At 68.9% G+C, this 57,671-nt stretch carries 52 protein-coding genes and 1 tRNA gene (1 of these 53 running past the window's edge); 25 read left to right on the top strand and 28 right to left on the bottom strand.

The window, feature by feature from the left end; all coding sequences use genetic code 11:
• On the top strand, positions 1-543 hold the 3' portion of the coding sequence (locus tag GOALK_RS19260) for a thioredoxin-like domain-containing protein (protein WP_006360506.1). Its footprint begins 282 nt before the window's first position; only the last 543 of its 825 coding nucleotides appear in the window; the start codon falls outside the window, past its left edge; it ends in the stop codon at positions 541-543.
• 17 nt (positions 544-560) lie between these two features.
• A complete protein-coding gene (locus GOALK_RS19255) occupies positions 561-1,346 on the top strand; it encodes a DUF305 domain-containing protein (RefSeq protein ID WP_006360505.1) in 786 nt (261 codons plus the stop codon).
• An 88-nt stretch (positions 1,347-1,434) separates the two neighbouring features.
• Here GOALK_RS19255 and GOALK_RS19250 read toward each other — a convergent pair.
• The 5 genes from GOALK_RS19250 to GOALK_RS19230 form a co-directional block, all read right to left on the bottom strand.
• A tRNA-Arg gene (locus GOALK_RS19250) sits at positions 1,435-1,507 on the bottom strand.
• A gap of 56 nt (positions 1,508-1,563) precedes the next feature.
• Positions 1,564-4,539 carry an AAA family ATPase gene (locus GOALK_RS19245; protein WP_006360504.1) on the bottom strand — a complete coding sequence of 992 codons (2,976 nt, stop codon included), beginning with the start codon at positions 4,537-4,539 and terminating at the stop codon, positions 1,564-1,566.
• 13 nt (positions 4,540-4,552) lie between these two features.
• Entirely contained in the window at positions 4,553-5,740 is a 1,188-nt protein-coding gene (locus GOALK_RS19240) for an exonuclease SbcCD subunit D (protein WP_006360503.1), read from the bottom strand.
• Between the two features lie 47 nt (positions 5,741-5,787).
• A complete protein-coding gene (locus GOALK_RS19235) occupies positions 5,788-7,341 on the bottom strand; it encodes a DHA2 family efflux MFS transporter permease subunit (RefSeq protein ID WP_040004356.1) in 1,554 nt (517 codons plus the stop codon).
• Between the two features lie 2 nt (positions 7,342-7,343).
• On the bottom strand, positions 7,344-8,009 hold the full coding sequence (locus tag GOALK_RS19230; protein WP_006360501.1) for a PadR family transcriptional regulator: 666 nt from the start codon (positions 8,007-8,009) through the stop codon (positions 7,344-7,346).
• 122 nt (positions 8,010-8,131) lie between these two features.
• Here GOALK_RS19230 and GOALK_RS19225 point away from each other — a divergent pair, with 122 nt between their 5' ends.
• The 4 genes from GOALK_RS19225 to GOALK_RS19210 all read left to right on the top strand — a co-directional run bounded on the left by GOALK_RS19225 (position 8,132) and on the right by GOALK_RS19210 (position 17,837).
• On the top strand, positions 8,132-9,208 hold the full coding sequence (locus tag GOALK_RS19225; protein WP_040004362.1) for a glutathione S-transferase family protein: 1,077 nt from the start codon (positions 8,132-8,134) through the stop codon (positions 9,206-9,208).
• Complete coding sequence (locus tag GOALK_RS19220; RefSeq protein WP_006360499.1) at positions 9,205-9,930, top strand: hypothetical protein; 726 nt, start codon at positions 9,205-9,207, stop codon at positions 9,928-9,930. Before GOALK_RS19225 ends, GOALK_RS19220 begins: the two co-directional genes overlap by 4 nt.
• Positions 9,927-13,886, top strand: coding sequence for an ABC transporter ATP-binding protein (locus GOALK_RS19215; protein ID WP_006360498.1), 3,960 nt, complete (start codon positions 9,927-9,929; stop codon positions 13,884-13,886). Before GOALK_RS19220 ends, GOALK_RS19215 begins: the two co-directional genes overlap by 4 nt.
• Before the next feature lie 138 nt (positions 13,887-14,024).
• Positions 14,025-17,837, top strand: coding sequence for a multifunctional oxoglutarate decarboxylase/oxoglutarate dehydrogenase thiamine pyrophosphate-binding subunit/dihydrolipoyllysine-residue succinyltransferase subunit (locus GOALK_RS19210; RefSeq protein WP_035750759.1), 3,813 nt, complete (start codon positions 14,025-14,027; stop codon positions 17,835-17,837).
• Between the two features lie 69 nt (positions 17,838-17,906).
• Here GOALK_RS19210 and GOALK_RS19205 read toward each other — a convergent pair whose 3' ends face one another.
• Together GOALK_RS19205 and GOALK_RS19200 are read right to left on the bottom strand one after the other, a co-directional pair.
• Positions 17,907-19,322, bottom strand: coding sequence for a hypothetical protein (locus tag GOALK_RS19205; RefSeq protein WP_006360496.1), 1,416 nt, complete (start codon positions 19,320-19,322; stop codon positions 17,907-17,909).
• A gap of 68 nt (positions 19,323-19,390) precedes the next feature.
• Positions 19,391-20,026, bottom strand: coding sequence for a TetR/AcrR family transcriptional regulator (locus GOALK_RS19200; RefSeq protein ID WP_006360495.1), 636 nt, complete (start codon positions 20,024-20,026; stop codon positions 19,391-19,393).
• A gap of 75 nt (positions 20,027-20,101) precedes the next feature.
• Here GOALK_RS19200 and GOALK_RS19195 point away from each other — a divergent pair, with 75 nt between their 5' ends.
• Together GOALK_RS19195 and GOALK_RS19190 are read left to right on the top strand one after the other, a co-directional pair.
• Complete coding sequence (locus GOALK_RS19195) at positions 20,102-21,655, top strand: flavin-containing monooxygenase (protein ID WP_006360494.1); 1,554 nt, start codon at positions 20,102-20,104, stop codon at positions 21,653-21,655.
• 35 nt (positions 21,656-21,690) lie between these two features.
• Positions 21,691-22,521, top strand: a complete 831-nt coding sequence (locus tag GOALK_RS19190) for an SDR family NAD(P)-dependent oxidoreductase (RefSeq protein ID WP_006360493.1) — start codon at positions 21,691-21,693, stop codon at positions 22,519-22,521.
• Between the two features lie 3 nt (positions 22,522-22,524).
• Here GOALK_RS19190 and GOALK_RS19185 read toward each other — a convergent pair whose 3' ends face one another.
• On the bottom strand, positions 22,525-23,493 hold the full coding sequence (locus GOALK_RS19185; RefSeq protein ID WP_035750915.1) for a type 2 periplasmic-binding domain-containing protein: 969 nt from the start codon (positions 23,491-23,493) through the stop codon (positions 22,525-22,527).
• Positions 23,494-23,542: 49 nt separating this feature from the next.
• Positions 23,543-24,163, bottom strand: coding sequence for a MarC family protein (locus tag GOALK_RS19180; RefSeq protein ID WP_006360491.1), 621 nt, complete (start codon positions 24,161-24,163; stop codon positions 23,543-23,545).
• A gap of 54 nt (positions 24,164-24,217) precedes the next feature.
• On the opposite strand from GOALK_RS19180, the gene GOALK_RS19175 reads away from it, so the two are divergent.
• The gene (locus GOALK_RS19175; RefSeq protein ID WP_035750754.1) at positions 24,218-25,306 is read left to right on the top strand and encodes a magnesium and cobalt transport protein CorA; all 1,089 of its coding nucleotides are present in this window, start codon (positions 24,218-24,220) and stop codon (positions 25,304-25,306) included.
• Positions 25,307-25,345: 39 nt separating this feature from the next.
• Here the strand turns inward: GOALK_RS19175 and GOALK_RS19170 are convergent, their stop codons facing one another.
• A complete protein-coding gene (locus GOALK_RS19170) occupies positions 25,346-25,897 on the bottom strand; it encodes a TetR/AcrR family transcriptional regulator (protein WP_006360489.1) in 552 nt (183 codons plus the stop codon).
• Positions 25,898-25,990: 93 nt separating this feature from the next.
• Here GOALK_RS19170 and GOALK_RS19165 point away from each other — a divergent pair, with 93 nt between their 5' ends.
• The 4 genes from GOALK_RS19165 to GOALK_RS19150 all read left to right on the top strand — a co-directional run bounded on the left by GOALK_RS19165 (position 25,991) and on the right by GOALK_RS19150 (position 29,594).
• Complete coding sequence (locus GOALK_RS19165; protein WP_006360488.1) at positions 25,991-26,905, top strand: alpha/beta hydrolase; 915 nt, start codon at positions 25,991-25,993, stop codon at positions 26,903-26,905.
• Positions 26,902-27,699, top strand: coding sequence for an SDR family NAD(P)-dependent oxidoreductase (locus GOALK_RS19160; RefSeq protein WP_006360487.1), 798 nt, complete (start codon positions 26,902-26,904; stop codon positions 27,697-27,699). The genes GOALK_RS19165 and GOALK_RS19160 overlap by 4 nt, the downstream gene beginning before the upstream one ends.
• Positions 27,700-27,787: 88 nt before the next feature.
• Positions 27,788-28,432, top strand: a complete 645-nt coding sequence (locus tag GOALK_RS19155) for an HhH-GDP family DNA glycosylase (protein WP_006360486.1) — start codon at positions 27,788-27,790, stop codon at positions 28,430-28,432.
• A 121-nt stretch (positions 28,433-28,553) separates the two neighbouring features.
• Complete coding sequence (locus tag GOALK_RS19150) at positions 28,554-29,594, top strand: iron-containing redox enzyme family protein (protein WP_006360485.1); 1,041 nt, start codon at positions 28,554-28,556, stop codon at positions 29,592-29,594.
• A gap of 16 nt (positions 29,595-29,610) precedes the next feature.
• Here the strand turns inward: GOALK_RS19150 and GOALK_RS19145 are convergent, their stop codons facing one another.
• The 3 genes from GOALK_RS19145 to GOALK_RS19135 are packed head-to-tail and all read right to left on the bottom strand — an operon-like array spanning position 29,611 to position 31,250.
• Positions 29,611-29,853, bottom strand: coding sequence for a CDGSH iron-sulfur domain-containing protein (locus tag GOALK_RS19145; protein ID WP_042377586.1), 243 nt, complete (start codon positions 29,851-29,853; stop codon positions 29,611-29,613).
• On the bottom strand, positions 29,850-30,623 hold the full coding sequence (locus GOALK_RS19140; RefSeq protein WP_006360483.1) for a HemK2/MTQ2 family protein methyltransferase: 774 nt from the start codon (positions 30,621-30,623) through the stop codon (positions 29,850-29,852). Before GOALK_RS19140 ends, GOALK_RS19145 begins: the two co-directional genes overlap by 4 nt.
• A 36-nt stretch (positions 30,624-30,659) precedes the next feature.
• Positions 30,660-31,250 (bottom strand): suppressor of fused domain protein, encoded by a 591-nt coding sequence (locus GOALK_RS19135; protein WP_040004355.1) that lies wholly within the window; start codon positions 31,248-31,250, stop codon positions 30,660-30,662.
• A gap of 58 nt (positions 31,251-31,308) precedes the next feature.
• On the opposite strand from GOALK_RS19135, the gene GOALK_RS19130 reads away from it, so the two are divergent.
• Complete coding sequence (locus GOALK_RS19130; RefSeq protein ID WP_006360481.1) at positions 31,309-32,013, top strand: metallophosphoesterase family protein; 705 nt, start codon at positions 31,309-31,311, stop codon at positions 32,011-32,013.
• The gene (locus GOALK_RS19125) at positions 32,003-32,860 is read left to right on the top strand and encodes a chromosome partitioning protein ParB (protein ID WP_006360480.1); all 858 of its coding nucleotides are present in this window, start codon (positions 32,003-32,005) and stop codon (positions 32,858-32,860) included. The genes GOALK_RS19130 and GOALK_RS19125 overlap by 11 nt, the downstream gene beginning before the upstream one ends.
• Before the next feature lie 31 nt (positions 32,861-32,891).
• On the opposite strand, the gene GOALK_RS19120 is transcribed toward GOALK_RS19125, so the two are convergent.
• From GOALK_RS19120 to GOALK_RS19100, 5 genes are all read right to left on the bottom strand, one after another.
• Complete coding sequence (locus tag GOALK_RS19120) at positions 32,892-34,073, bottom strand: ABC transporter ATP-binding protein (RefSeq protein ID WP_006360479.1); 1,182 nt, start codon at positions 34,071-34,073, stop codon at positions 32,892-32,894.
• A 3-nt stretch (positions 34,074-34,076) separates the two neighbouring features.
• Positions 34,077-34,907, bottom strand: a complete 831-nt coding sequence (locus GOALK_RS19115) for a carbohydrate ABC transporter permease (protein WP_006360478.1) — start codon at positions 34,905-34,907, stop codon at positions 34,077-34,079.
• A gap of 4 nt (positions 34,908-34,911) precedes the next feature.
• A complete protein-coding gene (locus tag GOALK_RS19110; protein ID WP_006360477.1) occupies positions 34,912-36,132 on the bottom strand; it encodes a carbohydrate ABC transporter permease in 1,221 nt (406 codons plus the stop codon).
• Positions 36,129-37,490, bottom strand: a complete 1,362-nt coding sequence (locus GOALK_RS19105) for an extracellular solute-binding protein (RefSeq protein ID WP_006360476.1) — start codon at positions 37,488-37,490, stop codon at positions 36,129-36,131. The genes GOALK_RS19110 and GOALK_RS19105 overlap by 4 nt, the downstream gene beginning before the upstream one ends.
• 320 nt (positions 37,491-37,810) lie before the next feature.
• Positions 37,811-38,299 carry a YflT domain-containing protein gene (locus GOALK_RS19100; protein WP_006360475.1) on the bottom strand — a complete coding sequence of 163 codons (489 nt, stop codon included), beginning with the start codon at positions 38,297-38,299 and terminating at the stop codon, positions 37,811-37,813.
• 99 nt (positions 38,300-38,398) lie between these two features.
• Between GOALK_RS19100 and GOALK_RS19095 the strand changes: the two genes are divergently transcribed.
• From GOALK_RS19095 to GOALK_RS19080, 4 genes are all read left to right on the top strand, one after another.
• A complete protein-coding gene (locus GOALK_RS19095) occupies positions 38,399-39,712 on the top strand; it encodes a magnesium transporter MgtE N-terminal domain-containing protein (protein ID WP_006360474.1) in 1,314 nt (437 codons plus the stop codon).
• Positions 39,709-40,233 carry a DUF1003 domain-containing protein gene (locus tag GOALK_RS19090; RefSeq protein ID WP_006360473.1) on the top strand — a complete coding sequence of 175 codons (525 nt, stop codon included), beginning with the start codon at positions 39,709-39,711 and terminating at the stop codon, positions 40,231-40,233. The genes GOALK_RS19095 and GOALK_RS19090 overlap by 4 nt, the downstream gene beginning before the upstream one ends.
• 450 nt (positions 40,234-40,683) lie before the next feature.
• The gene (locus tag GOALK_RS19085) at positions 40,684-41,808 is read left to right on the top strand and encodes a lytic transglycosylase domain-containing protein (RefSeq protein WP_006360472.1); all 1,125 of its coding nucleotides are present in this window, start codon (positions 40,684-40,686) and stop codon (positions 41,806-41,808) included.
• A gap of 69 nt (positions 41,809-41,877) precedes the next feature.
• Positions 41,878-43,023, top strand: a complete 1,146-nt coding sequence (locus tag GOALK_RS19080) for an Mrp/NBP35 family ATP-binding protein (RefSeq protein WP_006360471.1) — start codon at positions 41,878-41,880, stop codon at positions 43,021-43,023.
• A gap of 9 nt (positions 43,024-43,032) precedes the next feature.
• Here GOALK_RS19080 and tatB read toward each other — a convergent pair whose 3' ends face one another.
• The 4 genes from tatB to sigE form a co-directional block, all read right to left on the bottom strand.
• A complete protein-coding gene (gene tatB / locus GOALK_RS19075; RefSeq protein ID WP_006360470.1) occupies positions 43,033-43,500 on the bottom strand; it encodes a Sec-independent protein translocase protein TatB in 468 nt (155 codons plus the stop codon).
• Between the two features lie 16 nt (positions 43,501-43,516).
• On the bottom strand, positions 43,517-45,049 hold the full coding sequence (locus GOALK_RS19070) for a S1C family serine protease (RefSeq protein WP_372512870.1): 1,533 nt from the start codon (positions 45,047-45,049) through the stop codon (positions 43,517-43,519).
• Between the two features lie 2 nt (positions 45,050-45,051).
• Positions 45,052-45,573: a hypothetical protein gene (locus GOALK_RS19065; RefSeq protein WP_006360468.1), complete on the bottom strand. Its 522-nt coding sequence runs from the start codon at positions 45,571-45,573 to the stop codon at positions 45,052-45,054.
• A 242-nt stretch (positions 45,574-45,815) separates the two neighbouring features.
• On the bottom strand, positions 45,816-46,436 hold the full coding sequence (gene sigE, locus GOALK_RS19060; RefSeq protein ID WP_006360467.1) for an RNA polymerase sigma factor SigE: 621 nt from the start codon (positions 46,434-46,436) through the stop codon (positions 45,816-45,818).
• Between the two features lie 277 nt (positions 46,437-46,713).
• Here sigE and GOALK_RS19055 point away from each other — a divergent pair, with 277 nt between their 5' ends.
• Positions 46,714-47,361 carry an O-methyltransferase gene (locus GOALK_RS19055; protein WP_006360466.1) on the top strand — a complete coding sequence of 216 codons (648 nt, stop codon included), beginning with the start codon at positions 46,714-46,716 and terminating at the stop codon, positions 47,359-47,361.
• A 27-nt stretch (positions 47,362-47,388) separates the two neighbouring features.
• Here GOALK_RS19055 and manB read toward each other — a convergent pair whose 3' ends face one another.
• From manB to rfbD, 3 genes are read right to left on the bottom strand one after another with little or no spacing between them, the layout of a single operon-like run.
• Complete coding sequence (gene manB / locus GOALK_RS19050) at positions 47,389-48,522, bottom strand: mannose-1-phosphate guanylyltransferase (RefSeq protein ID WP_006360465.1); 1,134 nt, start codon at positions 48,520-48,522, stop codon at positions 47,389-47,391.
• Positions 48,523-48,566: 44 nt separating this feature from the next.
• A complete protein-coding gene (locus GOALK_RS19045; RefSeq protein WP_006360464.1) occupies positions 48,567-49,463 on the bottom strand; it encodes a glycosyltransferase family 2 protein in 897 nt (298 codons plus the stop codon).
• A gap of 4 nt (positions 49,464-49,467) precedes the next feature.
• Positions 49,468-50,403 carry a dTDP-4-dehydrorhamnose reductase gene (rfbD, locus tag GOALK_RS19040; RefSeq protein ID WP_006360463.1) on the bottom strand — a complete coding sequence of 312 codons (936 nt, stop codon included), beginning with the start codon at positions 50,401-50,403 and terminating at the stop codon, positions 49,468-49,470.
• 215 nt (positions 50,404-50,618) lie between these two features.
• On the opposite strand from rfbD, the gene GOALK_RS19035 reads away from it, so the two are divergent.
• Genes GOALK_RS19035 through GOALK_RS19020 form a run of 4 tightly spaced genes read left to right on the top strand, consistent with a single transcriptional unit; the run spans position 50,619 to position 54,840 of the window.
• Complete coding sequence (locus GOALK_RS19035; protein ID WP_006360462.1) at positions 50,619-52,823, top strand: LCP family protein; 2,205 nt, start codon at positions 50,619-50,621, stop codon at positions 52,821-52,823.
• A complete protein-coding gene (locus GOALK_RS19030) occupies positions 52,811-53,551 on the top strand; it encodes a TIGR03089 family protein (protein WP_006360461.1) in 741 nt (246 codons plus the stop codon). The genes GOALK_RS19035 and GOALK_RS19030 overlap by 13 nt, the downstream gene beginning before the upstream one ends.
• 53 nt (positions 53,552-53,604) lie before the next feature.
• Positions 53,605-53,979 carry a nitroreductase family deazaflavin-dependent oxidoreductase gene (locus GOALK_RS19025; protein ID WP_035750728.1) on the top strand — a complete coding sequence of 125 codons (375 nt, stop codon included), beginning with the start codon at positions 53,605-53,607 and terminating at the stop codon, positions 53,977-53,979.
• 6 nt (positions 53,980-53,985) lie between these two features.
• Positions 53,986-54,840, top strand: coding sequence for a dienelactone hydrolase family protein (locus GOALK_RS19020; RefSeq protein ID WP_006360459.1), 855 nt, complete (start codon positions 53,986-53,988; stop codon positions 54,838-54,840).
• On the opposite strand, the gene purE is transcribed toward GOALK_RS19020, so the two are convergent.
• Positions 54,837-55,358: a 5-(carboxyamino)imidazole ribonucleotide mutase gene (gene purE / locus GOALK_RS19015; RefSeq protein ID WP_006360458.1), complete on the bottom strand. Its 522-nt coding sequence runs from the start codon at positions 55,356-55,358 to the stop codon at positions 54,837-54,839. The genes GOALK_RS19020 and purE overlap by 4 nt on opposite strands.
• Entirely contained in the window at positions 55,355-56,668 is a 1,314-nt protein-coding gene (locus GOALK_RS19010; RefSeq protein WP_040004354.1) for a 5-(carboxyamino)imidazole ribonucleotide synthase, read from the bottom strand. The genes purE and GOALK_RS19010 overlap by 4 nt, the downstream gene beginning before the upstream one ends.
• A 78-nt stretch (positions 56,669-56,746) precedes the next feature.
• On the opposite strand from GOALK_RS19010, the gene GOALK_RS19005 reads away from it, so the two are divergent.
• On the top strand, positions 56,747-57,307 hold the full coding sequence (locus GOALK_RS19005; protein ID WP_035750723.1) for a GtrA family protein: 561 nt from the start codon (positions 56,747-56,749) through the stop codon (positions 57,305-57,307).
• Here GOALK_RS19005 and GOALK_RS19000 read toward each other — a convergent pair.
• Positions 57,279-57,671: sensor histidine kinase (locus tag GOALK_RS19000; RefSeq protein ID WP_006360455.1), on the bottom strand; the 393-nt coding region annotated here is incomplete at its 5' end. The two genes, GOALK_RS19005 and GOALK_RS19000, sit on opposite strands and share 29 nt — an antisense overlap.

Below are 57,671 nucleotides of genomic sequence, written 5' to 3'. Positions count from 1 at the left end.
GCGGGCAAGCATGTGAACGCGTCGCAGCGCGTCGCCTACGACCAGTCGCCGCCGTTCGGCGGTCCGCACGACGAGATCTGGGCGACCTGTACCGGCGTCGTCTATCCGAACCCGCTGCGGTCGGAGAACGCCGTCCACGCCCTCGAGCACGGCGCCGTCTGGATCACCTACAACCCCGACACGGCTTCGCCCGAAGACATCGACTACCTCAAGCGACTCGTGCGCGGCGAGCAGTACCTGTTCCTGTCGCCGTACCCCGGCCTCGACAAGCCGGTCTCCCTGCAGAGCTGGGGCCACCAGCTGAAGCTGGACTCGGCGAACGACCCGCGGGTCGATCAGTTCATCACCTCGCTGCGCCGCAACATGATGCCCGGCGTCTACCCGGAGAACCCGCAGACCGCGGCCTACCCGGAGACCCAGGCCACCTGTACCGCCATCCCGGGCTTCGATCCGTCGAATCCCCCGCCGGCCGACGAAGGTGAGCCCGGCCCCGACGCCGTCCCCATGGGCGGCGGCGGCAACAACCCGATGCCCGCGGGCTGATCAGGCGAGGAACGAACATGAGCGAGACACCTGAGAGCACGACGACACCCGCGGGTACCGAGACCGCCCCGTCGCGTCGGAGCCCTGCCCTTCTCGCACTCGCCGCAGTGGCGCTGCTCCTGGTCGGCGTCGGCCTCGGCCTGCTGATCCAGGCGAGCCTGGCCGACGACTCCTCCGGCGAGGACTCCCCCGCGGCGAACTCGGCCGCGGTCGGCTTCGCGCAGGACATGACGCGTCACCATGAGCAGGGCGTCGAGATGGCCGCGATCGAACTCGAGCACGGCACCGATCCCCAGGTCCGCAGCATGGCCTTCGACATCCTCACCGCGCAGAGCAACGAGATCGGCCAGATGCAGTCGTGGCTGACCCGGTGGGGCCAGCCCGTCACCAACCCCGGCGAGACGATGGGCTGGATGGGCCATGGATCGTCGACGGAGGCGACCGGTGACGATCACGGGGACCACGGCGACATGGATCACGGCGACATGGGCCACGGAGATCACGGGGCCACTCCGGCCGCCGACGTCGAGCAGCCGGCCATGCCGGGCATGGCGACGTCGGCCGAGATGGAGCGGTTCCGCGCGATGCGCGGGCCGGAGGTCGACACGACCTTCCTGCAGCTGATGCTTCGCCACCACGAGGGCGGGCTCCACATGATGGAGTACGCCGCGAATCCCGACAACGTTTCGCAGCCCTACGTCCGCGACCTCGCATCGGCGATGGAACGCACGCAGGACAAGGAGATCGGGATCATCGAGGCGATGCTGGCCGAACGCAATGCCCAGCCGCTGCCGATGAACTGACGCGGAAGCGCAAACCCACCAGAAATGGAGAAACCCACCGGCCCGAAGGGCGGTGGGTTTCTCCAAAAGTGGTGATTCTGTGTATCTGTGCCCCCGGCAGGATTCGAACCTGCGGCCTTCTGCTCCGGAGGCAGACGCTCTATCCCCTGAGCTACGGGGGCTCATCGGGCGGAACCCAGACTAGCGCACGCTCACCGGCACATCACAATCGGGCTGCTCACGACACGCCGAGCGGACTCTGCACCCGCAGCGTCGAGCCGTGTTCGCCGCGCAGGACGTGCAGTTGCGCCGGAATCCGGGCCCGCAACTCGTCGACGTGACTGACGACGCCGACGACGCGACCGCCGGAGCGGAGGTCGTCGAGGACGCCCATCACGAGGTCGAGGGCTTCGGGGTCGAGGGTGCCGAAACCCTCGTCGATGAAGATCGTGTCGAGGACGCGACCGCCGGATTCGGCCGAGACGACATCGGCCAGACCCAGCGCGAGGGCCAGCGAGGCGAAGAACGTCTCTCCACCCGACAGCGTCGTGGTGGCCCGCAGCACGCCGGTGTACTCGTCGCGGACCTCGATGCCCAGGCCGCCGCGGCGACCGCGCACACCGGCGGCGTCCGAGTGGACGAATTCATAACGGCCCGATGACATCTCGCGGAGACGTCCGGACGCGGCGACGAGCACCTCGTCGAGCCGGGCGGCGAGCACGTACGACCGCAGCGACATGCGTCGGGAGTTCTGTCCGCGGCCGCTCACCAGTTCCGCGAGGCCCTGCAGCTCCTCGTGTCGTGCCTTCAGCGGTGCGAGTGCGTCGAGGGCGGCCCAGAAGCCGGCGACGTACTCCTCGAGGTCCGTACGGCGCTGCGCGGCCACCGCATTCACGCGGGCGGCATCGTCGCGGCGGGCACGTGCGGCCACCAGATCCGCCGTCAGACCGGCGACATCGACCTCGGGCGCCTCCAGCGCCGCGCACACGTCGGGATCGGCGAGGGTCTCCTCCGCGCCGGCGCGTATCGCCGCCGCCTCTTCGAGGAGCTTCTCCCACTGTCGGATCTGACCCGGCGACGCGGCGGCCGACCGGACCTCGTCCGCTCCGGTGAATTCGGCGGCGGCACAGGCGACGGTGAGCCGCTCGGCGATCTCGGCCTGCCGTCGGCGGGTCCGGTCGAGCTCGCGCCGGGCCTCCCGCAGAGTCCTTGTGCGGCGGCAGAGTTCGGCGAGTTCGCGACGACGCTCCGCGACCCCCATCCGCCCGCCGGTCGCCTCGTGGACCTCGGCGTCGAGGGCGCCCAGCTTCTCGCGCAGGGTCGTCAGGCGTTCACGACGCCGCGCCTGCGCGGTCTCGTGATCGGCCAGGGTCCGGCGCCGGTCGGCGATCTCGGCGTCGATGCGTTCGACCGCGTCCTGCAGCGACGGCGTGCGGACGGCCGCCCGCTCGGCAGCCGCGAGGTCGGCGGCGAGGCGGTCGTGACCTGCCCGGGTGGCGGCGCGGTCGGCGCCGGCGATGACGGCATCGAGATTGGCCTGCCGCTCCTGCAGTGCGGCGACCGCGGACTGGGCGATGGCCCTGATCGCGCTCGCACGCTCTTCGGCGGCCGCGGCTTCCTTCTCCTGGGCCTCGCCCACCGAGGTGCCGGCGTCGCCGGTGGCCGGCGCGGGATGACCGACCGAGCCGCAAACCGCGCACGGGTGCCCGTCGACGAGGGCACCGGCGAGTTCGACGGCCATGCCGGTGAGGCGTCGTTCGCGGATGTCGAGCTGCTGTTCCCGTGCGGCAGAGTGCTGCTCCCGCGCGTCGAGAAGGTCCCGTTCGGCGTCGGCGAGCTGCGCGAGCACCTCGTCGCGGTCGGTGAAGGCCTGGAGAACACGGCGGGCGTGGTCGCGTTCGGCGTGCAGCTTCGGCGCCTGGACACGTAGTTCGTCCGCCGCCCGGAGTGCGGCGACTGCCTCGTCGCGGCGAGCCGGTACCGACTCGAGCCACGTCCGGGTTTCGTCGGCCTGCTGCTCCGCGCCGGCGATCGTCTTCTCGAGTCCGTCGATGTCGGCGACCAGCCGGGGCCGCTCGGCGACACGCTTCGCCAGCGGTTCCCAGCGACCAGATTCCTCGGTCCATCGGTCGACGGCCGCGACGAGAGCTGCATCGTCGCAGTCGGATTCGCACAGTTTCGCACCCTCGGCGAGTTCGCTGAGGGCGTCACGTGCGTGGTCGGCCGCGGCCGTCGCCGAGGCCAGGTCGGCGGCCACGCGCTCGTGGTCGTCGGCCAGGGGCGCGATGGGTGCGGCGCGCAGGGCGAGCCGGCGTGACCGCTCGGCGGCCGTCAGCGTCACCTCCCCCTCGGTGAGGCGGGCGAGCCGGTCGCGCGCCTGCAGACCGCGGCGACGTAGATCGTCGACGCGCCTGCCGTGTTCGTGGGCGGCTTCGGCCTGTTCGACGGCCGCCTGCGCGGCGGTCGATTCGGCGAGCGCGGACGCGGCGGTCTGCCGGGCCGTGTCGAGACATGCCTGGGCCCAGTCGAAGTCCGGTTCGGCAGGCGCCTGCGTGCCGCTGATCGCCACGATCTGCCCGGCGATGCGGTCCAGGGTGCCGGTCTGCTCGGCCAAGGAGGACGCGCTCTCGCGGGCACGATCGCGGAGCCATTCCTCGAGGTCGCCGAACCGCTCGGTGTCGAAGAGGCGCTCCAGCAGCTCCTCCCGCTCGTCGGAGTGCGCGCGGAGGAACCGGGCGAAGTCGCCCTGCGGCAACAGGACCACCTGGAAGAACTGCTCGGCGCTCATACCGAGCAGGCGGACGACCGCCTCGCCGATCTCCGGGATGCGGGTCAGGTCAGGGCCCGAACCGTCCACCCAGACGAGCGACGCACACGCGTTGATCTTGCGTTTCCCGTCGCCGCGCTTCTTGGGGCGCTCGTGCTCGGGCGATCGGGTGATGCGCAATCGGCGGGAACCGACGGTGGCCTCGAGTTCGACCTGCGGAATCGTCTCGGGCGCAGCATGATCCGAGTGGAGTCGGCGGTTGGTGTCACGAGCGCCGGGGACCCGGCCGAACAAGGCGAACGCCACCGCGTCGAGCACGGTGGTCTTGCCGGCACCGGTCTGGCCGTGCAGGAGGAACAGCCCGTCTGCCCCGAGCTCGTCGAAGTCGACGGTGACCTCGTCGGCGAACGGGCCGAACGCGCGAATCCGGATGTGGTGCAGTCTCATACGCCGTCAGCACTCACGCGGTCTCGGCGACGAACGCATCGAGGGCGAACAGCGCGAGCTCGCCGTCGGCCTCGGGTTCGCCGACGACCGCCCGCAGTGCGCGTTCGATCAGCACCCGCTCCCCCTTGGTCGGGGTGTCGCGGACGTCCTCGATGAAGGAGTTGATGATCTCGGCATCGCTCCGGCCGCGGACCCGCGAACGGTAGTCGACCCCCGAGCCGGTGTGCGGGCGGTCCCACTGCACGTGCACCGCGCACGGGAACCGCTCCCGCAGGCGTCGCATCGCGTCGAGCGGGCGTACCGCGTCGGTCAAGGTCACCTCGACGTAGTGGTCCTCGGCGCCCGCGAACTGCTCCGAGGTCAGCAACTCGTCGAGTGTTCCACGGAGGGAGCTCAACTCGCGCACGACCGGAAGCTCGTGCTTGCGGATATCGCCGACCCCGTCGGCATCGAGGTCGACCACCCACACCGCTTTGCGATGCGTGCGCTCGCCGAAGGAGTACGGGAGCAGCGAACCGCTGTACCGGACGGTGTCGGTGACGCGCTGCGGCGAGTGCAGATGACCGAGGGCGACGTAATCGGCACCGGAGAAGGTCTCGGCGGGAACGGTTTCGACTCCCCCGACGCTGATCGACCGCTCGGACCCGGAGGCGGCGGCGCCGCTGACGAAGGCGTGGGCGACGACGATCGATCGGGCCTGCCGGGACGCGAGGTCGGCGCGGATGCGGGTCATCGCGGCATCGAGAACTGCGGTGTGGCCGCACACCTCCTCGACCCCGAGATGGCGACGGGCGGTGTCGGGTTCGAGGTACGGGATGCCGTACACCGCGACCTCGCCGTGCTCGTCGGACAGGACGATCGGCTCGGCGATCCCCTCGATCGAGGTCCGCAGGTGCAGTCCGCCGGCCGCCGCGAACGCCGACCCCGCGCCGAGGCGCGTGGGCGAGTCGTGGTTGCCCGAGGTGACGATGATCCGGGCACCGGCGGCGGCGATCTCGGCCAGGCCTTCGTCGTAGGCACGCACCGCGTCGGCCGAGGGCACCGAACGGTCGTAGACGTCGCCGGCGACGATCACGGCGTCGGCCGATTCGGCGGCGACCAGCTCGGCGAGGTGGCTCAGCGCACGACGCTGGTCGGCGAGCAGGTCGACACCATGGAACGTCCGGCCCAGGTGCCAGTCGGAGGTGTGCACGATCCGCATGGTGACAAACCATACGGTCGGGGCCCGACAGATCGTGGGACGCGCGCTCAGGCCCCGGTCAACGGGGCATTGTGAGTCGCGCTACCCGCCGCGGCATCGGCGGGCCCACCGGGTACGGCCGCGGCCGGCGGCATCTGATGCGCGGGCCGCACGAAGAAGAACGTCGCCACGACGCCGACCAGCAACGCCGCCGCGGGGAGGAACAGCGACTGCCCCATCGCGGAGGCGAAGCCCTCGCGGAGGAACTCCGGAAGCTGGTTCGCGCCACTCGCATCCTGCGCGGCGCCGGCGTCGATCCCGGGCAGCTCGGCGGCGAGGCGCGACTGCAGGAGGGCACCGATCATCGCCGAGCCCAGCACCGAGCCGATCACGCGCAGGGTGTTGTACACACCGGCGCCCGCACCGGCCTGATGCCACGGCAGGTTGCGGGTCGCGGTGGCGGCCAAGGGAGCCCAGATACCGGCCGACGCGACACCCATCAGGCACAGGGGCAGGATGATCATCCAGACCGGGGTGTCCGGTCGCGCGACCACACCCAGCCAGCCGATGGCGATCGCGTTGAGCAGCAGCGCGGTGGAGACGATGGCCCGCGGGTGCACACGGTCGACCACGCGACCGACGATCGGCGCGAGGATGCCCGTCAGGATCGCCATCGGCACCAGCACGACCGCCGACTGGGTCGGGGTCATCCCGCCGACGAGCTGCAGGAAGAAGGTCAGCGGGATCATCATGGCCGACACCGCGAAGCCCATCGAGGAGATGCCCACGGTGGCCAGCGCGAAGTTGCGATCCCGGAACAGCGAGAGCGGGAGCAGCGGCTCGGTCCGGATGCGCGACTGCCACCAGACGAAGACGCCGAGGAAGATGAGCCCGCCGCCGATCAGGGCCCAGACCCAGGCGGCCCAGTCGAAGCTCTCGCCCTCCTGGATGCCGAACACGAGCGCGGACAGGCCGACGGCCGACAAGCCCACGCCGATCCAGTCGAACTGGTGGTCGTTGGTCTCGACCTGCGGGACCAGGACCGCGGCCAGCACGAGTCCCGCGATGCCGACGGGCACGTTGATGAAGAAGATCCATTCCCAGCCGAACGCGTCGGTGAGGACGCCGCCGAGCAGCGGCCCCACGAGGGTCGCGACCCCGGCGACCGTGCCCCAGATACCCATGGCCGCACCGCGCTTCTCCGGCGGGAAGATACGCGTGATCAGCGACATCGTCTGCGGGGTGATGAGCGCGGCGCCGACGCCCTGCAGGGCGCGAGCGGCGATGAGCTCGCCGATCGAATCCGACAGTCCGCACCACACGCTGGCGATCGTGAAGACGATCAGGCCGATCTGGTACATCGACTTCGGCCCGTACTTGTCGCCGAGGCGCCCGGTGATGAGCAACGGCACCGCATAGGTCAGCAGGTAGGCGCTCGTGACCCACACGACGCCGTTGACGTCGGTGTTCAGGTCGGCCTGGATGCGCGGCTGCGCGACCGCCACGATCGTCATGTCGACGAGGATCATGAAGAAGCCCACGCACAGCGCCATCAGCGCCGCCCAGGGCCTCGTCGTCACCTCGGAGCCGGTGACCCCGGTGTCAGGGGTGGAACGGGTCATCACTACTCGACCTTCTGTGCGAGGTGTTCGGCGTCTGCCGCGGCATTCGGTGCCGTGGCGGGATTCGGCTGGGTCGGAACGAGATACGGCGAATCCGGATCGTCGAGCCAGTCGATGCGGTGAGTGCGGAGCCGGTCGACGAGGTCGTCGAGCCAGGCGATCTGGGCGGTGAGCGTCGCGATCCGGCAACCCCCGTCGAGGAAGAACATCTCCGGTTTCCCGTGGGCCCGGAACTCCGTGACGGCGGCCTCGACGTCGGCGAGGTCGGCCCGCATGGTCGCGACCCGCCGTTCGAGGAGTTCGACGACCCGGTCCCGGGGCAGACCATGCGCCTCCGACAGGGCGAGGTAGAGCTCCGGGTACTCCTCGGGTCTCGTCTCGAGGATGCGTTCGAGGTTCTCGGTCAGAGCCTCCCGACCCGGGCCGGTGATCGCGTACACGGTCCGTTCGGGCCGGTTGCCCTCGCGACGGACCTCGTGGACCTCGATCAATCCGTTCTCCGACAGCCGGTCGACCGCGTGGTACAGGGTGCCGGCGCGGAACTTCGCCAACCGGTCCTCGCGACGCGCGACGGTCGTCTGAACCATCTCGTACGGGTGCATCGGACGCTCGAGGAGAAGGCCGAGCACCAGGATCGCCACCGGTCCGAGCGGTGCGGAACACGCCATGCGCGACCCCCTTGGTCCGGGCGGCCTGCGGGACCGCTGATCGGCGTCGAATATTCCAGTCGGAATATACGCAGGTGTTCGGTTGCTGCCAAGTGTCGCCGGCCATCATTACTGTGGACGGCATGACTCATGCGCCGGAGGAATCCACCCAGAGCGACCCCACCGGGACAACCGATTCCGGGGAGCAGGGCAGCTATGTGATGTCCGGCCAGGAGTTCGTGCGGGACACCAAGTACATCGAGACCCGCATCACCGCCGACGACCGGGACGGCTACCCCGTCGAGGCCGGGCGCTATCGTCTCGTCGCCGCACGCGCCTGCCCCTGGGCCAACCGGACGCTCATCGTCCGCCGACTCCTCGGGCTCGAGGACGCCATCTCACTCGGACTGTGCGGACCCACCCACGACAAGAACTCGTGGACCTTCGACCTCGACCCCGGGGGCCTCGACCCCGTCCTGCAGATCCCGCGCCTCAAGGACGCCTACGAGAAGCGGATCCCGGGTTACCCCAAGGGGATCACCGTGCCGGCGATCGTCGACGTCCCCACCGGTGAGGTCGTCACCAACGACTTCCCCCAGATGACGATCGACTTCTCGCTGGAATGGACCGCGTTCCACCGCGACGGCGCGCCCGAGCTCTACCCCGAACGCCTGCGCGACGAGATCGACGAGGTCAGCCACGGGATCTACACCGAGGTCAACAACGGCGTCTACCGGTGCGGGTTCGCCGGCAGCCAGGAGGCCTACGAGGCCGCTTACGACCGCCTGTTCACCAAGCTCGACGAGCTGTCCGAGCGGTTGTCGACGCAGCGGTACCTGGTCGGCGACACCATCACCGAGGCCGACGTCCGGCTGTTCACGACCCTCGCCCGCTTCGATCCCGTCTACCACGGCCATTTCAAGTGCAATCGCAGCAAGCTCAGCGAGATGCCGGTGCTGTGGGCCTACGCCCGCGACCTGTTCCAGACCCCCGGCTTCGGCGACACCACCGATTTCACCCAGATCAAGCAGCACTACTACATCGTGCACACCGATGTGAACCCCACGCAGATCGTGCCCAAGGGCCCCGACCTGCGGGGATGGCTGACCCCACACCACCGCGAGGAACTCGGCGGGCGTCCCTTCGGCGACGGCACGCCGCCCGGCCCCCCACGGCCCGACGAGGTCGTCCCCCAGGAGAATTGGGTACCCCAGTCATGACCGACCCCACTCCCAAGCCCGCCGGCAAGGCCGTCGAGGTCACCGGCGGCATCCTCGACCGCGCGCAGCGCCTGCAGGGCCCGGCGGTCAAGAAATACGTCGACTCGCTGCGCCGCAAGTACCCCGACGACTCCCCCGCCCAGATCATCGAGCGCCTCGAGAAGCGCTACCTGAACGCGGTCACCGGTTCAGGTGGAGCGGTCGGCGCGGCAGCCGCCGTGCCCGGGGTCGGGACGATGACGGCCTTCGGCGCGATGACCGGCGACACCGCCTTCTTCCTCGAGGCCTCGGCACTGCTCGCCCTGTCGATCGCCGAGGTCCACGGCATCGGCGTCCACGAGACCGATCGACGCAAGTCGCTCGTCCTGGCGGTCGCGCTCGGCGAGGAAGGTGTGCTCGCCCTCGGCCGGGTCGTCGGTACGCGCGGCGGCCCCCTGCGCCGGCTCGGCGGTGCGGCCCTGCCGTCGGGCGCCATCACCAAACTCAACAAGACCCTGGTCAACAAGCTCGTGCGCAAGTACGCGATCCGGCGCGCGCCGTTGATCTTCGGCAAGCTGATGCCCGCCGGCATCGGAGCGGTCATCGGCGGCGCGGGAAGCCGCGCGCTCGGCCGCAAGGTGGTCAACAACGCGCGGGAGGCATTCGGCCCCGCACCTGCCTTCTGGGTTCTCGACGCCGAGGTGGTGAACGAGACGAGCCCGCTACCGCCCGGCTCCCGGTGATCCCGGAGCCGACCATGCCTCCCGCCACCGGGAGCACCCCAACCACCTCGCCGCCGGGCTGGATCCGGAAGCTGCTCGGCGAGGCGTGGCGTTATCGCCGCATCGTCATCGTGACCCTGACCGTCACGATGATCGCGGTGGCCGTCGACGTCGTGATGCCCCTGCTGGCCAAGGGCGCGATCGACCGGGCCACCGGCGTGATCGACGACGGCCTCGCCTTGTCCACCATCATCACGGGCCTGGTCGTTCTCGCGTTCGTGCGTTACGCCTGCCACTTCGGACGGCGCGTGTTCGCCGGCCGCCTCGCGGTCAACGTGCAGAACAACCTGCGCCGGCGCCTGCTCGACACCCTGCTGCACCTCGACGGCCGCAGCCAGCACCAGATCCGGACGGGACAGATCGTCTCCCGCTCCATCTCCGACATCCAGGTGGTCCAGGGCTTGCTGGCGATGGCACCGCTCTCGTTGGGTGCCGCGGTGCAGATGGTCGTCGCGCTCGGAGTCATGGCCTATCTCTCCCCGCTGCTCACCGCCGTCGCACTGGTGATCGCGCCGCTGATCGCCCTGGAGGTCTTCCGTACCCGCCGAAAGCTCTTCGCGGCGACGTGGTCCGCGCAGCAGTCCGCGGCCGATGTGGCCCAGCACGTGGAGGAGACCGTCACCGGCGTCCGCGTCGTCAAGGGCTTCGGCCAGGAGGACCGCGCCGTCGACGGACTGGTGACGCGCTGCCGCACCTTGTTCGCCCGGCGCCTGCGCGCGGCCCGGATCAACGCCCGTTTCGCCCCCACCCTGAGCGCCATCCCCCAACTCGGCATGGTCGGCGTGATCGTCGCCGGCGGCTACCTGACGATGACGGACGCGATCACCGCCGGCACGTTCCTCGCGTTCACCACCTACGTCACCGCGATGACCGGCATTGCCCGTCTGCTCACCAATCTCATCGTCAACGCCCAGCTCGCCCGCGCGGCGGTGGAACGCGTCTACGACGTCATCGATCACCCGCGCGATCCCGGTGAGACCGCGACCGGCACGCTGCCCGACGGCCCGCTCGGCGTCGAACTGGAGAACGTCTCCTTCGCCCATCACACCCACGAGGCCGACGATCCGCCCGCCGTGCTGAGCGGGATCGACCTGCGTATCGAACCCGGCGAATGCGTGGCGATCGTCGGGCCACCCGGCTCCGGGAAGTCGACCATCGCCGACCTGGTCAGCCGCTACGAGAGACCCGACGCCGGCACGATCTCCCTTGTCGGCGCCGACGGCCCGCACCCGGTGGACTCGCTGTCGCCGACTGCGCTGCACGAAGCCGTCGCCGCCGTCTTCGACGAACCGTTCCTCTTCTCCGACACCATCACCGCGAACATCGCCATGGGACCGGGCGCCACCGCCGACCCCGATTCGCTCGCCGACCGGGTGCGAGCCGCGGCGGCCGCGGCCGAGGCCACCGAGTTCATCGAGGCACTCCCGGACGGCTACGACACCGTCGTCGGCGAACGCGGCCTGACCCTCTCCGGCGGACAGCGCCAGCGGATCGCCCTCGCGCGTGCCCTCTTCGCCGACCCGCGCGTCCTGGTGCTCGACGACGCGACATCGGCGGTCGACGCCACCACCGAGGCCCGGATCCTCGGCCGCCTACGTGATCAGAGACGCACCATGCTGGTCCTCGCCCACCGGCGGTCGACACTCGTCCTCGCCGACCGGGTCGCCGTGCTGGACGAGGGCCGGATCACCGCGATCGGGACGCCGGCCGAGCTCGAGGCCTCCTCGGCGCGGTTCCGCGAGCTGATGACGAACGCCGTCGGTGACCCGGACGTCGTCTCGCCGCCCAGCCGGCCGAGCATCTCCGACCACACCGTCGAGAGCTTCTGGCCGACAACGCAATTCCTCGACGAGCAGACGTATACGCGGACCGGCCCGGCGGTGGGCGCGGGCACGCGGACCGGGCAGCGGGGCGGCGGTGTCGCCAGCGCACTGGGGTCGATGCCGGCGACGCCCGAACTCCAGGCGAGGGTCGACGCGCTGCCGCCGGCCGTCGAGGACCCAGCGGTGGACGTCGCCGACGCCCGGCGCGAGAACCCGGACTTCACCCTCCGCGGCCTCCTACGACCGGTCCGCTGGCTGCTCGCCTTCGCGTTGGTCGCCATCGCCGTCGACACCCTCGTCGGCCTGGCCTTCCCCAGCATCGCCCGCGCCGTCATCGACGCGGCCGGCGACCACGACCAGCGCACCCTGTGGTGGGCGGCGATCGGCGGTGTGGCACTCGTCGGCGTCGGGTGGGTCGCCGCGTCCCTGTTGACGATGACCTCCACCCGAGCGGGTGAGCGCGTGCTGTTCGGACTGCGCATCCGCAGTTACGCCCACATCCAGCGCCTCGGCCTGGACTACTACGAGCGCGAGCTGTCGGGTCGGATCATGACGCGGATGACGACCGACATCGACGCGTTGTCGACCTTCCTGCAGACCGGTCTGACGTCGGCGATCGTCGCACTCCTCACCCTGGTCGGCGTCACGGTCGCGTTGCTGGTCACCGGGCCGTCGCTCGCACTGCTGGTGTTACCCGTCTTCCCGCTGCTGGTCGTGGCGACCGTCGTCTTCCGGCGTGTCGCGACCGCCGCCTACACGCGGTCCCGCGAACTGATCAGCACGGTGAACGCCGACTTCCAGGAGAACATCGCCGGGATCAAGACCACCCAGACCTACCTCCGCACCGACGACGCACAGAAGCGTTTCGGGCAGCGTTCGGCGGCGTGGGTCGCGGCACGGATGGTCTCGCAGCGGGCGATCGCCTCGTACTTCCCGCTGATCATGCTGATGTCGGACATCGCCACCGCGATCGCACTCGGCGTCGGCGCCGGCCAGGTGGCCGACGGCTCACTCACCGCGGGCACTCTGATCGCCTTCGTCCTCTATCTCACGATGCTGTTCGGTCCCGTCCAGCAGCTCTCGCAGGTCTTCGACGGTTACCAGCAGGCGGCGGTCGGCCTACGGCGCATCGGCGACCTGCTGCGGACCCCGAGTTCGCTGCGGGTCAACCCGGACGCCACGACACCGCCGGCCACCGGCTTCGACGGCGAGGTCGATTTCGACGGGGTCGGCTTCCGCTATCAGGGCGCGGAATCCGACGCCCTGCTCGACGTCGACCTGCACATCCCCGCCGGGTCCTCGCTCGCCCTCGTCGGTCGAACCGGCGCGGGCAAGTCGACGATCGTGAAACTGCTGGCCCGGTTCTACGACCCGACCACCGGACGCGTCCTCGTGGACGGCACCGACATCGGCGACCTCGTCCTCTCCGGGTACCGCAGCCGACTCGGCCTGGTCCCGCAGGAGCCGCATCTGTTCACCGGGACCGTGGCGGACAACATCGCCTACGGCCGGCCGGATGCCGATCGCGCCGCGATCGTCGAGGCCGCGGCCGCGGTGGGCGCCCTACCGATGATCGCGGCCCTGCCGGGACGCATGAACCATCCCATCGGCGAACGCGGCCAGGGCCTCAGCTCCGGTCAGCGCCAGCTGATCGCACTGGCCCGAGCCGAACTCGTCGACCCCGACCTCCTGCTGCTCGACGAGGCGACCGCCACGCTCGACCAGGCCACCGAGGCGCAGGTCCTGGCCGCCGGGCGGGCGATGACTCGGCGCCGGACCTCCGTCATCGTCGCGCACCGGCTGGCCACCGCGGCTCGCGCCGATACCATCGCGGTGGTCGACGGCGGCCGAATCGTCGAACTCGGAACACACGACCAACTCCTGGCGTTGGACAGTCTGTATCGCGGCTTCTGGGAGGCCGGTGTCGATCCCGACGAGGCCGCGGTGACGGAGCCCGGTGTGACGGTGACCGCCGCGCGTACAGACGCGGTGGACGCCGACTCACATGCGGGCTCGCGACAGGACGCTCGACGTGGCGCGTCCGCAACCGACAACCAGACCATCCGCGCCGGATCACCCGAGATGACGATCTGACTCTGTAGTAGCAGGTCGGTGGGTGTGACGCAGCAGATGACGCGTAGCATCGGCAGTTGGTTCACCGATAGTCTCCACAAGGGACGTCAGTGTGGCAGAGAACCCGGCACCTTCAGGGAATTGAGGCGAGATACCGCTGTGAGCAGCAGTTCGATTTCTGACTTCGGACAGAACACCTGGCTGGTCGAGGAAATGTACCAGCAATTCAAAGAGGACCCGAGCTCGGTGGACCCGAGCTGGCATGAGCTCTTGAAGAGTTACAAGCCCGGAGACAACGGTGGTGCCGCGTCCGCCGCATCGACGTCCACCACTCCCTCCTCCAACGGCAGCGCACCGGCGAAGCCCGCGGCCGAGTCGGCACCGCGCAAGCAGGTCACGCTCGATCAGGAACCGACGCGGACCGCCTCTGCCCGCAAACCCTCCCCTGCCAAGGAGTCGACCGCGACCAAGGCCGCATCCGGCCACAGCGTCGCGAGCCGTGACGGTTCCGCCCGTTCCCAGCCGAAGCCCGCCGCAGTTGAAAAGCCTGCTGCCGCCAAGCCCGCAGCCGCCGAGTCCAAGAAGGAATCCGCGGACGGCAACAAGGTGCTCCGCGGTCCCGCCGCCGCCATCGCGAAGAACATGGCGCTGTCGTTGCAGATCCCGACGGCCACCAGTGTTCGCGCGGTTCCCGCGAAGGCGATGATCGACAACCGCATCGTCGTCAACAACCACCTCGCCCGCACCCGCGGCGGCAAGATCAGCTTCACCCACATCCTGGGTTACGCGATCGTCCAGGCCATCAAGGCCTTCCCGAACATGAATCGGCACTACGCCGAGATCGACGGCAAGCCCAACGTCGTCACCCCCGCGCACACCAACCTCGGTCTGGCCATCGATCTGGTCGGCAAGGACGGCAACCGCACGCTCGTCGTCGCCGCCATCAAAGAGTGCGAGAGGATGGGCTTCGCCGAGTTCTACAACGCGTACCAGGACATCGTCCGGCGCGCGCGTGACGGCAAGCTCGGCGCCGACGACTTCTCCGGCGTGACCATCTCGCTGACCAACCCCGGCACCATCGGCACCGTGCACTCCGTGCCCCGCCTGATGAAGGGCCAGGGCGCCATCATCGGCGCCGGTGCGATGGAGTACCCGGCCGAGTTCCAGGGCGCCAGCGACGAGCAGATCGCCGAGCTCGGCGTCGGCAAGCTGATGACGCTGACCTCGACCTACGATCACCGCATCATCCAGGGAGCGGAATCGGGCGACTTCCTGCGCACCGTCCACCAGCTGCTGATCGACGACGCGTTCTACGACGAGATCTTCACCGCGTTCCACGTGCCGTACGAGCCGGTTCGCTGGCGTCGTGACATCCCGGCCGGCCTCGTCGACAAGAGCACCCGCGTCCTCGAGCTGATCGCCGCCTACCGCAGCCGCGGCCACCTGATGGCCGACATCGATCCGCTGATGATGAACAGCGATGCGCGCAGCAGCCATCCTGATCTGGACATCGCGACCTACGGCCTGACCCTCTGGGATCTCGACCGCACCTTCAAGGTCGGCGGTTTCCACGGCCAGGAGAAGATGAAGCTGCGCGACGTGCTGGCGATCCTGCGCGACGCCTACTGCCGCCACGTCGGTGTGGAGTACACCCACATCCTCGAACCGGACCAGCAGAAGTGGCTGCAGGAACGTGTCGAGGTCAAGCACGTGAAGCCGCCGGTCGGCGAGCAGAAGTACATCCTGAGCAAGCTGAACGCGGCGGAGGCCTTCGAAACCTTCCTGCAGACCAAGTACGTCGGTCAGAAGCGCTTCTCGCTCGAGGGTGCCGAGTCGGTCATCCCGATGATGGACGCGGTCATCGACCAGAGCGCCGAGCACAACCTCACCGAGGTCGTCATCGGTATGCCGCACCGCGGCCGTCTCAACGTGCTCGCCAACATCGTCGGCAAGCCGTACTCGAAGATCTTCTCCGAGTTCGAGGGCAACCTGAACCCGTCGCAGGCGCACGGTTCGGGTGACGTGAAGTATCACCTCGGCGCCGAGGGCAAGTACTACCAGATGTTCGGCGACAACGAGATCAACGTCTCGCTGACGGCCAACCCGAGCCACCTCGAGGCGGTCGACCCGGTCCTCGAGGGCCTGGTCCGCGCCAAGCAGGACCTCATCGCCGACGCCGACGACGAGAGCTTCCCGATCCTGCCGCTCATGCTGCACGGCGACGCCGCGTTCGCCGGTCAGGGCGTGGTCGCCGAGACGCTCAACATGGCGATGCTGCCCGGTTACCGCACCGGCGGCACCGTGCACATCGTCGTGAACAACCAGGTCGGTTTCACCACCGCCCCGGAGCACTCGCGTTCCACCGAGTACTGCACCGACGTCGCGAAGATGATCGGCGCGCCGATCTTCCACGTGAACAGCGACGATCCCGAGGCGTGCGTCTGGGTCGCGAAGCTCGCCGTCGACTACCGCCAGGCGTACAACAAGGACGTCGTCATCGACCTCGTCTGTTTCCGCCGCCGCGGCCACAACGAGGGCGACGACCCCTCGATGACGCAGCCGGCGATGTACGAGGTCATCGACACCAAGCGCGGCGTCCGCAAGAGCTACACCGAAGCCCTGATCGGTCGTGGTGACATCTCGACCAAGGAGGCCGAGGACGCTCTGCGTGATTACCAGGGACAGCTCGAACGGGTCTTCAACGAGGTCAAAGAACTCGAGAAGTACCACGCCGAGCCGTCGCCGTCCATCCAGGCCGACCAGACCCTGCCGACCAAGCTGGTGACCGCGGTCGACAAGGAAGTCCTGCAGACCATCGGCGACGCCTTCGTCAACGTCCCGGAGGGCTTCACCCCGCATGCGCGCGTGAAGCCGGTTCTGGAGCGTCGTGCCGAGGCCGCCCGCAACGGCAACATCGACTGGGCCTTCGCCGAACTCCTCGCGTTCGGTTCGCTGGTGATGGAGGGACGCACCGTCCGCCTGTCCGGTCAGGACTCGCGCCGCGGTACGTTCACGCAGCGCCACTCGGTGCTCATCGACCGTCAGAACGGTTCGGAGTACACCCCGCTGAACCACCTGCAGCCCGCCGGCGAGGAGAGCAACGGCGGCCGGTTCATGGTGTACGACTCGCCGCTGTCAGAGTTCGGTGTCGTCGGCTTCGAGTACGGCTACTCCGTGGGCAACCCGGACGCACTCGTGCTGTGGGAGGCGCAGTTCGGCGACTTCGTCAACGGCGCACAGTCGATCATCGACGAATTCATCTCGTCCGGTGAGGCCAAGTGGGGTCAGCTCTCCGACGTGGTGCTGCTGCTGCCGCACGGCCACGAGGGCCAGGGTCCCGACCACACCTCCGGCCGCATCGAGCGCTTCCTGCAGCTGTGTGCCGAGGGCTCGATGACCGTCGCACTGCCGTCGACCCCGGCGAGCTACTTCCATCTGCTGCGTCGTCACGTCCTCGACGGCATCAGCCGACCGCTCATCGTCTTCACCCCGAAGTCGATGCTGCGCAACAAGGCCGCCGTCAGCCCGGTGTCTGATTTCACCGACGACAAGTTCCGTTCGGTCATCGACGACCCGAAGTTCGCCAAGGGCGACGCCGACCGCAGCAAGGTCAAGCGCGTCCTGCTGGTGAGCGGCAAGCTCTACTACGAGCTCGCGGCCCGTCGTGACAAGGAGGATCGCGAGGACATCGCGATCGTCCGCATCGAGCAGCTCTACCCGGTGCCGCACCGCCGCCTGCGCAACACGCTGGAGCAGTACGGCAACGCCAGCGAGTTCCGCTGGGTCCAGGAGGAGCCGGCCAACCAGGGCCCGTGGCCGTTCCTCGGCCTGTGGCTGCCCGAGGTGCTGCCGGATGTCCTCGGTGGCCTGCGCCGCGTCTCGCGTCGCCCGATGTCGGCCCCGTCCTCGGGTTCGAGCAAGGTGCACGCGGTCGAGCAGCAGGAGATCCTCGACGAGGCGTTCGGCGAGTAGCGAACCCTCACAGACAAAGGCGGCCCCCGCCGGACTCGGTCCGGCGGGGGCCGCCTTGCTGTGTCGAACTCACCAGATCTCGTGCGGGAGCCCCCAGGCCGCGAGTTCGGAGGTGAGGAGGTCCCGGAGTACGGCGTCGGAGCCGAAGGCCTCGTCGTCGAGTCCGAGGACGGTGAACGACACCTGCTCCGGGGTCCGGATCAGCCACGACTGCACGCCGTCGCCGAAGCGATGCCCGGACGCGGGGTCGACGCCCTGGGTCATGCCGCGCAGCGCCATGCGGCGCGCGGTCCGGCCGCCGACCACGGTGGCCTCCGGCGTCACCTCACCGATGTTGGAGATCACCGCGTCGGGCATGCCCTTGCCGGCACCGCCGCCGACGAGCTTGATCAGCACCGAGACCGGCAGGAACCAGGCGAGCGGACGAAGGTAGATGTGGGGCGCGCGGCGGCCTTCGGACAGCCGCACGAACGCGGCCTTGCATGCAGCCCGAATCCCGGCGAGGTCACCTCCCGGCACCGGCTCGTCGGTCAGGAACACCGACACCCCTGCGATCGCGTTGGTCCGGGTGTCCTCTTCGCCCTCACGACGATCCACCGGTACCCCGACCTTGATCGGGGTCCCCAGCGGGGACCGTCCCCCGGATCGGAGGAGGCCGCTCACGACCGCGATGAACAGGGTGTTGGAGGTGCCGCCGTGATCGGCCGCGACGCGGTCCCAGTCGCCGGCGGGGATCGACGCGGTCGCCCAGGTGAACTTCGCTGCCGGGGACCGCTCCGCGAGCGGGGGACGTTCCGGCCGCGGATCCGGTTCGAGCCCCGAGGCCTTGCGGCTCTCGGCGGCCGCCCGGGCGATGCCGACGACGACTGCACCAGCCTGCGCCACGGCGTCGGCGACATCGTCGAGGCGTCCGCGGCGCCAGGAACCCCGGGACTCCGAACCTGCCGACAGAGAACCTCCCGCTGCCGAGGTCCGCTCGTCCGCGACGGCGACGGGTACGCCCGATTCGCGTGCCGCCGCGGCGGCTGCCGCGACCATGCCCCGTCCGTCGGTGACCACGTGCAGGGCACACAGTGACAGCGCGGTGCCGCCGGATTGGGTGGGCGCGCTCCGCAGGCGCCAACAGCGACCGCCCTCGGCGTCGAGCGGGACCGTCGACATCTCGGCGGTCGCCCATGCGTCGACGCCGGCATCGGGAATCGGGAGGGGATCCACGGCCAGCCCCGGGGCGTCGGGCGCCGGGACCCAGCGGGGACGCGAGCCGTACACGGTGGACGACACCAGCATCCGGTGCATGCGTCCGCGGGCCAGCGCGGCGTTCATCGCGGTCAGTGCCTCGAGGGAGACCTCGTCCTCGAAGACCCACACCATCTGCAGCACCACCGACCAGCCGAGTGCCGGGGTCGCGAACCAGAACGGTGCGTCGTCTGTGGCGAGTCGCCCACTCCGTTCGTCAACCGGATCCGTGCGTGACAAGGGCGCCATAGGTCCACCTCACTGAAGATCGACCCCGCGGTCGATGCCGACTCCCCCGTCGTCCTCCCCGTGGGAGTCTAGGACGCGGCGCCGGCGAGTGTCGGAAGGGCGGCGGTGATCAGGCCGAGCAGGTCCTCGCGGGTGACCGTCGGCGAGGTCAGCCAGCGGATCGTCGTCTCCTCGACGAAGGCGACCCAGCCGTGGACGCTCAGCACGACCGTCGGGGTGACCTCGACGCCGAATGCCGGTGCGTGATCGAGAACCCGGCCCACCATGACCTCACGGGTTCGGTCGAAGACGTCGCGCATCGCGGGATCCGAGCTCGACGCCCCGCGGATGAGAGCGGTGTAGGCGGAGCGGTTCTCGCTGACGAAGTCGACGAACGCCGCCATCGAGGCGGTCAGGATGGCGATCGGGTCCCCGAGGGACGCGTCCGGTTCGGTACACGCCAGCATCCGGTCGGCCTGGGCCTGCGCGATCGCGACGTGATAGTCCTGCTTGGAGGCGAAATAGTGGAACAGCAGCGCCCGCGACACCCCGGCCGCATCGGCGATGGCGTCAATGGTGATCTCCTCGAGCGGACGGTCCCGCACCATCTCCAGACCGAACTCGAGGAGCTGGTCGCGACGCCCCTCCGGACTCATCCGGGTGCGCTTGGATGCGGTTTGCTTGTCCCCGATCACCGGCGCGGCAGCCGTTCCTCTACTGGTCACCCGGCCAGACTACTCCTATTGAGTCTTGTTCAATAACTATTGACACGTGTTCAGTATCACCCCTATGGTGACACCATGACAACGAACGATGTAGAGATCGCCATCATCGGGGCCGGCTTCTCGGGGCTGGGTGCCGCCATCCGGATGAGGCAACACGGATTCGACGACTTCGTCCTCCTCGATCGCGGCCGCGACTTCGGGGGCACCTGGCGCGACAACACCTACCCCGGCGCCGCCTGCGACGTGCCCTCGCAGCTGTACTCCTACTCGTTCGCGAAGAACCCCACCTGGTCGCGGTCGTACTCGCACCAGCCGGAGATCCACGATTACATCAACGATGTCGCGGCCCGCCACGACATCGCCGCCCGGTCGCGCTTCGGCACCGAGGTCACCAACGCCGCATGGAACGAGGACGAGGGTCGCTGGATCATCGACACCGAACGCGACGGCAAGCCCGAACAGGTCCGCGCCCGCGTGATGATCGGCGGCGTCGGCCCGCTCTGCGAGCCGAACCTCCCGGACATCGACGGCATCGAGTCCTTCCAGGGCAAGATCGTCCACTCCGCCCGCTGGGACAACGACCACGACTTCACCGGACAGCGCGTCGCCGTCATCGGCACCGGCGCGTCGGCCATCCAGCTGGTCCCGGAGCTCGCCAAGGTGACCTCGCGCCTCGACGTCTACCAGCGCACCGCACCGTGGATCGTCCCCCGCACCGAGCGCGCGTACACCAAGCTCGAGCACTGGGCCTACAAGAACGTCCCCGGTTACCAGTCGGCCGTCCGCGGCGGGATCTACGCCGCCAACGAGGTCGTCGCCTTCGGCCTGACCTACTCGCCCACCGCCCTCAAGCCCGTCGAACTGCTCTGCCGGGCGAACATCCTGCGCGGCGTCGGCCGTGACGCCGAGCTCCGCCGCAAGGCCACCCCCACCTTCCAGGTCGGCTGCAAGCGCATCCTGCGGTCCAACGACTGGTACCCCGCCCTCGCCCGGCCCAACGTCGACCTCGTCACCGACGGGATCGACCGCATCACCGCGAACGGCGTCGTCGCCAAGGACGGCACGACCCGTGAGGTCGACGTCATCGTCGTCGCCACCGGCTTCCACGTCACCGACTCCCCCGTCTTCGACAAGATCGTCGGCAAGGATCAGCGGAGCCTCGCAGACGTCTGGGCCGAGATCGGCATGCAGGGCTACAAGGGTTCGTTCGTCCACGGCTTCCCGAACATGATGCTGATGGTCGGACCGTCGACCGGCCTCGGCCACACCTCGATGGTGTACATGATCGAGTCGCAGCTCAATTACCTCGTGGACTACCTGAAAACCGTTCGAGCCCAGGGAATCACCCGGACCGAGGTCCGGATGTCGGCCCAGCAGGAGTACAACGCGGGCATCCAGCACAAGCTGCGCAACAGCGTGTGGGTCAACGGCGGCTGCGCGTCCTGGTACAAGGACGCCAACGGCAACATCACCACGCTGTGGCCGGGATTCACCTTCGCGTTCCGCAACATCACCCGCCGCTTCGACATCGCCGCATACGATGTCACCCGCGGTGCACGACGCCCGGCGGTCGCAGCGCCCGGACAGGGCGAGTCGACGACCGATCAGCCCGCTGCCGTGAACGCCTGAGACCCGGCGCACCGAAGAGATTCGAGGACAAACTCATGAAGGACTTTCGCGACAAGGTCGTGGTGATCACCGGTGCCGGTTCGGGCATGGGCCGTGACATCGCCGTCAAACTCGCCGGACAGGGTGCCCGCCTGGCCATCTCCGACGTCACGCCCGACGGACTGGCGGAGACCGAGCGCCTCGTGAAAGCGGCCGGCGCACAGGTGCATTCGCAACTTCTCAATGTCGCCGAGCGGGAGGCCGTGCTGACCTACGCCGACACCGTCAAGAACCATTTCGGCGTGGTCAACGTGGTGTTCAACAACGCGGGCATCGCGCATCACGGTGAGGTCGAACGCACCGAGTTCAAGGACATCGAGCGCGTCATGGACGTCGACTACTGGGGAGTCGTCAACGGCACCAAGGCGTTCCTGCCTCATCTGATCGCCTCGGGTGACGGCCACATCGTCAACACGTCGTCGCTGTTCGGTCTTCTCGCCGAACCCGGTCAGGCCGCGTACAACTCGGCCAAGTTCGCCGTCCGCGGCTTCACCGAGGCCCTGCGCCAGGAGATGATCATCGCCAAGCACCCGGTGAAGGTGACCTGCGTGCACCCCGGCGGCATCAAGACCGCGATCGCCCGCAACGCCACCGTGTCCGGCGACCACGACCAGAAGGCCACCGCCGCCTTCTTCGACCGTTACCTCGCGCGGATGTCGAGTGAGGACGCCGCCGACGTCATCATCGCGGGCGTGCGGAAGGACAAGGCGCGCGTCCTGGTCGGCGCCGACGCCAAGGTCCTCGACATTGCGGTGCGCATCGTCGCGTCGAAGTACCAGTGGGTCTCGGCGAAGGCGACCGCCTGGGCGTTGTCGAAGGCGCAGTAGCGGCTACAGGCCGTGCTCGGCCAGCCACTCGAGCGCGACCTCGCGCGGATCACCACCCGTCTCGACCTCGCCCGCCATCGTGGCGAGGTCGGCGGTGGTGATCTCGCCGGCGACCTTGTTCATGGTCTTGACCTGATCGCGGTTGAGCGCGGCCGACCGGAACACCGGGACGAGCACCTCGGCGCGCGGTCCGGACTGTTCCTCGGGCGTGCGTTCGGTACGCGGTTCGTCGGCGGGCGGATTGTCGGCGGTGTCGCCGCCACCGGCCGACGTGCGTAGCGCCTGAACGTCGGACGACGCGCCCTCGGCGTCCTCTCCCGCGATGTCGAGCGGGGTGAGCAGGCCGACCGCGTTGCCCTCGGATGCGCGCTGCAGCACTTCGTCGGTGGTGCCGGACGTTTCCACCGGTCCCAGACGGCATCCCGCCGAGGCAAAGGCGTCGAGCGTCGCCGGATCGGGGTCGGAGGTGGCGACCACCGGCAGGCCCGGTGGGAGGAGTGCGCAGTCGTCGAGGCCGCTCGCGCCGACGCTGCCGGCGAGGGTCGTCGACACGAAGATCTGCGGCGCACCGGAGACCGGTGTCTCGTCGCCGACCGAGACGCCCTGCGGCAGCGAGCGGTTCAGCTCGACGTAGACGTCCTCGGCGCCGACCGCGGTCGACGACGGGGCGAGCAACGTCAGGAGGTCCCCGGTGAAGGCCGGGAAGAGGTCGACGTCGGCGCGGTCCATCTCGTCGAGCAGCGCCGCGTCGTCTCCGCGCAGCTGATCGGCGGACACGACCGAACCCGCGTTCCGCAGGGCGCCCGCGTACACCTCGGCCATCACCCGCATGGCCGCGTCCTCGGACGAGCCGATCACGATCCCCGGCGGCGGCGAACCGGCTTCGTCCCCGCACCCGACGAGAACAACGGCCAGGGCCGCGATCAGTCCGGTGACCACCACGAGACGCTTGCGGACGATGCGTTTTTCCACGTAGCCACCGTATCTGTTGGGCGCCGTCATCTGTTCTGGCCCACTGGCTTCAGACACCCTCGGCGATGAAGCCCATGATCGAGCTCGCGATGAGCTGGACGGCGATCGCGGCGAGCAGCAGACCGGCGATCTTGGCCAGCAGGGTGATACCGCCGACGCCGAGTACGCGGATCAGAACCGTCGAGTACCGGAGCACCAGCATCACCACGATGTGCACGCTGATGATCGCGGCCGCGATGGCCAGGTAGCCGGCGGCCTCCCCGTCGACGCTGCTGACCTGCACGATGACCGCGGCGATGGCGCCCGGTCCGGCGAGCAGCGGGGTGCCCAGCGGCACGAGCGCCACGTTGACGTCGTCGGACGCCTTCGGGTTGCCGGCGTTGCCCAATCCGGTGAGGAGTTGCAGCGCGACCAGCAGCAGGAGCAGTCCGCCCGCGCCCTGGAGCGCCGGGATGCCGATGTGCAGATAGTTCAGGATCGCCTTGCCGCCGATCGCGAAGACGCTGATCACCAGGAGGCTCACGAGGGGTGCCTGCCAGGCCGCGCGCCGCCGGTACTCGGGCGACCGCTGGCCGACCAGGCTGAGGAACAACGGGATCTGTCCCGGCGGGTCCATGATGACGATCAGCGTGATCAACGTGGTCGTGTACACGGTGACGTCGAAAGGCACGGCCGAATCCTACTGGGGAGGCACGCCCGGGCCCCGCGGGTACCATCGGCAGGCGTGGCGACGATCCCTCGGTCCGGTCCGCGCGGTCTCCCTCCGCGCGGTGACACCGCGGCGCCCGCGGGAAAGAACCGGGCCCCGGTGTCGCGCGCCGTCGTCGACTGCGCGGTCTATCTCAACGGCCACCGCCAGCCGGGCGACATCTCCTACCGCGACGCGCTGGCGCAGGTCCGCGAATCCGGTGAGGGTTTCGTCTGGGTCGGCCTGCACTCCCCCGATGACTCCCAGATGACCGACGTCGGCACGACCTTCGGCCTGCACGAGCTCGTCGTCGAGGATGCCGTGCACGCGCATCAGCGGCCGAAACTCGAGGTGTACGACGACACGCAGTTCTTGGTGCTGAGGACGGTGCAGTACGTCGAACACGAGTCGATGGCGATGGCCAGCGAGGTCGTGGAGACCGGCGAGATCATGGTCTTCGCCGGGCCCGATTTCGTGATCACGGTGCGCCACGGTGAGCACACCGAGTTGTCGGGGATGCGACGGAATCTCGAGAGCCGGCCCGAACGACTCGCCCTCGGCCCGACCGCGGTCCTGCACGCCGTGGCCGACAAGGTCGTCGACAGCTACCTTGCGGTCACCGACCGCATGGACGTCGACGTCGCCGCCATCGAGGAATCGGTGTTCAGCCGACAGAATCGCTGGCTCGACATCGACCCGGTCTATCTTCTGCGACGCGAGGTGCTCGAACTCCGGCGCGCGGTCACCCCGCTCTCGACGCCGCTCCAGACCCTCACCGCGAGCGGTAACCCGTTGGTGCCCAAGGAGGTTCGACGACACCTGCGCGACGTCGCCGATCACCTCACGACCGTCATCGAACGGGTCCTGGAGTACGACGAGCTGCTGAACTCCATGCTGCAGGCCGGGGCCGCGAAGGTGGGCATCCAGCAGACCACCGACATGCGCAAGATCTCGGCGTGGGTCGCGATCGCCGCGGTGCCGACGATGGTCGCCGGGATCTACGGCATGAACTTCGACCACATGCCCGAACTGCATCAGCCGTGGGGTTATCCACTCGTCCTCGGCCTTCTGGTCGCGACGTGCGTCGCCCTGTTCGTGGTCTTCCGTCGCAGTCACTGGCTCTGAAAGTGCCCCAGGATCACCGGTTACCGACGGTGCCGTGGCCTAACCGGTGGTCGACGGCCACCGAGAGGCCAGCGTCTCGCACACGGAGCGTTGCTCACTCTCGTCCCGCGCGTGCATCAACAACCCCTCCACGGTGAACACGGCGATCATCACCTCGGCGTCGACGGTCTCCGGTGAGACACCCGCCGCCTCCAACTCGGCCCGGAACAGACTGCCGGTGAGCAGGTGAAAGTTGTTGTGCCACTCCGCCACCGCCGGTGAATGCGGTACGCGGGCATGCACCGTCGTCACCAGACCACGCATCTCGGTCAACCGCTGCACGATCCACAGCACCCGAGCGGCGATCGGCTCATCCGACACCGCCTGATACATGGGCCAGACGTCGGCCATCACGGCCGACAGAACCGCAACGAGTACATCGTCCTTGTCGTCGAAGTACCAATAGATCGTGTTGGCCGCGACGCCGGCCTCCTTGGCCAACCTGTTCATCGACGTCGCCTCGTATCCGCCCTCGATGAACAGATTCCGCGCGGCGGCGACTATCTCGTCGCGCTTCTCGTCGGCGGCTTGCGGCCTCTTGTTCCGCGCCACGGAAAAAGTCACCTCCACAGATCCTCTTGAACGCCATTCAAGACGCTGTTATCTTGTTGAACACCATTCAAGATACTCGGCGAAGGTTTACCCATGTCACGTCAGTTCAGTTACGTCCGGTCCGATGTCACGTTCCGTTCGGGCGACTCCCGGTGCGCCGCCTGGCTCTACCGACCCGATGGCGTCGAGAACCCTCCGATCGTCGTCCTCGCACACGGTTTCGCCGCATTCCGGGAGCTGCGCCTCGACGCGTACGCGGCGCGGTTCGCCCAGGCCGGCTATGCCGCGCTCGTCTTCGACTACCGCCATTGGGGTGCGAGCGAGGGTTCACCGCGTCGCGTTCTCGACATCGCCAAGCAGCACGCCGACTGGGATGCCGCGATCGCCTACGTCCGCGGTCTCGACGGCGTGGACACGGGCCGAGTGGTGGCGTGGGGGACGTCCTTCGCCGGCGGTCACGTCCTGAGACTGGCCGCCCGCGACCGCGATCTGGCCGCCGCGATCGTCCAGGTGCCGCACGTGAGCGGGCCCGCATCGGCGTTCTCCCAGTCGCCGGCACTGGTGAGCCGCCTGATCTTCGCCGGAGTACCCGATCAGGTCCGGGCATGGACGGGACGGCCGCCGTACCGCATGGCTGCCGTCGGGCGCCCCGGCGACATCGCGATGATGACCTCGCCTGGCGCCTACGAGCAGGTCGAACGCATGGGAGACATGCGTGAGGAACTGCTTGCGGAGAACGACGTGGCCGCCCGAATCGCGTTGCGGGTGCCCTTCTACTCCCCCGGCCGTCACGCAGCCGACATCGATGTCCCGGTGCTGGTCCAGCTCGCCACGAGGGACGACGTCACACCGATCGACAAAGCGCAGGCCGTCGCCCGTCGGATTCCGAAAGGTGAAGTCCACACCTACGACTGCGCCCATTTCGAGCCGTATCTCGATCCGTACTTCGACACCATCATCGACCACCAGATCGGCTTCCTCGACCGCCACTTAGGAGACCCGCGATGACCGTGAACGATCGTCGACGCACCGCCCTGGTAACCGGCGCCTCCGCGGGAATCGGAACCGCCTTCGCCCGACACCTCGCCGCCGAGGACCACGATCTGATCCTGGTGGCGCGACGCGCGGACCGACTCGCCGAGCTGGCATCCGAACTCCATCGGCAACACGGGATACGCGCCGAGATCATCACGGCCGATCTCAGCGACCCGGCCGCGCCCGCCGCGATCGTCCATCGCGCAGCCGAACTGGGCATGCCGATCGACATCCTCGTCAACAACGCGGGACTGTCCGCCGGGACGAAGTTCTCCGACACCCCCTGGGACTCGGTGGCCGCCGAACTCCAGCTGATGGTGACCGCGGTGACCGAGCTCATCCATCGGGTCGTACCCGCCATGAAGGCGCAGCGCTGGGGACGCATCGTGAACCTGTCGTCCCTCGCGGCGGTGTCGCCTCCGGGAGAAGGCCTGCTCTACACCGGGATCAAGAGCTACGTGCTGAACATGTCGCAATCGCTCGACATGGAGCTCAAGCCATTCGGAATCCACGTGACAGCACTGTGTCCGGGCTTCACCCACAGCGAATTCCATGACGTCATGGGCACCCGCGACGCCGCAGACCGACTGCCGGGATTCCTGTGGCAGCAACCCGAAGACGTCGTCCGGGAAGGTTGGGCTGCGGTCTCCGCGGGAAAACCCGTCTGCATCCCCGGTGTCGTCAACAAGGTGTCCGCGGCAGCCATGCGCCCCATTCCCGGACGTATCGGCTACTTCCTCGGTCGCACACTCAACCCCTTCAAGTAACCGCGGTGCGCGACTGTCGGCGACCGGACGTGAACGGACCCGCCGGGAGCGTGATTGTCCCGTGACCGCACCGGGTAGTCATCTCGGCATGAGCACTACCGACACCGATGCCACCGTCGCGGCCCTGATGGCGCGCGCCGGACGGACCTACGCCGAGGACGCGGGGATCGCGCTGAAGGACACCCCGTCGCCCCTGTTCGAACTCCTGGTCCTGTCGCTCCTGCTGAGCACGCGGATCTCCGCCGACATCGCCGTCGCCGCAGCTCGCGAGCTGTTCGCCGCCGGGTATCGCACGCCCGAGAAGATGGCTCGGGCGTCGTGGCAGAGCCTCGTCGACGCGTTGGGCCGCGGACACTACAAGCGCTACGACGAGAGCACCGCCACCCGACTCGGGGAGGCCGGCCGGAAGGTCCTCGACGACTACCACGGGGATCTCCGCGAACTCGCCGCGAAGGCCGAGCCCGACTCGGATGCCGCCGCGAAGCTGTTGCAGGAGTTCACCGGCATCGGTCCGGTCGGCGCCGACATCTTCCTGCGCGAGGTGCAGTCCGTGTGGGATTGGGTCGCACCGCATTTCGACGAACGGGCCCGCGCCGCCGCCAAGGACCTGGGGCTGCCCGACGACCCCGGCCGTCTCGCGGATCTCGCCGACGGGAAGCCCGAGGTACTCGCCGCCGCGCTGGTGCGGGCGTCCCTCGACAAGGACCTGCTCGGCGAGGTCCGATCCGCGTAGACGCGGCCTATCCTGGGGTGACGGTCACAGGCGCGCCACGTTTGAGCACTTCCGCTTCCGGATACTCCGGGGAGGATCCGCGCCGTGCCCCGGCCGCGGACCGCGACGAGGAGGAACCCTGGTGTCAGCTGAGGCGATCGCTGCCGATCCGACCACTCCCGGGGTCTTTCGCACCCCGACGCTGCCTCCGGCACGTGGTCCGCTGTCCCAGGCCGTGATCGATCTGCTGAGCAGTGATCCCGAGTCGGCATCGGTCACCGATGTACCCGCGGTGGTGCACGACGCCGATCCGTATGGGGACGACCTCCAGCTGGCCCTGTACATCGCCTACGAGATGCATTACGTCGGTTTCGCCGAGGTGGACGTCGCGTGGGAGTGGCAGCCGGCGTTGCTGTCCCTGCGTGCCGGTCTCGAGCGACGATTCCTCGACGCCCTCCACCGCGACGTACCCGCGGCTGCCGAGAACCAGTCCGTGCAGTCGGAGATGGACGAACTCTGCATCGAGGATCTGGACGGCGACGGCGCGTCGTACTTCCTCCGTGACAACGGGACCTGGGAGCAGTACCGGCAGATGTTCGCCCTGCGATCGCTGTATCACCTCAAGGAGGCCGACCCGCACGCGTGGGCCATCCCACGACTCCGCGGGCAGGCCAAGGCTTCGTTCGTCGCAGTCGAGTTCGACGAGTTCGGCGGCGGCCGCGGCCGCGCGGTCCACCAGGAGCTCTTCGCCGACCTGCTCCGCGCGTCGGACCTGTCCGCCGATTACCTCGGCTACCTCGACACCGTCCCCGCCGCCGCCCTGACGCCGGTGAACCTCATGTCGCTCTTCGGTCTCCACCGTCGCTACCGCGGTGCAGCGGTGGGTCATCTCGCGGCCACCGAGATCACCTCGTCGCCCGGTTCCCAGCGACTCCTCGCCGGACTCGAACGGCTCCACGCGCCCGAGGCGTGCCGGCACTTCTACCGCGAACACGTCGAGGCCGACGCGGTGCACGAGCAGATCCTGCGCACCGACGTCGTCGGCGACCTGGTCCGGCAGGACCCGAGTGCCGAGGCCGACGTGATCTTCGGAATCCGCGCGTTCTTGTTCGTGGAAGACGCGCTCGAGACGCACGTGATGAGTGCGTGGGAACGCGGCGAGAGCGCCTTCCCCGGCGTTTAGGGGAATTCCGAGAGAATCAGTCCGCTGCGCGCCTGCGGCGCTTGCGGTGGCTCGTGTCGCACAGCGGGTAGTTCTTGCTGCGCCCGCACGCGCAGATGGCCACCATGAACCGGTCGGACTGCACGTGACAGCCGTCGGGCAGTTCGATGTCGACCGGTCCTTCGACGAGCACCGGTCCCCCGCGTACCACCCGTACCGCGGTGCGTTCGGCGCCCGCGCCGTTCTCGGTCTGCGCCACGGTGACGTCCTCCAGGGTCATGCCGAATGCTCCGCACCAGCAGTGTGACCCTCTGACCGGCTCCCGTCGACCTTCAGTTCGCCCGGGGCGACGGCAGCGATCCCGACCAGTCGTTCGACGCGGCATCCGCGCTCGAGCAGTCCGCGTTCCTCGAGCCACCCGGCGCGAGCGGTCATGACCGGGCCGAACGGGATGAAGCGTTCCGAGACGACCTCGGCGTGCAGACCGCCGGCCCGAAGACCCCGCAGCGATGCCTCCTCGTCGGCGAACTCGGAGTGCACCAGCAGGAACGTTCCGCCGGGACGCAACAACGTCGGGACGTGCGCGCACAGGAGATCCAGCACGGCCCGTCCGTCGAGGCCCGCGTCCCACGCGTGCGACGGTCCCGCCGGGTGGTACCGGGGATCGTCGACCGGGGGCGTCGGCACGTAGGGCGGATTGCAGGTCACGACGTCGTACTCACCGACGTGGCGCGTCAGATCACCGTGTTCGACGGTGATGGACACCCCTGCCGTCACCGCCGCTCGGCGAGCGTAGGCAACCGCATCGGCGGAGGCGTCGACGGCGGTGACCTCGGCTGCGCCCCGGCGGGCGGCGGCGATCGCTATCGCACCACTACCGGTACACAGGTCGAGGACGCTCTTGCCGTCCACGCCCAGCGAACGCACCATGTCGATGAGTAGTTCGGTGTCCTGCTGTGGCAGATAGACCTCGCCGACCGAAGAGGCGGCGACCCCGGGGGTGGCGAGGGGGGCCCGCGGCGTTGCGGGCGATGCGGATGTCAGCGTCACCAGTGCATCGTTCCCGCGGGCAGCGATCGTGAAACCTCAGCCGGGCGTGGCCGAGGCCCGATTCGGCTCGGTCACGTCGATGTCGGCCTCCCGCCACGCGTCGCGAAGAGCGTCGGCGCCCTTGAGCCGCACCCAGGCCGCCTCGTTCGCGGTGATCGGCACCGCCCGGAGCAGACGGACGGGGTCCATCGGGTCGGGCAGCTCGACCTCCCCGAGTTCATCGGCGGACAACAACACCGCGGTGCAGGTGGCACCGTCCCACAGCGGTTCGCCCAGATCGACAAGGGCGTCGGCGTCGAGGATCAGTCCCTCGACCGCCGGCGCGGCCGCCAGCGTCGCCAAGCGCTTGTGCAGGCCCGGGAGCGGCGAGCCCGCGCGCATCCGGACCACGAGTTCGGCCCGCGGCCCTTTCACCGGATCGGCGTGGAGATCGGTCGGGTCCGCCATCGGATGGCGTGCGCAACCGGACGTCACATAGACCAGTTCATCGGGGGCTTCATCGCCGAGCACGAATCGCAGTACATCGATGGGCTCGACGCCGAGGAACGTCACCGACGCCCGCTGTGGTTCGGCGCCCAGCCGATCCCGGAGATGTTTCCCGACGAGGTCGGTCACCGCTTCAGTCACGTCCGACAGGCTACCGAGAAGACTGCGACCGATTTGAGCCCTCGTCTAGCCTGGAGCAATGGTCCGGGTTCTGGCGGTCGCCGACGAGGTGGTGGACTCTCTCACCTACGGCGTCGGAATCGAGGGGCGTCCCGACCTCATCCTCGGCGCCGGCGACCTCCCGTTCGACTATCTCGAGATCCTGTCGTCACTGTGCGACGCACCGTGCGTCTACGTTCCCGGCAACCACGACCGTGAACTGCGGGGCTACCGTCGCGGGCGCACCGGCTGGACCCGCGCGGGCCTCCCCACCGAGGACCCGGGTCCGTGCGGCGGCATCAACGCCGACGGGCGCACGGTGACGGTCGCCGGACTGCGGATCAGCGGACTCGGCGGCAGCCGCTGCTACAACGGCGGGACCAACCAGTACACCGACATCCAGCAGCGTCTGCGATCGATACGCCTGCGCTGCGGGAACATCCTGTCGAAAACGGCCCTGGCGAACCGGGGCGGCACCGACATCCTGCTCACCCACAGCCCCGCACGCGGCGTCGGCGACGGCGACGACACCCCGCATCAGGGTTTCGACTGCTATCACCCGCTCGTCCGCGCATTGCGCCCGACGCTGCTCGTGCACGGGCACGTCCATCCCTACGGCAGCCGCCCCCGCGACCTACCCATCGGCGAGACGACGACGTCGATGAACGTCGTGGGGTTCTGCCAGTTCGACATCGATCCGGCGACCCGGAAGGTGGACATCGTGAGGCGCAGACATGGCGCGTGACACCGGATTCCCCGAGGCCGACGCCGAATACGACTTCGCCCGGCTACGACGCCAGGCCGAACGTGCCCGGCTCGCACAGTGGTTCATGCGGCAGCCGGCGGACGTCAACACCATCCTGCCCTTCGACGAGGTGGTCGCCGCGCTCGGCGCCACGGGCAAGACCGTGATCGGCCTGCAGGTCGTCGAGGTGTCCTCGATCGTCGGAAGCGTCGACCGCACCAAGGATTTCGACCGGTACTTCCGTCCCACCTCGTCGCACATGCGGGAGCGGTGGCAGCGGATCGCCGCCGCCCAGCGTCGCGGCGAGTCGGTGCCGCCGGTACAGCTCTACCGGGTCGGGTCGATGCACTTCGTCATCGACGGCCACCACCGCGTCTCGATCGCCATCGCGCGCAACCTGACCACGATCGACGCCTACGTGACCGAGATCCACACGCGCATCTCACCGGAGGGCATCAACGCACCGTCGGACCTGATCCTCAAGGACCACCGCCGGCTGTTCCTGTCGCGGGTTCCGCTCGAGGGCGCGCAGGCCGAGGCCATCAAGCTGACCGACGCGTTCGACTACGCCGAACTCGCGGAGAACGTGGAGGCGTGGGGTTTTCGGCTCTCCCAGGAGCTCGGCGAGTTCCTGAGTCGCACCGAGGTCGCCCGACGCTGGTTCGGTGAGGAGTTCCTGCCCGTCGTCCGAATGGCCCGCCGGGCCGGCATCCGCGACGACCTGACCAGCGACGCCGAGCTGTACATGTGGGTGGCCTGCGAACGCTATCGCCTGGTGCGCAGGCACGTCTGGGACGAGAAGGTCTTCGACGAACTGCGCGACCACTCCGACCGTAGACGGCGGTAGTGGTCGCGCAGCGACGCGATGCAGACGGAGATCAGCGGCGGCGCAGCGACTCTCCCGAGCTCTGGTCGAAGACCGCCACCTTCGAGGCGTCGTAGAACAGCTCGGCGGTCGAACCGCGGGTGACCTTCGAATCCGGCGACAGGCGGGCGATGAGCTGGCTGCCCCCGAGGTCGGCACCGGAATCGGCGGACAGCTCGGCGAGCGCATCGCTCGACGCCCGGTTCGACCCGTTGCCGATGCTGAAATAGGCGTAGATGTCCGAGCCCATCGACTCGAGGACGTCGATGTTCGCGGTGAACGTCGCACCCTGCCGGCGAGTGGTGTCGTCGACGAGGGAGGCATCCTCGAGGTGCTCTGGGCGGATGCCGATGAGAACCTCGCCGCTGCTTCCGACGTCACCCGCCCGCGAGACCACGGCGCGGTGATCGTCGAGGGCGATCGTGCCGATCGCGGTCTCGATGCCGTCCGTGCCGAGGCGCCCGGACAGGAAGTTCATCGCGGGCGAACCGATGAACCCGGCGACGAACACGTTGGTCGGGTTGTTGTACAGCTCCTGCGGCGTGCCGATCTGCTGGACATGCCCGCCACGCAGCACGACGACGCGGTCGCCGAGGGTCATCGCCTCGGTCTGGTCGTGCGTCACGTAGACGGTGGTGGTCCCCAGTCGCTGCTGCAGCTGCGCGATCTCGGTACGCATCTGCACGCGCAGCTTGGCGTCGAGGTTCGACAGCGGCTCGTCCATGAGGAATGCCTTGGGCGAGCGCACGATCGCGCGGCCCATCGCCACACGCTGACGCTGACCGCCGGACAGGTTGGCCGGCTTGCGGTCCAGGTACTGCCCGAGATCGAGGATGCGCGCGGCCTCGTCGACCTTGGCGGCGATCTGATCCTTCGGCAGCTTCTGAAGCGTCAGCGGGAATGCGATGTTGTCGCGCACCGACATGTGCGGGTAGAGCGCGTAGCTCTGGAACACCATCGCGATGTCGCGGTCCTTGGGTGCGCGTTCGTTCACGCGCTCCCCGCCGATCCGCAGCTCGCCGGAGGAGATGTCCTCGAGTCCCGCGATCATGTTGAGCGTCGTCGACTTCCCACATCCCGACGGTCCGACGAGGATGACGAACTCGCCGTCGCCGATCTCGATGTCGACCCCGTGGACCGCGGTGGAGCCGTCCGGGTACTGCTTGGTGACCTTGTCCAGAACGATGTCTGCCATGGGTTATCCCTTCACGGCGCCGGATGTCAGACCGGCCACGATTCGACGTTGGAAGAACAGCACGAAGATGATGATGGGGATGGTGATGACGACCGCGGCGGCCGAGATCGAACCGGTCGGTTCCTCGAACTGCGAGCTGCCGGTGAAGTTCGCGATGGCCACCGGGGCGGTGATCGCTCGTTCGGTCGAGGTCAGCGACAGGGCGAGGAGCAGATCGTTCCAGGCGAAGATGAACACCAGGATCGCGGCGGTCACGACGCCCGGCGCGGCCAGCGGCGCGATCACCTTGCGGAACGCCTGCCAGGGGGTGGCGCCGTCCATCTTGGCCGCCTTCTCCAGCTCCCAGGGGATCTCCCGGAAGAAGGCCGACAGCGTGTAGATCGCCAGCGGCAGCGCGAAGGTGATGTACGGCAGGATCAGGCCCGGCCAGGTGTCGAAGAGTCCCAGTCGACGCTCGATGTTGAACAGTGGTGTCACCAGCGAGATCTGCGGGAACATCGCGATCAGCAGCGCTGCCCCGATGAGGACCTTCTTGCCGGGGAACTCCAGGCGTGCCACGGCGTAGGCGGCCATGGTGCCCAGGATCACCGCGATGAGGGTCGTGATCAGTCCGACGCCGATCGAGTTGATCAGCGCCGAGGTGAAGGCGCTGGTCTCGAAGATGGACTTGTAGTTGTCGAGGGTGAACTCACTCGGGATGAACTTCCCGTCGGTCACGCTCGACGCCGGCTTGAACGACAGGCTGATGATCCACAGCAGCGGGATGAGTGCGTACAGGATCACCAGGATGTTGGCGATCGACCACCACGCCTTGGTTTTTCCGCTCGAATTCACCGGATTACCTCCCCTCGTCGTCGGAACCCGGTGCGGCGGTGCCGAACCCCTTGATGAACACGAACGCGATGATCGCCACGCAGATGAAGATCAGGATCGAGATCGCCGATCCGACGCCCAGATTGAATGCGCCGAACAGATTGTCGTAGCCCAGCATCGACACCGAGTAGGTGTTGTTGGACCCGCTGGTGAGCACGTAGATGTTGTCGAACACGCGGAACGCGTCGAGTGTGCGGAAGAGCAGCGCGACGAGGATGGCGGGCTTCATCAGCGGAAGGATGATGCGCCACAGGCGCGTCCACGCACCCGCGCCGTCGACCTGTGCGGCCTTGAGCAGGTCGTCGGGCACCAGGGCCAGACCTGCCAGCAGCAGCAGCGCCATGAACGGCGTGGTCTTCCAGACCTCGGCGAGGACGATGATCGCCAGCGACGGCCACTGCTCGGTGAGTGGCGCGCTGCCGTCGGGCAGCAGGTTCGCCAGGTAACCCGTGCCCGGCGTCCACGCGTAGTACCAGGAGAATGCCGCGGCCACGGTCACGATGCCGTAGGGGATCAGGACCACCGTGCGGATCGTGCCGCGTCCGAAGATGGTGCGGTGCATGACCAGTGCGATGGCCATGCCCAGGACGAGCTCGATGAGCACCGACACGACCGTGATGCCCACGGTGACTCCGAATGCGGTCCACCAGTAGTTGTCGGTCAGCACCGTCGCGTAGTTCGAGAACCACACGAATTCACGCTCGCCGGGCGCCGACAGACTCATCTTGTTCAGCGACAGCCAGACGGCGTAGATGATCGGGTAGCCGGTCACCAGCAGCATCATCAGCGCGGCCGGCGCGACGAGCCAGAACGCGAGTCGCCGCTCGGCGGTCTTGCCCTCACTGCGCTTGCGGGGCTTCGGTGCGGCCTCGGCACGGGGTCGTTCGGCGACCGCGGTGGCGGCGCCCGATGACGGTGCGACGCCGACGGATCCGGGACTCTCCCCCACCGGGTTGGCGTATGTCGACGCCGACGGGTTCGAACCGGAAGATGCCTCGTGGCGGCCTCCGGGAGGAGCCTTCCACAGCTCGTCGGAATGGACCGGAGGGTTGTCACCCACGATCGGTATCGGACCGGTCTGGGCCGGGGCATCGTCGGGCAGCGCGTGACGGCCCGCGCGGAACGTGGACTCGTCCGCGGAGTCGTCCCCGTTCGGCCTGCGCCCGGGTGTGTTGTCGTCGGTCACGGAACCAACCCTTCCCCGTCGATTGCCTTCTGGACGGCCTCGGCGAGTTCGTCCACCAGTGTCTCCGGATCCCACGCCCCGACCGGACTCAGCTTTGCCTGCAGCAGCGTCGAGATCGCTTGGTAGTCAGGTGACTTCGGTCGGACCGCGGCGTGCTCGGGCTGCAGCTGCCGCTTGATCTCCTCCGCCATCGGGTAGGCGAGGCGGAAATCGGCGTCGTCGTAGATGGATTCGATCACCGGCGGCGGACCCGCGTTGAGCGAGAAGTTCTTCTGCGCGGCCTCGCTGGTGATGCACTCGGCGGCCTGCCAGGCCAGATCCTGCTGCTCGGAGGTGCTGGCGACGGCGATGTTGATGCCACCGAGGGTCGTCTTCGTCGGCAAGCCCTCGAAGCCCGGGTACGGCGCGAAGTCGAAGACCTTCTGCATCTCACGGTTGAGCGGGATCACGTCCCGGTCGGACGGCGGATTCGCGCTGTCGGCGTACAGGTTCGCGTACTTCGTCAGGTCGAGGAACGGCACGGCGCCGGCGACCGCGTTCTCGCGCATACCGGGGAACACGAAGGGCCAGTTGACCTCATAGAGGGCCTTGCCGCTCTCCATGCCCAGGCGGGCCGCCCCCTCGTCGGAGTTGGTCAGCGACGGGTCGGCGCCCGGTGCGGTGGCCACCGCCTTGAGCGTCCGGAGTGCGCGGACCGTGGCGGCGCGATGTTCCGGGGTGTCGTTGAGCGTCACCTGGTCGGGGTTCTCGGGGTCGACGACCTGGCCCCCGGCGCTGACGAGCACCGAGTTGAACCAGACCATCAGGCCCTCATATTGCCTGCCCTGCACCATGATGTAGGTCGGTCCGCCGTTGCGGCCGCTGACCAGTGCATCCTCGAGCATCCCGTCCCACGTCGAGGCGGGACGGCGGCGGTCGACCTTGTCCTCCAGGACATCCTTGCGGTACCAGAGCAACTGGGTGTTGGTGGAGAACGGGATCGCGTAGAGGCGTTCGCGCTCATCCTCATCCGTCTTCCACACCGCGGTGTCGAGGGGGCCGCCGAGCGAGCGCGCCGAGACCTCCGCGGCCATCGCGTCGGGCACCGGAACCATCCAGCCCGCGTCGGCGAACTCCGCGGTCCACACCACGTCCATGCCCATCAGGTCGAGTCCGGAGTCGTTGCCCGCGAGGCGACGGGCCAGCTGCAGACGCTGATCGTCGGCGCCCTTGGGCAGCGGGGTCGTGACGACCTTGTAGGCGCCGCCGGAATCGGCCGAGCACTTGTCGCCGATCGCGGCGAAGGTGTCGGCGCCGTCGGCGGGGGGATAGAAATTCAGTACGCCCGCTTCATATCCCGAGCCACACGCGGACAACACGGGAAGCGCCGCCGCCGCGGCGACGGCCGCCGCGAGGACCTTCCGCCTTACGCGACTTGTGGTTCGAGAACCGGGCGGGCCGCCCTCCGATCGCCGGGAACCCCCCGATCGGCCAGTGCGGCCCGTTCCATCATCAGTGCTGACCCTGCTCCGCACGCAGCCTCCTCGATGTCGTACGCGGCGGACACCCGAGGTGCTCCGCCGTGAGCGTCCGAGGTGCAACGCTATACGGCGCGATTCGTGACATGCAACACATTCGGCATGGGCGTGCCACTCCCCCGCCGATCGTGATCGCCCCGTGTCCCTCTAGGACTCGAGTCTCACATCGTGAGGCGGGCGAGCATGTCGCGCGCTTTCTCTGCACTTTTCGGATCGCACAGGACGTCGTAGCGTCCGGCGACCAGCTGCATCGTCGACGCGAAATCGCGCTGTCCGCGGGTCGCCGCGTACGGAATCGTCGCCGAGATCACACCGAAGACCATGCCGCCCACGATGCCGGCGATGATCGGCGCCAGCGGCGAGCCGGTGAAGACCAGCGCGACGAGGCACCCGAAGAAGAAGCCGAGCCAGGCACCGGACACCAGACCGCCGCCGATCACCTTGCCCCACGTGAGGCGTCCGATGACCCGCTCGACCTGCATGAGGTCGACACCCACGATCGTGACGTCCTGGACCGTGAAGTTCTCGTCGGACAGGTAGTCCACCGCACGCTGAGCCTCGGCGTAGGTGCTGTAGGAGCCGATCGGCCAGCCCTTGGGCGGGGTCGGCAGGCCCGGCGTCTCCCGGCTCGGGCGCATGGGATTCGTCATTTTCGGGACCTCCCCTTGTGGAAGTGAGTCGACGGGCGTCGCGGCTGATCCACCGTCGCAGACGACGTTCGTCGAACCGTTGGCACTACCCTTACTCCCATGTCGTCGGTGAGCAAGGTGTTCGTGGCCAGATTAGTCGGGTTGGTCGTCCTTGGTCCCGACGGTGAGTCCATCGGGCGGGTCCGTGACGTGGTGATCTCGATCCGATTGTCGGGTCAGCAACCGCGCGCGCTCGGCCTCGCCGTCGAGTTGACCACTCGCCGAAGGATTTTCGTTCCGATGCTGCGCGTGACCGGCATCGAGCCGCGCGCGGTGACCCTCAACACCGGAACGGTGAGCCTCCGGAAGCTGCATCTGCGCCCCGGCGAGGCCCTGGCGATCGGCCAGATCCTGGACACGCGGGTTCGCGTGACCGATCCCGACCTCCCGGAGCTCGCCGACGCCGATGTGACCGTGGTCGATCTCGGCATCGAACGCACGCGTACCCGGGACTGGGTCGTGTCGCGTGTGGCGGTCCGCGCGGGTCGTCGCGGACTGCGCCGGCGGCACGAGACCCACGTCGTGGAATGGTCCAGCGTCCAGGGCATCACACAGTCCTCTCTCGACCTCCCGGGCCAGGGCGTCGCCCAGGCGCTGATGCAGTTCGAGGGGATGCGTCCGGCCGACGTGGCCAACGCCCTGCGCGAGCTGCCGCCCAAGCGGCGCGGCGAGATCGCCTCCGCGCTCGACGACGAACGGCTCGCCGACGTCCTCCAGGAGCTGCCGTCCGACGACCAGAAGGCGATGCTCACCGCGCTCGGCCGCGACCGGGCGGTCACGATCCTCGAGGAGATGGACCCCGACGACGCCGCCGACCTCCTCGGCGAGCTGCCCGACACCGAGGCCGAGGCCCTGCTCGAGGAGATGGACCCGGAGGAATCCGAACCGGTCCGCCGCCTGCTGTTGCACTCCCCGGACACCGCCGGTGGTGTGATGACCTCCGAGCCGATCATCGTCACCGCGTCGACGACGATCGCCGAGGCACTCGCCCGCGTCCGAAACCCCGACCTCACCCCCGCCGCGGCGAGCATCGTGTTCGTCGTGCGCCCCCCGACGTCGACACCGACCGGCAAGTACCTCGGCTGCGTCCATCTGCAGGCACTCCTGCGGGAACCGCCCGCCCACCTCGTCGGCGGCATCCTGGACACCGACCTCGCCCGGTTGCACCCCGAAGACTCTCTGGAGACGATGACCCGCTACTTCGCGACCTACAACCTCGTCTGCGGCCCGGTGGTCGACGAGGCCGGCCATCTGCTCGGCGCCGTCAGCGTCGACGACCTCCTCGACGAGATCCTGCCGCGCGATTGGCGTGAGACCGAACCCGAGGACATCGACCGGCCGGCCGGCACCAACGCGCAGGTGAGGATCCGATGAGCGAACAGGGCGGGCGCAAACTCGACATCCCGAGCACGCGGCGCACCATCTCGTTCAATCTCGACTCCGACGTGGTCGGGATGTACAGCGAACGTGTCGCCCGGTTCCTGGGCACCGGGCGGTACCTGCTGATCCAGACCGTCATCGTGATCGTGTGGATCGCGCTGAACCTGGTGGCGGTGACGATCCGGTGGGACCCCTACCCGTTCATCCTGCTCAATCTGGCGTTCTCCACGCAGGCGGCCTACGCCGCCCCGCTGATCCTCCTCGCCCAGAACCGGCAGGAGAACCGCGACCGCGTCGCGCTGGAGGAAGATCGGATGCGGTCGGCCCAGACCAAGGCCGACACCGAGTTCCTCGCGCGCGAGCTGGCCGCGGTCCGCCTGGCCGTCGGCGACACGGTCACGCGCGACTATCTGCGCAAGGAACTCGACGACCTCCTCGACGAGCTGACCGAACGGCTCGCCGCACGCGCGGCAGACAGCTCGGACGATGCGGACGGCGACGACCGGTTCCACTGAGCGAACCGTCTACCCGGTCCCGTCCAAAGACCGCTCGACATCGCACCGTTATGTCACTCCAGTAACTTCTCTCACATGAGTTTGCCGCTGTAACTTTCCGCATCTCAGCGACGAAGTGAGTGATGTCGAGCAAATGCGGAGTTCGCCATTGGGTCATCAGACCCAATATGTATGGTGGGTCACAGTTCGGCCGGAACCGGATGTCGGTCACACGACACCGACCCGGTCGGGTGTATTCGCTCTCGGCTCCAGGCCGTGCGGCTCGGAGCGGGCAATCACTGCGTCCTCGGGGGCAGACGTGTGGTGTTTTGACAACGGAGTACATGTGATCGTGCAGTCGGGAACGAAGAATCGGATGGCGAGTCATCCGCGGGGACCGGCGGTGGACCGCCGAATGACGGCGGCGGGCCGCCCCGTAAACGGGCGCACAGCACACGACGGTGGCCGTCGGTGAGCCCGCTCAACCTGGTGCGGCGCCGTCGTGGGCCGCAGCGTCCCCTGCACTTCCCCCGCCGGGCCGCGACCATCGTCGTCGGTGGCGCCCTCGTCGGCACCATGGTCTTGGGTACGGCGTCGTCGAGCGCACACGGCGTGCTCGCCGCCGCAACCCCGGAACGATCCGAGGCACCGGTCGTCGTCGCCGACGTCGTGCCGGGTTCACCGGTCACCCTTCTCGGTTTCGCACCTCCGCCGGAGAAGCCGGCCGCCGCACTGCCCGCACCTCAGTTCCGGCTCGCGAACGATCTTCCCTCCGGTCCTCTCGGCATCCCCGGCGTGGTCCTGCAGGCCTACAAACTCGCGGCCAACCGGGTCGGCGCCGAGAGTCCGCAGTGCAAACTGCCCTGGTTCCTCCTCGCCGGTATCGGCCGGATCGAGTCGAACCACGCGAGCAACGGCTCGGTCGACCAGTACGGCACCACGGTCAACACGATCGCCGGTCCCGTCCTCGACGGTTCGCTGGCCGGCAACGCCGTCATCAAGGACACCGACGGTGGCCGCATCGACGGCGACTCCGCACATGACCGCGCCATGGGGCCGATGCAGTTCATCCCCAGCACCTGGGCGTCGTGGGGCTCCGACGCCAACGGCGACGGCAAGGCCGACCCCAACAACGTCTTCGACGCCACCTACTCGGCGGGGCGCTACCTGTGCGCCGGGGTCAGCGACATCATGGGTGAGGGCACCCGCGTCGCCGCGGTCCTGCGGTACAACCGGTCGATGGAGTATGTGGCGAACGTGCTCGGCTGGGCGGGCGCCTACGCCACCGGCGTGATGCCGACCAACCCGATCCCGGAGGCCAAGCGCAAGGCGTCGAGCTCCAAGAGCAAGAGCAAGTCGAGTTCCTCCTCGTCCTCGTCCACGCCGCCGTCGGGACCGTCCTCGTCGTCGCCCTCGGTGCGCAAGCCGGCCCCGCCACCGCAGAACTGCTTCATCGTCTGTCTGCCGACGATCACCCTGCCCGGGCAGGCACCGCCGCCGACCAAGAAGCAGGCACCGATCACCAAGAAGACGCCGCAGCCGCAGTCGCGCGCCGGGGTGCCTGGTCCCGCGACGACACCGGTGCCCGTCCGCTGATCCGTCACCTCGCGGCCGACCCCGGGACCACCACCGGGGTCTGCCGGTGACGCCGGTACGCTGGAGCAGATGACTACAGGAGTTGCGCCCACGGAATCGGCAGTTCGCGCCGCTCTGGGCAAGGTCAAGGATCCGGAGATCGGCAAGCCCATCACCGACATCGGGATGGTCAAGTCGGTCACGATCAACGACGATGCGAGCGTCGACGTCGGGATCTACCTGACGACGTCGGGATGCCCTCTGCGCACCGAGATCACCCAGCGCGTGGAGAAAGCCGTCGCCGATGTCGCCGGTGTCGGCGCGGTCCGCGTCGAACTCGACGTCATGGACGACGAGCAGCGCACCGAGTTGCGCAAGAAGCTGCGCGGGGACAAGGCCGAACCGGTCATCCCCTTCGCCCAGCCCGGGTCCCTGACCCGCGTGTATGCCGTCGCCTCCGGTAAGGGCGGTGTCGGAAAGTCCAGTGTCACGGTCAATCTCGCGACCGCGCTGGCCGAGCGCGGACTCACCGTCGGTGTCCTCGACGCCGACATCTACGGCCATTCCGTCCCACGGATGCTCGGCAGCGACGCCAAGCCCACCCAGGTGGAGCGGATGATCATGCCGCCGATGAACCACGGCGTGCGGTTCATCTCCATCGGCCAGTTCACCGACGGCAACACCCCGGTCACCTGGCGCGGGCCGATGCTCCACCGCGCACTGCAACAGTTCCTCGCCGACGTCTACTGGGGCGATCTCGACGTCCTCCTGCTCGACCTGCCGCCGGGCACCGGCGACGTCGCGATCTCCATCGCACAGCTGATCCCCGGTGCGGAGATCCTCGTCGTCACCACCCCGCAGCAGGCCGCCGCCGAGGTCGCCGAGCGCGCCGGTGCGATCGCACTGCAGACCCGCCAGAAGATCCTGGGCGTCGTGGAGAACATGTCCTGGCTCGAGCTGCCCGACGGCACCCGCATGGAACCGTTCGGTTCGGGTGGTGGCGAGAAGGTGGCCGAGCGTCTCACCCGTGCGGTCGGCGCTCCGGTGGAGCTGTTGGGACAGGTGCCGCTGGAGACCGCTCTACGCGAGGGCGGCGACGCCGGGGTCCCGGTGGTGCTGTCGGCCCCCGACTCCCCCGCCGGATCGGCGCTGCGCGCGATCGCCGCGAAGCTCGCCGTGCGCAAGCGCGGACTGGCCGGGATGAGCCTCGGGCTCGATACCGTCCGCCACTCCTGAGAGTTCAGGTCAGGTCGCGTCCCAGTCGGAGACGGCGGGACGGCCACCCGACCGGCGCTGGACCGGCGCGCTGCCCGAGGGCGGCTCGGCCGGAGGTGTGTCGGTGTTCTTGTCGAGCGACATCGGCGCCGATACCGGCTTGATCGGCGGCACCGGGGTGGTGCTGCGATCGACGGTCGTGGCGTCCTCACCCAGCCGGAACAGCGAGTCGTCGCCGTCGAGCAGATGCTTGGTGACGATCGAGCGCGGCGTCATCCCCCGCAACTCGTTGAGGTCGGCGAGGGGTTTGCGCAGGTCTTCGAACTCCGGCCCCAGTTCGTCCTTGAGCTGGTTGGTGGCACCGGTCGCGTAGTCGCGGACCTTGCGCAGCGACTGCATCGACCAGGACACCGCGCCGGGGAGCCGTTCGGGTCCGAGGATGACGAGGGCTGCCACGATCAGGATCGCGATCTCGCCCCATCCGATACTGCTGAACATCTACCTCGTCCCGGTGTCAGTCGCTCTGCGGCGTGATCGTGCCGTTGAACGTGCGCCCGTCCCGCCAGTACTGGAACGGGACTTCCTCACCGATCTTCGCGGTCCGGACCGCGACATTCAACTCGTCGGCGCTCTCGATGGGCCGTCCGTTGAACGAGGTGACGACGTCGTTCTCGCGGACCCCCGCACGTTCGGCGGGTCCGCCGGACACCACGTTGCGCACCTGCGCGCCCAGGACCCGCTCGTTGCGGACCGAGCTCACGTTGATGCCGATCTGGGCGTGGTTGACCTTGCCGTCGCGGATGAGGGCCTCGACGATGGGCTTGGCCTCGTCGATCGGGATGGCGAAGCCGAGGCCGATGGACCCGCCGCCGGCACCGAGCCGACCAGCGGTGTTGATACCGACCACCTTGGCGTCGGCGTTGACCAGCGGGCCGCCGGAGTTGCCGGGGTTGATGGAGGCGTCGGTCTGGATCGCGTCGATGACCGCATCGGTGTCGGACTCGGCGTCGGGCGTGAGGGCCACCGCACGGTTGGTGGCGCTGACGATGCCGCTCGTCACGGTCCGGTTCAGGCCGAGTGGCGATCCGAAGGCGACGACCTCCTCGCCGATCTGCAGATCGGCGGAACTACCGAGGACCGAGACGGTGGGATTCTTCACGTTCTCGACCTTGAGCACCGCGAGGTCGGTCTTGGGATCACGGCCGACGATACGTGCGGCGACGCGCTGCCGGTCGAAGAAGATGACCTCGAGCTTCGCGCTCTTGTCGTTCGCGGCCATCGAGATCACGTGGTTGTTGGTGAGGATGTACCCCGCCTTGTCGATGACGAAGCCCGAGCCGGTCGAGTAGGCCCCGGACGCGCGCACGTCGATGGCGACGACGGACTTCTCGACGGCCCGCGCCACCTCGGCGACCGACGAACGCGGTGCCGATCCGTCGCCGGAGTCGTCGGTCGACAGCTCCACCGAATCGGTGGTCAGCGGGGCCGCGACCTCGGCGGTCCAGCGTCCCATCAGACCGCCGACGAGAGCGATGAGCAGGGCGATGATCGCGAGCGTCGCGAGCGCGCTCCAACTGATTCGGTTGCCCAGCAACACATCCCGAACACCGAGCTTGGGTCCGGGGTCGGTGGCCGGCGCCGACGACGCGGTCGGCAGTGCCGGGTCGACGAGCCGCGCCGGGCTCTCCGGATCACGCCAGGGGTCGTTGCCCCGCGGCTCGTCCTCGGCCTGGCCGTAGGAGGCGAGCGGGTCGCGCTGCAGTGTCTCGTCGGAACCCGGCGGCCGGCCGAAGGCCTCGGCGAGCACCGGGTCCGGATCGGCGACGTGCGGTTGCGGCGCGGAGTGACTGCTCGGCGTTGTCGCGAATGAGCCGCGCACCCCCGAGGGGCGGCCGAAGACCTGCGCTGTCGACGGCGACACCGGAGAGTGCCTCGGGCGTCCGGGCGTCAGGCGTTGCGTGTTCGGGGGTTCTTCGCGGCGCGCGAACTGCGCGTCACCACCGGGAGTCGAGGTGTCCTCGCCCTGCGGTCCGGTTCCGTCGGCCACGTTCACCGACCCCGACGGCGGAAGTTGCGGCCGCGGCCCGTGTCGCGCATGAGCGGGTTCGCGGGCGGGCGCATCGTGTCGCGGGCGCCGGGGATGCCGTCGGTCGGGGTGTCCGAGCCGAGATCGATCTCGCGGGTCGGGATCTGGGAGAGCGCGCCGAGGAGCGACGCGGGCACCGACACCTGGCCGGACTCGCGGAGTCGGGTGCGGGCCAGGGACTGGGCGTCGACGGCCGCCACGCATTCCGGGCAGAGCGCGAGGTGATGGGAGGCACGCGCGTGCGCCGACATGCCGAGTTCGCCGTCGACGAAGGCGGCAACCGCCTCGGGGGCGAGATGTTCGGTGGGTGCGAATCGGCGTCCGCCGGCGGTACCGGGCGCGCGATAGCCGCGATTGGGCAGGAACGACGAGGGGGCCGGAGTCCAGGAGTCGGCGCTCCACGAGGATCGCCGGCGACGAAGATTGGGAGTCGGGGGCTCGACACCGCCGCCCCGGGTCGGACGCCCGCGATCGCCGTCCATCATCGTCGGTCACCCCTCTCCACGACGTGTCCGCCGCAATCCGCTTTCAGCCTTTGCCGAGTCTGTTCGCCACGGTACTCACCGTCGGCGGACCGTGCCGCCACATGTGGCGTGACCGTGCCCGCACGCAACGTCTCAGCTTATCCGAGTCAGACAACGACGCACGTCGACTCGTGGTTCCCCGGCTCCGCGGACGAGTTGTCCGAGGTGAGGCGTCCGACTATCGACCGACGCGGAGCGGCATCTCAGCTGTGCGCCCCGATGGCGACGGAACGGCTGCTGGTGTGCCCCTGGGCGGCGAGGGCGTCGCGGATGCTCTGCCGGCCACGGTGGATGCGGCTGCGGACGGTGCCGAGCTTGACGCCCAGCGTCGCGGCGATCTCTTCGTAGGACAGCCCCTCGATGTCACAGAGGACGACCGCGGCGCGGAAGTCGGGCGCGAGCGAGTCGAGGGCGAGCTGCAGATCGGGATCGAGGTTGGTGGCGTCGAAGATCTGCTGCGGGTCGGGGGTGTCGGCCGGCACGCGGTCGTACTCCTCGGGCAGCGCCTCCATGCGGATCTTGCTGCGGCGGCGGACCATGTCGAGGAACAGGTTGGTGGTGATGCGGTGCAGCCAGCCCTCGAAGGTCCCGGGGCGGTAGTTCGACAGCGATCGGAACACCCGGATGAAGGTCTCCTGGGTAAGGTCCTCGGCGTCGTGCTGGTTTCCCGACAGCCGGTAGGCCAGGCGGTAGACGCGGTCGGCGTGCTCGCGTACCAGTTCGTCCCATGACGGCATCAGCAGTTCGTCGCCGGTGGCGTCGAAACCGGCGGTGCCCGCCGGAACGGCAGGCACGTCGTCGATGGAATCGCGGGAATCGGTCATGGTGGGTGGTCGGTTCCTCTCTCGTGAACACAGCCCGGTGACCCAGAGCACTCACCGTGTGGAACAACGTCGCACCGATCGGGTATTCCCCATTCGGCCGACGTTCACACCGACCTGGAACGGAGATACCGTCAACCGGACGCCCTTACCCTCTCCTACCGGAGTGTGGTCGCCGTATGAGTCGGCTGAGTGTTCCCTGAGGATGTGAAGCGACCCGGATTCGCGCAGGTCGGCGTGCCATGTCCGGGTTGGCCCGACCGGCGGTTAACCTCGACGCGTGACCGAGTCAACCCCGTCCGCCGGCCCCGATCTGATCGCCTACGCCGAGTCGGCGATCGTCGAGGACGATGCCGTCATCGCCGCCCGTGCCCGCGCCGAGGAACTGGGCGCCACGCCCGTGAGCCCTGCGGTCGGTGCGCTGCTCGCGCTTCTGGCCCGTACCGCGGATGCCAAGGCGGTCGCCGAGATCGGGACCGGCACCGGCGTCAGCGGCCTGTGGCTTCTCAACGGCATGGCCGCCGACGGCGTCCTGACCACCATCGACCCCGAGCCCGAACACCACCGCGCCGCGCGGGCGTCGTTCGCCGGGGCCGACATCTCGCCCGGCCGGACACGACTCATCAACGGCACGCCCACCGACGTGCTGCCGCGCCTCTCCGACTCGTCGTACGACCTGGTCTTCATCGACGGCCCGCTGCTGGATCTCCCGCGTTTCGTGACCGAGGCGGTCCGCATGCTGCGCGACGGCGGCGTCGTCGTGGTGCACAACGCGACCGCCGACGGCACGGTGGGCGACCCGTCCCGCACCGACCCGCCCACCGCCGCTGCCCGCGAGGCGGCCCTGCTGATCGCCGACGACGAGCGCCTGCTGCCGGTCGTGATCCCACTCGGGCCCGGCGTGCTGGCCGCCGTCAAGACGCGCTGACCCGGACACGAACCGGGTTCTGGGGCCTCAGACGTCCGTCGAGAAGCGGATTCCGTTGTCGGGGATCTCGATTCCGGGCCACACGCGGGCGCCGCGCAGGAGTTCGCAGCGCGCACCGATGTCCGCGCCGTCGCCGACGACGGTGTCGCGGATCAGTGCCCGCGGGCCGATGCGTGCGCCGAAACCGATGATCGAACGTTCGACGACCGCGCCGGCCTCGATGACCGCGCCGTCGAAGACCACCGCGCCGTCGAGGCGTGCGCGGGGGCCGACCTCGGCACCGCGGCCGACGACGGTGCCGCCGATGAGCAGGGCACCCGGGCCGACGCCCGCACCCTCGTGGACCAGCGACTCACCGCGCCGGTCGCCGAGTGCCGGTGACGGGGCGATGCCGCGGACCAGGTCGGCCGAGCCGCGGACGAAGTCCTCGGGGGTGCCCATGTCGCGCCAATAGGCGTGGTCGACGTGGGCGTGGACGTGCTTGCCCTCGGTGAGCAGACGCGGGAACACCTCGCGCTCCACCGAGACGGGCACGCCGTACGGGATCGATTCGATGATCTCGCGCTTGAAGACGTAGGTGCCGGCGTTGATCTGGTCGGTCGGCGGGTCCTGCGTCTTCTCCAGGAAGGCTGTGACCCGACCGTCGGCGTCGGTCGGCACGCAGCCGAACGCGCGCGGATCGCTGACCCGCACGAGGTGGATGGTCACGTCGGCGTCGGCCTTGCGGTGGCTGTCGATGACGTCGCGGACGTCGGTGCCGCCGAGTACGTCGCCGTTGAAGACGACGATGGTGTCGGCGGTCAGCTCGTCGAGCACGTTGCGGATGCCGCCGCCCGTGCCGAGCGGCTCGTCCTCGGTGACGTAGCGTAGGCTCAGGCCGAGCTTGGAGCCGTCGCCGTAGTACTCGCTGAACGTCTCGGCTTTGAAGGAGGTGCTGAGGACGACGTCGCGGATGCCGGCGGCGTGGATTCGCGACAGCAGGTGGGTGAGGAAGGGCAGGCCCGCGGTGGGCAGCATCGGCTTGGGCGCCGAGAGGGTGAGCGGACGGAGCCGAGTGCCCTTGCCGCCGACGAGGACGACCGCCTGGACGTCCCCGGCGACCGGACCCGATCCCCCGACGGATTCACTCCCCACCGAGTCGCGCACGGTGTACTGATCCACTTGATCGGTCCCTTCTTCGTGATGATCGGTACTCACTTCAGCACCTATCCGTTGTTTTCGCTCGTCGGGGTGTTCTGAGCCGACAATGCTCGGCGGGCGGCCCGTACTGCGAGGCGGGAGCGCACGGCCAACCCGGCCCGCAGCGCGAGCCGCAGCGGAGCGCGTAGGACGCCGGTGTTGCGGTCGGCCTGGAACCGGTATGCGCTCTCGTGGTGCGCGGGCAGCATCTTCTCCGGGTGCCGGCCCGCGCTGTGGCCCTTGGTGTGCACGATCTCCGCCGAGGGGACGTAGACGTTCTGCCACCCGGCCTTGCCGAGGCGGTCGCCGAGGTCGACGTCCTCCATGTACATGAAGTAGCGCGGGTCGAAACCGCCGACGGCGTCGAAGGCCTTGCGGCGCATCAACAGGCACGAGCCGGAGAGCCAGCCGACGGCCCGTTCCGACGGGGCCTCGTCGTCGGCGCGATAGGCCGCGGTCCACGGGTTGGACTTCCACACCGTGCCGAGGATGGCGTGACCGGTGCCGGAGACGAGGTCCGGGACGCGACGCGCCGACGGGTAGACGGTGCCGTCGGGTTCGCGGATCAGCGGTCCGAGGGACCCGGCACGCGGCCAGCGCTGCGCGGCGGCGAGCAACTCGTCGATCGAGCCGGGCTTCCACTCGACGTCGGGGTTGGCGATGAGCACGAACTCGATGCCGGGATCGAGTTCGGCGACCCCGCGGTTCATCGCACGCCCGTAGCCGAGGTTGCCGCCGGTGCGGACCAGCGTGACGGACTCGTAGTCCTGCTCGGCCTTCTCGGGTGCGCCGTCGTCGGAGCCGTTGTCGGCGATGATGACCTGCGGCATCACGTCGGTCACGGCGTCGAGACTGCGGAGGAATGTCGCGAGGTGATCACCGGAGGAGTAGGTCACCGTGACGACGGCTAGCTGAGCGGGCACCGGCTCAGGGTAACGAACCCTCTGACTCGGCGATCGACGCGTGCAGCGCGGCACGCCAGTCCCGCAGCGGGGTCAGCCCTGCCGCGGCCCAGGAACGCCCGGACAGCACCGAGTAGGCCGGGCGCGGTGCCGGGCGCGGGAACTCCGCCGTGGTCGTGGGCAGTACGCGTGACCGTTCGGCGCCGACCTCCTCGAAGACGGCTGCGGCCACGTCGAACCAGGTCGCGCGGCCCGCGTTGGTGGCGTGCAGGACGGCTCCGGCGACCTCGGCGCGGGGCCCGGCGGCCACGAGTTCCCACAACCCGTCGGCGAGGTCGATGCAATAGGTGGGTGAACCGAGCTGGTCGTCGACGACCGACACGGTCTCGCGCGCCTGCTCGAGACGCCGCATCGTCCCCACGAAGTCGCGGCTCTCGGGCCCGCCGGTGTACACCCAGGCGGTGCGCACGACGGTGGCGCGCGGGTCCGCATCGAGGACGGCGCGTTCGCCCGCGAGTTTGGTGGCCCCGTAGACGGTGGCCGGTTCGCCGCTCACGTCGTCGGGTTCGTAGCCATCGGGACGGTCTGAGGCGGGTGCGGCACCCGGGAACACGTAGTCGGTGGAGACGTGGATCAGCCATGCCCCCGCGGCGGCGGTGTGGGCCGCGAGCACGGCGGGACCGGTGGCGTTGACGCGGCGGGCGCCGTCGACGTCCGACTCGGCGCCGTCGACGTCGGTGTAGGCGGCGCAGTTGACGACGACGTCATCGGGCCCGAGGTCGCCGAGCGCGGCCGCCACCGACGTCTCGTCGGCGATGTCGATGTCGGCGGAGGTCAGGGGTCGACACACCACGGAGTCGGGCGCCTGGGCCGACCTCCCCTGGAGTGCGGTGCCGAGCTGACCGCCGGCGCCGACGATGTACACGGTGGGGGTGCTGGGCGTGACGCGCATGCGCACCATCGTGCCGCAGACCCTGGTGGGCCACGACTCCACGGTCATCCACGTGACGACCGCTACTCGACTCCTCGGCGTTGCGTTCTCGGATTCCCGAATCACTTCAGTAGCCTGACGACAGCACAACACCAACTTTCACTTCTGCACCGACAATCCCATGGCGCGGACCTACCGGCGCCACCGTCGAGCAGCATGACGAACTCGAAAGGGACCGCTGACCAGTGGATTCACCATCCGACGGCGCACGTGGGCGGCCGCGTCCCCGGCGTGCGGTACCGCCGGAGCCGGGCAGCCGGCGCACTCCGGATGCCGACAACGGCCGACGGCCGGTGCGCGGCGAACGCGCTGGTGAACCGGGGCGGCCTCCCCACGGTGCCCGCCCGCGTCCCGTGGACGCCGAGGCGGCCGGTCCCCGACGCCGCGTGGTTCGGCGTGCTCCCGAGGCACCGACCCGTGCCGATTCCGCGGAGCGGGCGCGACGCCAGCCACCTCCGGAACGTATCCCCGCCCGCGACGCCGAGGGCATGCCCCGACGACGCCCCGGCGAGGAGCGTGATCCTCGCCGGCGTGTCCCACCGCAGGATCCTGCGTCCCCCCGCCGTCCGCGTCGTGCCGACGAGCCTCTCGGTCGACGCTCGTCCGGCGAGATCCACACGCGCTCGAAGCCCGCCGAACGCCGGCGACCCGCACCTGAGGACCCCACACCTCGGGACACCGCCCGCAAGCGTCGACCCCGTCCCGACCCCGGGCAGGCTCCCGCGAAGAAGAGCGCCGCGAAGAAGGCAGCCCCGACGAAGGCAGCCGGACCGCGGAAGGCAGCGTCGCCGAAGTCGCCCGCCCGGAAGGCAGCCTCTCCCAAGGCGACTGCCGGTGAGGGCACGGTCGGGACCGGCTCCCCCGAGAAGGGCGCGCCGAAGTCCGGAACACCGAGGACGGGCGCACCGGCGACGCCGCCGACCGCACCGCCCGGCACCTCGACGCGCCCTCGCGCCGGTTGGGCGTCCGGAGCCGGCTGGGGCCGCGCGCTGATCGCGATCGCATCGGTCGCCGTGCTGCTGTGCACCGGCTACGCCTGGAACACGATGTCCGATCTGGAGACTCGCATCACGCAGCTCGGTGGACTCGGCCTGGGCGGCGCGAAGGACGGCGCCGTCGACATCCTGTTGGTGGGCACCGACTCCCGCACCGACGCGAAGGGCAACCCGCTCTCGCCGGAGGAGATCAAGCTCCTCCGTTCGGGCGAGGAGGTCGCCACCAACACCGACACCATCCTGTTGGTGCGCATCCCCGAAGACGGTTCGTCGGCCACCGCGATCTCGATCCCGCGTGACTCGTACGTCCACGTTCCCGGAATCGGCATGAGCAAGATCAACGCCGCCTACGGCACCACCCGCGAAGGCGTGCGCGCCCGTGCCGTCGAAGCCGGGCAGTCACCTGAGGAAGCGGAGAAGGAAGGCACGCTCGCGGGCCGGAAGGCGTTGGTGGACACCGTCGCCAACCTCACCGGCGTCCAGGTCGACCACTACGCGGAGGTCGGTCTGCTCGGTTTCGTCCTGCTGACCAATGCGGTCGGCGGCATCGACGTCTGCCTCAACGCACCGGTTCGGGATCCGTTGAGCGGCGCCCGATTCCGCAAGGGTGTCCAGACGCTCAACGGCCCCCGCGCGCTGAGCTTCGTGCGCCAGCGCCACGGACTCCCCCGCGGCGACCTCGACCGCATCACCCGTCAGCAGGCCTTCATGGCCTCGCTGACCCAGAAGGTGCTGTCCGCAGGCACTCTCACCGACCCGGGCAAGCTCTCCGAGATGCAGAACGCGGTGGCGCGCTCCATCGTGATCGACGACGGCTGGAACATCATCAGCTTCGCCGAGCAGCTGAAGGACCTCAGCGGCGGGCGGGTGAAGTTCGCGACGATCCCGATCGTCACCGAACAGGGCTGGAGCGAGGACGGTCTGCAGTCCGTCGTCGAGGTCGACCCGCAGGCGGTGAAGACCTACACCAGCGATCTCCTCACGCCCAAGCAGACGGGCGGTGACACCCAGCGCGGCGACTTCAAGGTCGACGTCGTCAACGCCGGCACGATCGACGGACTCGGGTCCAATGTGGCGAACATCCTGACCAACAAGGGTTATCAGTCCGGTGAGACCTCCAGCGGCAAGGCCGACACCAAGGACTCGGTGGTCTACGCCAAGGAGAACGGTGACGCCGCCCGGCTGCTCGCCAAGGACCTCGGCGGCGTGAAGGTCGTCGAGGACCCGAAGCTCGCCGACGACCGGCTCAAGGTGATCCTCACCAACACCTACGCCGGTCCGGGCGGGCTCGGCGACACCGGTGACCAGACCGACAACACCCCGGCCAGTGAGCGCGTCGGCAACAAGCGGCCGCCGATCACCGCCGGGAACGAGGGGCCGATGTGCGTGAACTGAGCACTCATGACACCGTCGCCGACGCGATCTTCGGTGCGGTGACCGATCATTCGCGTCCGCTGCTGACCTACTACGACGAGGCGACGGGCGAGCGCACCGAGCTGTCGGCGGCCACCCTCGGCAACTGGGCGGCCAAGACCGCCAACTATCTGGTGGACGAGATCGGCGTGGACGCCGGGGATGTCGTCGTGGTGGACCTGCCCGAGCACTGGCAGACCGCCGGAATCCTGCTCGGCGCACTGTGGTCCGGCGCCGATGTCCGCATCCCGGGACCGGACGCCACCGCGGACGCGTCGGAACCGCTGGTGGTCTTCACCTCTCGCGACCGTCTCGACGACCATCCCGATGCCGACGAGGTCGTGGTGGCATCACTCGATCCGTTCGCGCTGCCCCTGCGGGATCTCCCGCCCGGGGTCGGCGACTACGGCAGCGTCGTGCGGGTGCACGGCGACCAGTTCGTCTCGCGGTCCCCCGCCGTCGAGGCGCTCGACGGCACCCCGACGGCCGAGGTGATCTCCGAAGCCCGCACGGTCGCCGAGCGCGACGGCATCGCCTCAGGTACCCGCGTGGTGTCGACGCGCCCCTGGCACACCGCATCAGGCGTTCTCGCCCACCTGCTCGCACCGATGATCGCCGGAGGCAGTCTCGTGCACGTCGCCAACGCGACCGCGGAGCGGGTGACCGCGATCGCCGAGGTCGAGAAGGCCGGCGTCGTCTTCGCCGAATAGCCGCAAATGCCGCTCGGCCCGCAAGATCGGAGCTGATACGGCACAGTGGGGACATGCGACTACCTGACGCACTGGCCCGATTCAACAAGATCGTCACCAATCCGATACAGCGGATGTGGGCACCTCACCTGCCACCGTTCGCCATGGTCGAGCACGTCGGCCGCAAGTCCGGGAAGACGTATTCGATCCCGGTGCTGGCCTGGGTCGACCGGGACAAGCTCACCATCGTTCTCACGTACGGCAGGCACACCGACTGGGTGCGCAACGTGCAGGCGGCCGGTTCCTTCGCCATCGTCCGCAAGGACAAGCGTTATCGGGTCACCGGGCCCCGCGTCGTGCCGTCGGACTCCCCCGACCTCGCCGGCGGCGCCAAGATCTTCGCGATGCCCTTCGAGTCGGCGCTCCTCGGCACCCTCCACAAGGACTGACCCGCGATGGCCGACGATCCGCTCGACGACTTCACCGCGGAGGACGTAGCGCTGCGCGGTGACACCCGCCGCGTCTACCGCAAGGGCACGGGCCCCGCGGTCATCGTGATCGCCGAGATGCCGGGCATCAGCCCGAAGGTCGCGAATGTGGCCCGACGCATCGCAGATCTCGGCGCAACGGCCGTCATGCCGTCGCTGTTCGGCGTCGACGGTCAGGACCCGCGACCGGACAATCTCGGCCGTGTGGGAGCGGTGCGCAACATGCTGGGCACCATCGCCAAGACCTGCATCACCCGCGAATTCACCATCCTCGCAACGGGAAAGACATCACCGGTCGCAGCATGGCTGCGCGAACTCGCCGCCCGCGAGCACGACCGCTGCGGCGGCCCCGGGGTGGGCGCGGTCGGGATGTGTTTCACCGGCGGCTTCGCGCTCGCGATGGCGACCGACGAACGGATGCTGGCGCCGGTGCTCTCGCAGCCGTCGTTGCCGTTCGCGGTGCTTCCCGGGCGCGCCCGCGCGATCGACGTCGACGCCGCCGATCTCGCCAAGGTGCAGGCGCGGTGCGCTCGCGGTCTCGAGGTGATGGGTCTGCGCTTCGCCGGCGATCAACTCTCGCCGCGGTCGCGATTCGCCTATCTCCAAGAGCTTCTCGGCGACTCGTTCATCGGGATCGAACTCCCCGACGACGCGGCGAACCCGGATTCGATGTTCCCCCGGCCGCATTCGGTGCTGACCGAGGACCTCTACGACGAACCCGGACAACCCACCAGGGAGGCGTTCGACCGGGTGCTGCACTTCTTCACCGACAAACTCGGTCTGCAGCCCACCATTCCGGAATCGCCTGCCGGACAGGGCTAGTCGCCGAGCAGTTCCTGCTGCAGGGCGGCATCCTTGTCGAGGACCATCTGCTCGAGGCCCTTCTGGAAGGACACCATCCGTTCCTGCAGGGCGGGGTCGGACGAGGCGAGGATGCGCACGGCGAGCAGACCGGCGTTGCGCGCGCCGCCGACCGAGACGGTCGCGACGGGCACGCCTGCGGGCATCTGCACGATCGACAGCAGCGAGTCGAGTCCGTCGAGGTGACGCAGCGGCACCGGCACACCGATGACCGGGAGCGGGGTCGCCGAGGCGACCATGCCCGGAAGATGCGCTGCCCCACCGGCTCCCGCGATGATGACCTCGATACCATTGGCGGCGGCGCCGGCGGCGTAGTCGAGCATTCGCTGCGGGGTGCGGTGCGCGGAGACGACACCCACCTGGAACGGCACGTCGAATTCGGCGAGCGCCTCCGCGGCGGCCTTCATCGTCGGCCAGTCGGAGTCGCTGCCCATGATCAGGCCCACGCGGGGACCCCGGAACTCTGCGGTCTCACTCATGAATGCACATCCCATCCGTCGGTCCACGTCGCGTGCGACATCCACTGCGCGGCACGCTCGGCGCGCTCACGCACCGATTCCATCGATTCACCCTGGCGGCCGACGACGTTCACGTGGCCGATCTTCCGGTCGCGACGCTCGCCCTTGCCGTACAGATGCACCTTCGCCTCGGGCATGCGCGCCATCAGGTGGTGAAGACGTTCGTCCATGGACATCTCCGGGGCGGTCGGCGCGCCCAGGATGTTGGCCATCACGGTCAGCGGCGAGGTCGGTGCGGTGTTGCCCAGCGGGTAGTCGAGGACGGCACGCAGATGCTGCTCGAACTGCGAGGTGACCGCGCCGTCCATCGTCCAGTGACCGCTGTTGTGCGGACGCATCGCGAGTTCGTTGACGACGAGCTCGCCGTCGACGGTCTCGAAGAGTTCCATCGCCATGACGCCGACCACACCGAGTTCGTCGGCGAGCCGCAATGCCATCTGCTGTGCCTGCTCGGCGACCGCGTCGGAGAGATCCGGTGCGGGTGCGAGGACGACGGCGCACTGGCCGTGACGCTGGATCGTTTCCACGACCGGCCACGCCGCGCCCTGCCCGAACGGGGACCGGGCGATCATCGCCGACAGTTCGCGCCGCATCGGCACCTTCTGCTCGGCCAGCAGCGCCGGAGCATCGGACGGGTACTCGTCGAAGACCGCGAGCGCCTCGTCGGCGCCGTCGACCAGCCAGACCCCACGGCCGTCGTAGCCGCCACGGACCGCCTTGATGACGATCTCCCAGTTGTTGGCCTCGCCGAACTCGATGAGACGTGCGCGGGCGGCGGCACGGTCGCCGGCGAGATCGGCGAACGCCGGTACCGGCAGACCCAGCTCGGCCAGGCGAACGCGCATGGCCAGCTTGTCCTGGGCGAAGTGCAGCGCCTTCGACGGCGGCAGGACCGCCACCCCTTCGGCTTCGAGTGCCTCCAGGTGGCGCAGCGGCACACCCTCGTGGTCGAAGGTCAGTGCAGCGGCACCCGCGGCCGCGCGGCGGAGGTCGTCGAGTTCGTCGTGCGAGCCGAGGACGATGTCGGCGCTCACCTGTGCGGCGGGATCGGACTCGGATGCGGCCAGGACACGCAGACACTGTCCGAGGGCGATCGCCGCCTGATGGGTCATCCGGGCGAGTTGTCCGCCACCGATCATCGTGACCTTCGGCATACCCGACGCCGCCCCGGCAGTGCGCGCCGTTTCAGGAGTGGGTGGCACCGTGGAATTCGAGGTCACAGGCCCGGGCACAGGCGCTCCATCCGGCTCGCGTGGATTCACGCGAACCATCGTGGCACGTCGGGTCGGTCATCCGCACAACCGCCCGGAGAACTGTCCCCGGTGTTTTGTTTCGTACACTCAGATCTTGTGCCATTGATCGACGAGCTGATCGCTCGCCTCCCAGCGCCGGTCCGACGGCTCGTGATGCGGCACCACGAACTCATCAAGTTCGCGATGGTCGGCGGCACCACGTTCATCTTCGACCTCGCCATCTTCTACAGCCTGAGCCTCACGATCCTCGAGACCAAGCCGGTGATCGCCAAGGTCATCGCCGGTGTGCTGGCGACGATCCTCAGCTACATCCTCAACCGCGAGTGGGCCTTCAAGAACCGCGGCGGCCGGGAACGGCACCACGAGGCGCTGCTGTTCTTCATCATCAGCGGGATCGGCGTCATCCTCCAGGCCGCACCGTTGTTCGTCGGGAACAACGTGTTCGACATGCGGTCCAACCTGAGTGTGTCCGAGGTCGTGGTCGTCGACTTCATCCTCGGTTACGTCATCGGCAACCTGATGCAGATGGCCTTCCGGTTCTGGGCGTTGCGCAAGTTCGCGTTCCCGGAGGAGCTCCTGCGCGGCGGCGATGCCGGGTCCACCGACCTGCACCCGACGCTCGCCGAACTCAACGATGAGGAACTCGGTCACGCGTGACGTCGGTGTCCGAGTCGTCCTGGCCCGGATCCTCCTGCTCGCCCGGCTCCTCGCCGTACCCGCTGGCATACCGGGCCGGGACGACGATCGCGAAGACCGGGGGACGTCGCACGGTGAGTTCCAGTCGTCCTCCGTCGGCCTCGATCAGCGCCCGCGCCAGAGACAGTCCGACGCCGCTGCGACCGGCGCCCGGCCGCTTCCCTGCCGAGAAACCGCGCCGGAAGATGTGCGCGGAGATCTCGTCGGCCACCCCCTCGCCCTCGTCGGCGACCGTGATACGGACCAGTTCGCCGGCCTGCAGCGTGCTCACGTCGATCCGACACATCCCGCGGCCGTGCTGTAGGGCGTTGTCGACCAGCACGCT

It is taken from the genome of Gordonia alkanivorans NBRC 16433 (assembly GCF_000225505.1).
GTDB lineage: Bacteria > Actinomycetota > Actinomycetes > Mycobacteriales > Mycobacteriaceae > Gordonia > Gordonia alkanivorans.
The sequence above is the reverse complement of the archived record's forward strand: the minus strand, read 5'-3'. Positions and strand labels throughout refer to the sequence as shown.

What these genes read in the sequence shown, in the direction of transcription:
- GOALK_RS19255 (WP_006360505.1), top strand. Translation starts at nt 561, where the DNA reads ATGAGCGAGACACCTGAGAGCACGACGACACCCGCGGGTACCGAGACC.
- GOALK_RS19245 (WP_006360504.1), bottom strand. Translation starts at nt 4,539, where the DNA reads ATGAGACTGCACCACATCCGGATTCGCGCGTTCGGCCCGTTCGCCGAC.
- GOALK_RS19240 (WP_006360503.1), bottom strand. Translation starts at nt 5,740, where the DNA reads ATGCGGATCGTGCACACCTCCGACTGGCACCTGGGCCGGACGTTCCAT.
- GOALK_RS19235 (WP_040004356.1), bottom strand. Translation starts at nt 7,341, where the DNA reads ATGACCCGTTCCACCCCTGACACCGGGGTCACCGGCTCCGAGGTGACG.
- GOALK_RS19230 (WP_006360501.1), bottom strand. Translation starts at nt 8,009, where the DNA reads ATGGCGTGTTCCGCACCGCTCGGACCGGTGGCGATCCTGGTGCTCGGC.
- GOALK_RS19225 (WP_040004362.1), top strand. Translation starts at nt 8,132, where the DNA reads ATGACTCATGCGCCGGAGGAATCCACCCAGAGCGACCCCACCGGGACA.
- GOALK_RS19220 (WP_006360499.1), top strand. Translation starts at nt 9,205, where the DNA reads ATGACCGACCCCACTCCCAAGCCCGCCGGCAAGGCCGTCGAGGTCACC.
- GOALK_RS19205 (WP_006360496.1), bottom strand. Translation starts at nt 19,322, where the DNA reads ATGGCGCCCTTGTCACGCACGGATCCGGTTGACGAACGGAGTGGGCGA.
- GOALK_RS19195 (WP_006360494.1), top strand. Translation starts at nt 20,102, where the DNA reads ATGACAACGAACGATGTAGAGATCGCCATCATCGGGGCCGGCTTCTCG.
- GOALK_RS19190 (WP_006360493.1), top strand. Translation starts at nt 21,691, where the DNA reads ATGAAGGACTTTCGCGACAAGGTCGTGGTGATCACCGGTGCCGGTTCG.
- GOALK_RS19165 (WP_006360488.1), top strand. Translation starts at nt 25,991, where the DNA reads ATGTCACGTCAGTTCAGTTACGTCCGGTCCGATGTCACGTTCCGTTCG.
- GOALK_RS19160 (WP_006360487.1), top strand. Translation starts at nt 26,902, where the DNA reads ATGACCGTGAACGATCGTCGACGCACCGCCCTGGTAACCGGCGCCTCC.
- GOALK_RS19155 (WP_006360486.1), top strand. Translation starts at nt 27,788, where the DNA reads ATGAGCACTACCGACACCGATGCCACCGTCGCGGCCCTGATGGCGCGC.
- GOALK_RS19145 (WP_042377586.1), bottom strand. Translation starts at nt 29,853, where the DNA reads ATGACCCTGGAGGACGTCACCGTGGCGCAGACCGAGAACGGCGCGGGC.
- GOALK_RS19130 (WP_006360481.1), top strand. Translation starts at nt 31,309, where the DNA reads ATGGTCCGGGTTCTGGCGGTCGCCGACGAGGTGGTGGACTCTCTCACC.
- GOALK_RS19125 (WP_006360480.1), top strand. Translation starts at nt 32,003, where the DNA reads ATGGCGCGTGACACCGGATTCCCCGAGGCCGACGCCGAATACGACTTC.
- GOALK_RS19120 (WP_006360479.1), bottom strand. Translation starts at nt 34,073, where the DNA reads ATGGCAGACATCGTTCTGGACAAGGTCACCAAGCAGTACCCGGACGGC.
- GOALK_RS19100 (WP_006360475.1), bottom strand. Translation starts at nt 38,299, where the DNA reads ATGACGAATCCCATGCGCCCGAGCCGGGAGACGCCGGGCCTGCCGACC.
- GOALK_RS19095 (WP_006360474.1), top strand. Translation starts at nt 38,399, where the DNA reads ATGTCGTCGGTGAGCAAGGTGTTCGTGGCCAGATTAGTCGGGTTGGTC.
- GOALK_RS19090 (WP_006360473.1), top strand. Translation starts at nt 39,709, where the DNA reads ATGAGCGAACAGGGCGGGCGCAAACTCGACATCCCGAGCACGCGGCGC.
- GOALK_RS19080 (WP_006360471.1), top strand. Translation starts at nt 41,878, where the DNA reads ATGACTACAGGAGTTGCGCCCACGGAATCGGCAGTTCGCGCCGCTCTG.
- tatB (WP_006360470.1), bottom strand. Translation starts at nt 43,500, where the DNA reads ATGTTCAGCAGTATCGGATGGGGCGAGATCGCGATCCTGATCGTGGCA.
- GOALK_RS19065 (WP_006360468.1), bottom strand. Translation starts at nt 45,573, where the DNA reads ATGATGGACGGCGATCGCGGGCGTCCGACCCGGGGCGGCGGTGTCGAG.
- sigE (WP_006360467.1), bottom strand. Translation starts at nt 46,436, where the DNA reads ATGACCGATTCCCGCGATTCCATCGACGACGTGCCTGCCGTTCCGGCG.
- rfbD (WP_006360463.1), bottom strand. Translation starts at nt 50,403, where the DNA reads ATGGTGCGCATGCGCGTCACGCCCAGCACCCCCACCGTGTACATCGTC.
- GOALK_RS19025 (WP_035750728.1), top strand. Translation starts at nt 53,605, where the DNA reads ATGCGACTACCTGACGCACTGGCCCGATTCAACAAGATCGTCACCAAT.
- GOALK_RS19020 (WP_006360459.1), top strand. Translation starts at nt 53,986, where the DNA reads ATGGCCGACGATCCGCTCGACGACTTCACCGCGGAGGACGTAGCGCTG.
- purE (WP_006360458.1), bottom strand. Translation starts at nt 55,358, where the DNA reads ATGAGTGAGACCGCAGAGTTCCGGGGTCCCCGCGTGGGCCTGATCATG.
- GOALK_RS19010 (WP_040004354.1), bottom strand. Translation starts at nt 56,668, where the DNA reads ATGGTTCGCGTGAATCCACGCGAGCCGGATGGAGCGCCTGTGCCCGGG.